The sequence below is a fragment of the Subtercola lobariae genome (assembly GCF_014640255.1).
Taxonomy (GTDB): domain Bacteria; phylum Actinomycetota; class Actinomycetes; order Actinomycetales; family Microbacteriaceae; genus Subtercola; species Subtercola lobariae.
The window spans coordinates 341,703-398,305 of record NZ_BMGP01000005.1 but is presented as its reverse complement, the minus strand read 5'-3'; the positions used below and the strand labels follow the sequence as shown (position 1 = coordinate 398,305).

The 56,603-nt window shown below is 65.3% G+C and carries 53 protein-coding genes, 1 tRNA gene and 1 pseudogene (1 of these 55 only partly in view); 36 read left to right on the top strand and 19 right to left on the bottom strand.

What is annotated here, in order from left to right; all coding sequences use genetic code 11:
- On the top strand, positions 1–420 hold the 3' portion of the coding sequence (der, locus tag IEX24_RS15050) for a ribosome biogenesis GTPase Der (RefSeq protein WP_188679586.1). Its footprint begins 1,119 nt before the window's first position; 420 of the gene's 1,539 nt are visible here — the last part of the coding sequence; its start codon lies off the left edge, out of view; it ends in the stop codon at positions 418–420.
- A gap of 77 nt (positions 421–497) precedes the next feature.
- Here the strand turns inward: der and IEX24_RS15045 are convergent, their stop codons facing one another.
- Positions 498–1,703 (bottom strand): LysR family transcriptional regulator ArgP, encoded by a 1,206-nt coding sequence (locus IEX24_RS15045; protein ID WP_188679583.1) that lies wholly within the window; start codon positions 1,701–1,703, stop codon positions 498–500.
- A gap of 68 nt (positions 1,704–1,771) precedes the next feature.
- Here IEX24_RS15045 and IEX24_RS15040 point away from each other — a divergent pair, with 68 nt between their 5' ends.
- From IEX24_RS15040 to IEX24_RS15020, 5 genes are all read left to right on the top strand, one after another.
- Positions 1,772–2,401, top strand: coding sequence for a LysE/ArgO family amino acid transporter (locus IEX24_RS15040; RefSeq protein WP_188679581.1), 630 nt, complete (start codon positions 1,772–1,774; stop codon positions 2,399–2,401).
- 182 nt (positions 2,402–2,583) lie between these two features.
- Positions 2,584–3,168: a hypothetical protein gene (locus tag IEX24_RS15035; RefSeq protein ID WP_188679579.1), complete on the top strand. Its 585-nt coding sequence runs from the start codon at positions 2,584–2,586 to the stop codon at positions 3,166–3,168.
- On the top strand, positions 3,153–6,125 hold the full coding sequence (locus IEX24_RS15030; RefSeq protein ID WP_188679577.1) for a hypothetical protein: 2,973 nt from the start codon (positions 3,153–3,155) through the stop codon (positions 6,123–6,125). Before IEX24_RS15035 ends, IEX24_RS15030 begins: the two co-directional genes overlap by 16 nt.
- A 3-nt stretch (positions 6,126–6,128) precedes the next feature.
- On the top strand, positions 6,129–9,542 hold the full coding sequence (locus tag IEX24_RS15025) for a tubulin-like doman-containing protein (RefSeq protein WP_188679575.1): 3,414 nt from the start codon (positions 6,129–6,131) through the stop codon (positions 9,540–9,542).
- 61 nt (positions 9,543–9,603) lie between these two features.
- Positions 9,604–12,954 (top strand): hypothetical protein, encoded by a 3,351-nt coding sequence (locus IEX24_RS15020; RefSeq protein WP_188679573.1) that lies wholly within the window; start codon positions 9,604–9,606, stop codon positions 12,952–12,954.
- Between the two features lie 143 nt (positions 12,955–13,097).
- On the opposite strand, the gene IEX24_RS20075 is transcribed toward IEX24_RS15020, so the two are convergent.
- Positions 13,098–13,277 (bottom strand): hypothetical protein, encoded by a 180-nt coding sequence (locus IEX24_RS20075; RefSeq protein WP_373283855.1) that lies wholly within the window; start codon positions 13,275–13,277, stop codon positions 13,098–13,100.
- Between IEX24_RS20075 and IEX24_RS15015 the strand changes: the two genes are divergently transcribed.
- A complete protein-coding gene (locus IEX24_RS15015; protein ID WP_372435739.1) occupies positions 13,227–13,670 on the top strand; it encodes an MOSC domain-containing protein in 444 nt (147 codons plus the stop codon). The two genes, IEX24_RS20075 and IEX24_RS15015, sit on opposite strands and share 51 nt — an antisense overlap.
- Before the next feature lie 252 nt (positions 13,671–13,922).
- On the opposite strand, the pseudogene IEX24_RS19650 reads toward IEX24_RS15015, so the two are convergent.
- Positions 13,923–14,651 (bottom strand): annotated as a pseudogene (locus tag IEX24_RS19650) (DUF2252 family protein); the annotation flags it as partial.
- Between the two features lie 299 nt (positions 14,652–14,950).
- Between IEX24_RS19650 and IEX24_RS15005 the strand changes: the two are divergent.
- The 5 genes from IEX24_RS15005 (at position 14,951) to IEX24_RS14985 (ending at position 17,002) form a co-directional block, all read left to right on the top strand.
- Positions 14,951–15,024: transfer RNA gene (locus tag IEX24_RS15005), tRNA-Pro, on the top strand.
- Positions 15,025–15,159: 135 nt separating this feature from the next.
- Positions 15,160–15,576: a hypothetical protein gene (locus tag IEX24_RS15000; protein ID WP_188679570.1), complete on the top strand. Its 417-nt coding sequence runs from the start codon at positions 15,160–15,162 to the stop codon at positions 15,574–15,576.
- Positions 15,576–15,782: a helix-turn-helix transcriptional regulator gene (locus IEX24_RS14995; RefSeq protein WP_188679568.1), complete on the top strand. Its 207-nt coding sequence runs from the start codon at positions 15,576–15,578 to the stop codon at positions 15,780–15,782. Before IEX24_RS15000 ends, IEX24_RS14995 begins: the two co-directional genes overlap by 1 nt.
- Positions 15,783–15,992: 210 nt before the next feature.
- Positions 15,993–16,520: a hypothetical protein gene (locus IEX24_RS14990; RefSeq protein ID WP_188679566.1), complete on the top strand. Its 528-nt coding sequence runs from the start codon at positions 15,993–15,995 to the stop codon at positions 16,518–16,520.
- A gap of 56 nt (positions 16,521–16,576) precedes the next feature.
- Positions 16,577–17,002: a hypothetical protein gene (locus IEX24_RS14985; RefSeq protein ID WP_188679564.1), complete on the top strand. Its 426-nt coding sequence runs from the start codon at positions 16,577–16,579 to the stop codon at positions 17,000–17,002.
- On the opposite strand, the gene IEX24_RS14980 is transcribed toward IEX24_RS14985, so the two are convergent.
- Positions 16,995–18,302: an MFS transporter gene (locus tag IEX24_RS14980; protein WP_188679562.1), complete on the bottom strand. Its 1,308-nt coding sequence runs from the start codon at positions 18,300–18,302 to the stop codon at positions 16,995–16,997. The two genes, IEX24_RS14985 and IEX24_RS14980, sit on opposite strands and share 8 nt — an antisense overlap.
- 164 nt (positions 18,303–18,466) lie before the next feature.
- Between IEX24_RS14980 and IEX24_RS14975 the strand changes: the two genes are divergently transcribed.
- The 3 genes from IEX24_RS14975 to IEX24_RS14965 all read left to right on the top strand — a co-directional run bounded on the left by IEX24_RS14975 (position 18,467) and on the right by IEX24_RS14965 (position 22,306).
- Positions 18,467–19,144, top strand: coding sequence for a FadR/GntR family transcriptional regulator (locus tag IEX24_RS14975; protein WP_188679560.1), 678 nt, complete (start codon positions 18,467–18,469; stop codon positions 19,142–19,144).
- A gap of 110 nt (positions 19,145–19,254) precedes the next feature.
- Complete coding sequence (locus tag IEX24_RS14970; RefSeq protein ID WP_188679558.1) at positions 19,255–20,199, top strand: amidohydrolase family protein; 945 nt, start codon at positions 19,255–19,257, stop codon at positions 20,197–20,199.
- A gap of 142 nt (positions 20,200–20,341) precedes the next feature.
- Positions 20,342–22,306, top strand: a complete 1,965-nt coding sequence (locus tag IEX24_RS14965) for a potassium transporter Kup (RefSeq protein ID WP_188679557.1) — start codon at positions 20,342–20,344, stop codon at positions 22,304–22,306.
- Here the strand turns inward: IEX24_RS14965 and IEX24_RS14960 are convergent.
- The 3 genes from IEX24_RS14960 to IEX24_RS14950 all read right to left on the bottom strand — a co-directional run bounded on the left by IEX24_RS14960 (position 22,303) and on the right by IEX24_RS14950 (position 23,907).
- Positions 22,303–22,743: a hypothetical protein gene (locus IEX24_RS14960; protein WP_188679555.1), complete on the bottom strand. Its 441-nt coding sequence runs from the start codon at positions 22,741–22,743 to the stop codon at positions 22,303–22,305. The two genes, IEX24_RS14965 and IEX24_RS14960, sit on opposite strands and share 4 nt — an antisense overlap.
- On the bottom strand, positions 22,743–23,315 hold the full coding sequence (locus IEX24_RS14955) for a helix-turn-helix domain-containing protein (RefSeq protein ID WP_188679552.1): 573 nt from the start codon (positions 23,313–23,315) through the stop codon (positions 22,743–22,745). Before IEX24_RS14955 ends, IEX24_RS14960 begins: the two co-directional genes overlap by 1 nt.
- A 139-nt stretch (positions 23,316–23,454) precedes the next feature.
- Entirely contained in the window at positions 23,455–23,907 is a 453-nt protein-coding gene (locus tag IEX24_RS14950; protein WP_188679550.1) for a group II truncated hemoglobin, read from the bottom strand.
- A gap of 175 nt (positions 23,908–24,082) precedes the next feature.
- On the opposite strand from IEX24_RS14950, the gene IEX24_RS14945 reads away from it, so the two are divergent.
- From IEX24_RS14945 to IEX24_RS14920, 6 genes are all read left to right on the top strand, one after another.
- Entirely contained in the window at positions 24,083–25,483 is a 1,401-nt protein-coding gene (locus tag IEX24_RS14945) for a magnesium chelatase ATPase subunit I (RefSeq protein ID WP_188679548.1), read from the top strand.
- Positions 25,484–25,497: 14 nt separating this feature from the next.
- Positions 25,498–27,573, top strand: coding sequence for a vWA domain-containing protein (locus IEX24_RS14940; protein WP_229715366.1), 2,076 nt, complete (start codon positions 25,498–25,500; stop codon positions 27,571–27,573).
- 104 nt (positions 27,574–27,677) lie between these two features.
- Positions 27,678–28,295 carry a histidine phosphatase family protein gene (locus IEX24_RS14935; RefSeq protein WP_188679546.1) on the top strand — a complete coding sequence of 206 codons (618 nt, stop codon included), beginning with the start codon at positions 27,678–27,680 and terminating at the stop codon, positions 28,293–28,295.
- 71 nt (positions 28,296–28,366) lie between these two features.
- A complete protein-coding gene (locus IEX24_RS14930) occupies positions 28,367–28,666 on the top strand; it encodes a helix-turn-helix domain-containing protein (RefSeq protein WP_188679544.1) in 300 nt (99 codons plus the stop codon).
- Positions 28,663–29,001, top strand: a complete 339-nt coding sequence (locus IEX24_RS14925) for a HipA N-terminal domain-containing protein (protein WP_188679543.1) — start codon at positions 28,663–28,665, stop codon at positions 28,999–29,001. The genes IEX24_RS14930 and IEX24_RS14925 overlap by 4 nt, the downstream gene beginning before the upstream one ends.
- A complete protein-coding gene (locus IEX24_RS14920) occupies positions 28,890–29,480 on the top strand; it encodes a HipA domain-containing protein (RefSeq protein ID WP_307821456.1) in 591 nt (196 codons plus the stop codon). Before IEX24_RS14925 ends, IEX24_RS14920 begins: the two co-directional genes overlap by 112 nt.
- A gap of 40 nt (positions 29,481–29,520) precedes the next feature.
- Here the strand turns inward: IEX24_RS14920 and IEX24_RS14915 are convergent, their stop codons facing one another.
- Positions 29,521–30,498, bottom strand: a complete 978-nt coding sequence (locus IEX24_RS14915) for an amidohydrolase family protein (protein WP_188679539.1) — start codon at positions 30,496–30,498, stop codon at positions 29,521–29,523.
- 126 nt (positions 30,499–30,624) lie between these two features.
- Here IEX24_RS14915 and IEX24_RS14910 point away from each other — a divergent pair, with 126 nt between their 5' ends.
- From IEX24_RS14910 to IEX24_RS14895, 4 genes are all read left to right on the top strand, one after another.
- Complete coding sequence (locus IEX24_RS14910; RefSeq protein WP_188679537.1) at positions 30,625–32,070, top strand: carboxylesterase/lipase family protein; 1,446 nt, start codon at positions 30,625–30,627, stop codon at positions 32,068–32,070.
- Positions 32,071–32,140: 70 nt separating this feature from the next.
- A complete protein-coding gene (locus IEX24_RS14905) occupies positions 32,141–33,532 on the top strand; it encodes an MFS transporter (protein WP_188679535.1) in 1,392 nt (463 codons plus the stop codon).
- Between the two features lie 105 nt (positions 33,533–33,637).
- A complete protein-coding gene (gene ligD / locus IEX24_RS14900) occupies positions 33,638–34,660 on the top strand; it encodes a non-homologous end-joining DNA ligase (RefSeq protein ID WP_188679533.1) in 1,023 nt (340 codons plus the stop codon).
- Positions 34,661–34,945: 285 nt separating this feature from the next.
- Entirely contained in the window at positions 34,946–35,818 is an 873-nt protein-coding gene (locus IEX24_RS14895; protein WP_188679531.1) for an aggregation-promoting factor C-terminal-like domain-containing protein, read from the top strand.
- Between the two features lie 9 nt (positions 35,819–35,827).
- Here IEX24_RS14895 and IEX24_RS14890 read toward each other — a convergent pair whose 3' ends face one another.
- A complete protein-coding gene (locus IEX24_RS14890; protein ID WP_188679529.1) occupies positions 35,828–36,892 on the bottom strand; it encodes an ATP-dependent DNA ligase in 1,065 nt (354 codons plus the stop codon).
- 267 nt (positions 36,893–37,159) lie between these two features.
- On the opposite strand from IEX24_RS14890, the gene IEX24_RS14885 reads away from it, so the two are divergent.
- From IEX24_RS14885 to IEX24_RS14855, 8 genes are all read left to right on the top strand, one after another.
- Positions 37,160–37,567 (top strand): hypothetical protein, encoded by a 408-nt coding sequence (locus IEX24_RS14885; protein WP_188679527.1) that lies wholly within the window; start codon positions 37,160–37,162, stop codon positions 37,565–37,567.
- A 4-nt stretch (positions 37,568–37,571) separates the two neighbouring features.
- Positions 37,572–38,441, top strand: coding sequence for an LLM class F420-dependent oxidoreductase (locus tag IEX24_RS14880; protein WP_188679525.1), 870 nt, complete (start codon positions 37,572–37,574; stop codon positions 38,439–38,441).
- A 112-nt stretch (positions 38,442–38,553) separates the two neighbouring features.
- Positions 38,554–38,715 carry a hypothetical protein gene (locus IEX24_RS14875; RefSeq protein ID WP_188679523.1) on the top strand — a complete coding sequence of 54 codons (162 nt, stop codon included), beginning with the start codon at positions 38,554–38,556 and terminating at the stop codon, positions 38,713–38,715.
- Between the two features lie 47 nt (positions 38,716–38,762).
- On the top strand, positions 38,763–41,933 hold the full coding sequence (locus IEX24_RS19950; RefSeq protein ID WP_188679521.1) for a helix-turn-helix transcriptional regulator: 3,171 nt from the start codon (positions 38,763–38,765) through the stop codon (positions 41,931–41,933).
- Positions 41,934–42,063: 130 nt separating this feature from the next.
- The gene (locus tag IEX24_RS19870) at positions 42,064–42,192 is read left to right on the top strand and encodes a hypothetical protein (protein WP_268236264.1); all 129 of its coding nucleotides are present in this window, start codon (positions 42,064–42,066) and stop codon (positions 42,190–42,192) included.
- Positions 42,193–42,350: 158 nt separating this feature from the next.
- Positions 42,351–42,827, top strand: coding sequence for a VOC family protein (locus IEX24_RS14865; RefSeq protein ID WP_188679519.1), 477 nt, complete (start codon positions 42,351–42,353; stop codon positions 42,825–42,827).
- A 9-nt stretch (positions 42,828–42,836) separates the two neighbouring features.
- Positions 42,837–43,358 (top strand): mycothiol transferase, encoded by a 522-nt coding sequence (locus IEX24_RS14860; RefSeq protein WP_188679517.1) that lies wholly within the window; start codon positions 42,837–42,839, stop codon positions 43,356–43,358.
- 67 nt (positions 43,359–43,425) lie between these two features.
- Entirely contained in the window at positions 43,426–44,244 is an 819-nt protein-coding gene (locus IEX24_RS14855) for an SDR family oxidoreductase (RefSeq protein WP_188679515.1), read from the top strand.
- Between the two features lie 89 nt (positions 44,245–44,333).
- On the opposite strand, the gene IEX24_RS14850 is transcribed toward IEX24_RS14855, so the two are convergent.
- Positions 44,334–45,140 (bottom strand): LysR family transcriptional regulator, encoded by an 807-nt coding sequence (locus IEX24_RS14850; RefSeq protein WP_188679513.1) that lies wholly within the window; start codon positions 45,138–45,140, stop codon positions 44,334–44,336.
- Between the two features lie 98 nt (positions 45,141–45,238).
- On the opposite strand from IEX24_RS14850, the gene IEX24_RS14845 reads away from it, so the two are divergent.
- Positions 45,239–45,580 (top strand): hypothetical protein, encoded by a 342-nt coding sequence (locus tag IEX24_RS14845; protein WP_188679511.1) that lies wholly within the window; start codon positions 45,239–45,241, stop codon positions 45,578–45,580.
- 44 nt (positions 45,581–45,624) lie between these two features.
- Here IEX24_RS14845 and IEX24_RS14840 read toward each other — a convergent pair whose 3' ends face one another.
- Positions 45,625–46,251 carry a TetR/AcrR family transcriptional regulator gene (locus tag IEX24_RS14840; RefSeq protein WP_188679509.1) on the bottom strand — a complete coding sequence of 209 codons (627 nt, stop codon included), beginning with the start codon at positions 46,249–46,251 and terminating at the stop codon, positions 45,625–45,627.
- A gap of 63 nt (positions 46,252–46,314) precedes the next feature.
- Here IEX24_RS14840 and IEX24_RS14835 point away from each other — a divergent pair, with 63 nt between their 5' ends.
- The gene (locus tag IEX24_RS14835; RefSeq protein ID WP_188679506.1) at positions 46,315–47,295 is read left to right on the top strand and encodes an SDR family NAD(P)-dependent oxidoreductase; all 981 of its coding nucleotides are present in this window, start codon (positions 46,315–46,317) and stop codon (positions 47,293–47,295) included.
- Positions 47,296–47,328: 33 nt separating this feature from the next.
- Here IEX24_RS14835 and IEX24_RS14830 read toward each other — a convergent pair whose 3' ends face one another.
- From IEX24_RS14830 to IEX24_RS14815, 4 genes are all read right to left on the bottom strand, one after another.
- Entirely contained in the window at positions 47,329–48,780 is a 1,452-nt protein-coding gene (locus IEX24_RS14830) for an MATE family efflux transporter (protein ID WP_188679505.1), read from the bottom strand.
- A 150-nt stretch (positions 48,781–48,930) separates the two neighbouring features.
- Entirely contained in the window at positions 48,931–49,374 is a 444-nt protein-coding gene (locus IEX24_RS14825; protein WP_188679503.1) for a MarR family winged helix-turn-helix transcriptional regulator, read from the bottom strand.
- A gap of 44 nt (positions 49,375–49,418) precedes the next feature.
- Positions 49,419–51,098, bottom strand: a complete 1,680-nt coding sequence (locus tag IEX24_RS14820; protein WP_188679501.1) for an FAD-dependent monooxygenase — start codon at positions 51,096–51,098, stop codon at positions 49,419–49,421.
- 126 nt (positions 51,099–51,224) lie between these two features.
- The gene (locus tag IEX24_RS14815) at positions 51,225–52,103 is read right to left on the bottom strand and encodes an NmrA family NAD(P)-binding protein (RefSeq protein WP_188679499.1); all 879 of its coding nucleotides are present in this window, start codon (positions 52,101–52,103) and stop codon (positions 51,225–51,227) included.
- An 86-nt stretch (positions 52,104–52,189) separates the two neighbouring features.
- Between IEX24_RS14815 and IEX24_RS14810 the strand changes: the two genes are divergently transcribed.
- Entirely contained in the window at positions 52,190–52,909 is a 720-nt protein-coding gene (locus IEX24_RS14810) for a TetR/AcrR family transcriptional regulator (RefSeq protein ID WP_188679497.1), read from the top strand.
- Positions 52,910–52,972: 63 nt separating this feature from the next.
- Here the strand turns inward: IEX24_RS14810 and IEX24_RS14805 are convergent, their stop codons facing one another.
- From IEX24_RS14805 to IEX24_RS14790, 4 genes are all read right to left on the bottom strand, one after another.
- On the bottom strand, positions 52,973–54,373 hold the full coding sequence (locus IEX24_RS14805; protein ID WP_188679495.1) for a hypothetical protein: 1,401 nt from the start codon (positions 54,371–54,373) through the stop codon (positions 52,973–52,975).
- Between the two features lie 99 nt (positions 54,374–54,472).
- The gene (locus tag IEX24_RS14800; protein WP_188679493.1) at positions 54,473–54,826 is read right to left on the bottom strand and encodes a VOC family protein; all 354 of its coding nucleotides are present in this window, start codon (positions 54,824–54,826) and stop codon (positions 54,473–54,475) included.
- 326 nt (positions 54,827–55,152) lie between these two features.
- The gene (locus IEX24_RS14795) at positions 55,153–56,112 is read right to left on the bottom strand and encodes an NAD-dependent epimerase/dehydratase family protein (protein WP_188679491.1); all 960 of its coding nucleotides are present in this window, start codon (positions 56,110–56,112) and stop codon (positions 55,153–55,155) included.
- Complete coding sequence (locus tag IEX24_RS14790) at positions 56,109–56,564, bottom strand: MerR family transcriptional regulator (protein WP_188679489.1); 456 nt, start codon at positions 56,562–56,564, stop codon at positions 56,109–56,111. The genes IEX24_RS14795 and IEX24_RS14790 overlap by 4 nt, the downstream gene beginning before the upstream one ends.
- Positions 56,565–56,603 lie beyond the last annotated feature (39 nt).

The window sequence follows — 56,603 nt, the reverse complement described above, 5'->3', positions numbered from 1 at the left end:
CTGCTCGACGACGAACGCCGTCGCTACCTCGAGCGGGAGATCGAGCAAGACCTCGCGCACGTGTCGTGGGCGCCGCGTGTGAACATCTCGGCGAAGACCGGGCGACACATGGAGAAGCTGGTTCCGGCGTTGGAGCTCGCACTCGAGTCGTGGGACACCCGTATTCCCACCGGAAAGTTCAACGCCTTCTTGGCCGAGCTGACTGCCGAGCATCCGCACCCCGTTCGCGGCGGCAAGCAGCCCCGCATCTTGTTCGGCACGCAGGCGTCTTCGCGCCCCCCGACATTCGTCTTGTTCACCACGGGCTTTCTCGACCCCGGTTACCGCCGCTACATCACGCGCCGCCTGCGCGAGATCTGGGGCTTCGAGGGCAGCCCCGTCAACGTGAACATGCGCGTGCGCGAGAAGCGCAAGCGCTAGCCCGCCCCCCTTCCGCCGCATGGATCACAAAGACCGCCCTCAGGCTCGCGTTTTGGGGCGGTTTTTGTGATCGATGTTCAAGTACGGAGGGCGTGCCGGGCGGCGGAGCGGACGGCCGCCGTGAGGGCTGTGAGGGTGGGGGAGTCGAGGTTCCAGCGCTGCCAGTAGAGGTGCACGTCGACCGGATGCTCGGGGTCGAGCTCGATCAGCGTGCCTTCTTCGAGCGCGGTGAGGCACTGCTGCTCGGGGAGTAATGACCAACCCAGCCCGAGCAGGGTGGCGCGCGCGAAGTCTGCGGTGGTGGGAATGTAGTGCGTGGGCGTTCGAGCTGCGGGATGCCCGGGCGCCGCCATCACGTCATGTCCAGCCTGCCGCGCACGCAGAAACCCCGTCTGTAACTCGTCTTTGCGGTCGAAGTTGAGCATCGGAGCTGCCGCGAGCCACGCGAGGCTCGCCCGCGCCTCCGCGCCGAAATCTCCTCGGTCGCCCCGTGGCGGTGCCTCGGCGTTGCGCAAAGGCACGTTCGCAGCGACGGCAAGGTGCTTTTGCGCAACCGCGGCTGCAACCGCGTCCGCGTCGCCAACCGCAACCACGTCCGGAACCGGGACCGGAACCGGGACCGGAACCGGGACCGGAACCGTGGGCGCCCAGCGCGCCGCGAAGGCGGGGGAGCAGACGGCGCGGTAGCGCATGATGCCGAGGGGTTCTGAGGTGCATCCCTGTACCGGATCGGCCGTCGAGGTGACCGCGGCCATGACGGTGCCTGAGCGGAGGAGCGAGGTGGTGTGTTCTTGATCGTCTCGGTAGAGGTCGAAGACCGCGTTCAGGGTTTCGGCGAGTGGTGCGAGCGCTTCGAGAAACCAGGTGCCGAGGCTGTCGGCGTTCACCGCGATGGCGATGGAAACCGCGGGTCTGGGGCGCGCGCGACGACGGGTGCCTGATGCGTCGCGGGCGCCGTCAACGGCGTCGTCGTCAGCGTCGTCGGCAGGGCCGTCAGCAGCGCTCCAGCCCAGGTCGTCGATGCCGCCGCCCAGCGCGACCCTCGTGTCGTAGTCGAGCAACTCGGCTAGCCTGGCGTACCGCAGCACGATGTCGCCGGCGGTGGTGGTTCGAACCGGATTCGTGCGCTCGACCAGAATCTGGCCGACCGACTGCTCCATGCCTTTGATTCGCTGAGACACGGCCGAGGCGGTGACGTGCAGGCGCACGGCCGCGCGCTCGAAGGTTCCCTCTTCGACGAGTGCGAGCAGGGTGGTGAGCTGGTCGAACTGAAAGCTTGCCATTAGCTCAGCTTAGGCAATGTAAGAAACATTAGCTGTACTGAATACGTGTCTGCTTCTAACGTGAAAAGGTGACCTTCGAGACCACCCTCCTGCCCGCCCTCCTCGGGCTGCTCACCGGGCTCTCTCTCATCATCGCGATCGGGGCGCAGAATGCGTACGTTCTGCGGCTCGGCATCGAGGGGCGCGCTCGGCTGATACTGCCGGTGGTGCTCGTCTGCGCGGTGTCTGACGCGGTGCTGATCACCGCCGGGGTGCTCGGCATCGGCGCGGTGATTCAGGCGGCGCCGGCTGCGCTCGTTGTCATTCGCGTGGTGGGCTCGGGGTTTCTGATCGTGTACGGGTTGATCGCAGCGTGGCGAGCCGTGCATCCGAAGGCCTTGAAGGCCGCCGACGTGAACTCGAACGTGACGCTCAAGGTCGCTCTGACCACGATGGTCGCGCTGACCTGGCTCAACCCGCACGTATACCTCGACACGGTGATCTTTTTGGGGTCGGTGGCCAATCAGCAGGGCGCCGACCAACGGTGGTGGTGGGCCGGCGGAGCCATCGCGGGCAGTTTCATCTGGTTCTTCGGGCTGGGCTTCGGGGCACGACTGCTGAGGCCGTTTTTCGCCCGACCGAGCTCGTGGCGTCTTCTCGATGGGTTCATCGCGGCGGTGATGTTGACCCTCGGAATGCGCATGGCCGTAGGGTTTTAGGCCGATTCGCGGGCGAGCGGATGCTCGGCACTCCCAGCGCTTTGAAAGCTGGTTGTCGAGCATCACACAACTGGCTGCCAGAGTGCCTCGGCTATCGTGGAGCAGCGCCGCTTCGTGTCTTCACACACTTCGCAAAGAAGCGGCGCCCGACCAACAGGCCATAAAGAGGGGTGAGTGTTCGCATGACAACTCCGCCTCCTCCCGTACCCCGATCTCGGGCCGAGCGCCCGGGTGGGTATTCGCCGCCTGCATCGGGTCAGGATGCCGGTGGGCGTTCGGGGCGTGGCTCGGGCGGCGGGGGCCGGTTCGGGTCAGGGTCTGGGTCGGGTTCAGGGTCTGGTTCGGGTTCGCGGCCGGGCGGTGGCGCGCGCGGTGCTGGTGGCCGCTCGAACGGCGGCGGGCGCGATGTGGCGAGCCCGATTCCGCTGCTCATCGGGGTGGTCGCGGTAGCGCTCAGCCTCGCGATTGCGGTTGTGACGGCGGTGAATGGTCGGGCATCCAGTGTCTGGTTTCTGACGCTGCCGATTATTGAGCCGGGGCAGTGGTGGTTGAGCCTCGTGGGGTACATTCTGACTCCGCTCGTGGTGATCTTCGCGTTCGGGCTGAATCGCATTTGGCAGCGCGACGGGCTGCGCGACCGCGCCTTCACGCCGAAGCCGGGGTACAGCCTCGCTCTGAAATGGATGGTCGGGGCCGGCTTTCTGCTCGCCCTCTGGCACATCGTGAACCTGGCGACAGTGGTTTCTGAGCAGTGGGTGAACTCGTGATGCGGCGGGTAGTGACCGTGCTGCTCGCGGCAGCGGTGGCCGTGGGTGCGAGCGTCGGACTCGGTGCCGCGGCGGCCGTGCCGGCCGCAACCGCGAGCGCGAGCGGCGCGACTGGGTCTGCGAATGCCGCGAGCGCGATCGGCGACACGGCGGCGACGAATGCAGCGGCGCTCGCCAGCGCCACCGGCAGCACCGTGCTCGCGGCGACCAGCGGCAGCGGCACGTCGTCGTTGTCGACGACCGGGAGTGCCGCCATCGACGATGTGCGGCGCTGCATCGCCACGAACAGCCAGCTCGACGTGTACTACCTCATCGATGCGTCGGGCAGTCTCTACTCCGACGTCTCGGGTAGCACGGCGACCGATCCCGACTTCGTGCGGGCCGACATTCTCGGCAACAGCCTCAAGCAGCTGGCGAACCTCGGCAACGGGGTGCAGGTCAACTACAGCGCCGGTTTCTTCGGCACTGAGTTCAAGCCTGCCGTCGACTGGACTCCGGTCACCGCAGACACGGCAGACGCGCAGGCGACCGCGCTCAACCAGGCGATTCGCAACCAGCCCTCACTCGGCTACACGAATTGGGGCGCGGGAATCGCAGGTGCCCAGGCCGCGCTCGCCGCCCAGCACGCCGCGAACGGCGGCTGCCAGATGCTCGTCTGGCTCACCGACGGCGCTCTCAACCTGCACGACGACGACGCGCAGAACGCGGCAGCGCTGAACACGCTCTGCGGCAACACCGTCGACGGCTCGAGCGAGCCGGCCGACGGCCTCGGTGCTTTCAACGACATGCGTGCCAGCGGAATCGTTGTGGTGGGAGTGCTGCTCTCGGTAAACCCCGACCCCGCCGACGCCACACAGACGCAGTACATGCGGCCATTGGTGGAGTCGTCGGGTGAGGTCAACGGCACCACTGTGACCTGCGGGCAGTCGCCGCCGCCCAGCACCTCGGTGAATGGCGCGCTCGTTCAGGCGACCGACCCGACGCAGCTCGCGACCGTGTTCGCGAACCTCGGGGTGCTGATCAACGGCGGGTATCCGCAGCCGTTCGACGCCGACGGCGGCTTTCAGGTCGACCCGGGGGTATCGACTTTCACGGTGCTGACGGTCGATCCGGCGTGGTCGCTCGCGGCACCGGCGGGCTCGGGCATCCCGAATCTGACGGCTTCGAGCACCGAGCCCGGCGTGAAGATCACCACGACCGGAGGCGTCACCGAGATCGACGTCGATGTTTCATCGGCCGCCTACCAGGGCCATTGGATGCTCACTACCCCGGCTGGAGGCGACCGAGAGCTGTATCTCTACAGCGGGCTGAAGATCGTTCCCGACACAAGCAACGCCCTGATCGCCGGGGTCGCCGGCACCCTGAAGGGCACGATTGCCACGACCACGGGTCGCGCGCTCGACCTCAGCAACTACACCTACTCACTCGTGGTGTCGAAGGTGCCGGCCGACGGATCATCGGCGCAGAAGATCGGCACGGCGACGGCTACGGCCGACGGATCGTTCTCGCTCGACTACACGCCCGGTGCCGACGACGGCGGCACGATGAACCTGGTCTACGAGCTGAACCCGCTCGCCACCGCGAAGAGCAACTCGACGCTCGCCTCGGTGAGTGCGTCGCAGCAGCTTCAGGTTGCGATTCCGGCGAACTTTCCCACGGTGACGCCGTCGAGTCTTGCGCTCAGCACGCTGATGGGCTCGAAGGGCAAGGCCTCCGGAACCCTGACGCTCACAGCACCCGCCGACGGTTCGGCCGGGTCGGTGTGCTTCCCGAACGGCGTGACGCCGCAGATCGTGAACGACCCGGCCGACCGTTCGAGCAGCTGGCAGTTCACCTCGAACGCGCAGCTCGCGAACGGCTGCGTCGCCGTGCCCGCCGGTCAGAGCGTGACGGTCGATCTGGCGGCCACCAACCCGGTCGCCGCCAACAGCTCGGTGACGGCGAAGCTTCCGGTGGTCTTGACCGCGGCCGACGGCTCGGGGTTGCCCGAAACGGTGCCGGTCACGTTCTCGACCACCAGGCCGGTGAACGCCGCCGCGTTCAACCTCACCGCGGTCATCCTGATCGTTCTCGGGCTGTTGATCGCGCTGTTCATGCTGTGGCTGATGAACTTCGTCACGGCCGGTATCGCGCATGGGCGACAGCTGCTGCGTGGGTCGTTCCCTGCCACGATCAGCCAGCAGGGCAACATCGAGGGCGCTCGCGGCACAGACCTCTCGGCAGCATCGCTTGACGACTTCGCCTATCAGCGGCAGCTTGATACCGTGAAGAGAATGACTGACGCCGATCTGGGTGCCCTGCGCTCGAAGCCGGGGCTGTTCAACACTCGGTATGAGATCGAGGCGCCTGCCGGCAGCCGAGTCTTCACACCGTTCGCGGCGACAGGTTCTGCCAGACGCCTCGGTCGCTCGCGCGGCGACATCGAGCGCGGGATGATCGCTCCCATGCCCGACCAGCTCAACAAGCTCTGGGCTCTCGTCATTCGCGACGCCGATCTGCTGCAGTCACCGGCCGCCGGCCCGATTCCGGCAACCCTGGTCGTCTATAAGCGCAACGACCCGCGCAACCACGACCAGTTCATGGAGCGCATGCTCGACGTCACCCGTGACACGAAGCTCTGGGCGAAGGTGTCGCGTGCCCGTGTCGTGGTGGGGGAGCAAGCGAGTGGTGGCGCCGGAGGCACCGGGAGCACCGGCAGCGGCATCAGTGGAGGAAATTCCTCCACCTCGACGCGCTCGCCAGCGATTCCTTCGCCGGCCGCGCCGACTGCCAGCACCTCAGCTACCGCACCGACCGCGGCCCGACCCCCTTCATCTTCCGAACCATCAGCTCCACCGGCGCCGAGTGCGCCGCGCGGCGGCGATCAGGCGGCTCCGGCCGTGCCCCGGGCATCCAGCCCCGACGGCGCCGGTGGAAACCAGCCGCCCCCACCACCGCCCAGACCCAGGAGGCAATAAGCCATGCTCAGACCTTTTCTCATCATCGGCGTCGGCGGCTCGGGCGGTAAGACGCTGCGCGGGCTCAGGCACGCACTCGAACTTCGGCTGCAGCAGGCCGATTGGCATGACGGACTGCCGGATGCCTGGCAGATGCTGCACTTCGACACCCCCATCACGCAAGACGGTGCCGACTACCCGCAGCCGTTCATGCCGCCCCAGAACTACAAGGGGCTCGTGGCTGGCGGTGGCGCCTACGAATCAGTGTTCGGCGGCATCGTGCACGGCAAGAAGATTCCGGCGCAGGTGATGGACGACGTGGTGCGTCAGCTGCCCGACCCCAAGCGGGTTCCGGTCGATGTGACTAAGGGCGCCGGGCAGTTTCGCGCCGTGGGCCGCGCGGTCGCCCTGAGCAAGCTCAGCGACATCGCGAAATCGGCGCAAGAAGCAATCAACAAGATGAGTGACGCCAAGGCGCTCGGCCAGCTGCGCACTCTCGGCGATGTGCTGAAGGCGAAGGCCGACGGCGGCATCACGCCGAACCCGACGGTGATCGTCGTGTCGTCGATCGCTGGAGGATCGGGAGCCGGCCAGTACCTCGACGTGATCGAGGCGATCAAGGCCACCGCGAAAACCCACCCGTGGGCCTATCAGTTCTTCAGCCTGCTCTATGCGCCCGATGTGTTCGATCAGATCAAGGGTTCGGGGGGCATCCCGAGCAATGCGCTTGCGACGGTGGCCGAGACGATGAACGGTTTCTGGACCAAGAACCCTTCGGAGTCGACCATCGAGCTGTTCAAGAGCAAAGGGCTGACTCCGAGCTATGGCGGTGCCCGCGACAAGGTCGGTGGTGCCTACCCGTTCATCATCGGCCGCCAGAACTCGAAGATCTCGTTCGACAACCAGGGCGAGGTCTACTCCGCGCTCGCGACCAGCATTTCTGCGTGGATGACCGATGACCGGGTGCAGGGCGACATCGACGAGTACGCCACCGGCAACTGGACGGCCAACGTGGGCGCCAACAAGCTGAGCGACGAGTCGCGGCTGATGCGCCCGATCGATCAGTCGCCCCCGTTCTCGAGCCTCGGTTTCGGTCGCGTGACGCTCGGGCGAGAGAAGTTTCTCGACTACGCGGCGGAGCGATTCGCCCGATCATCCATCGACCGCATGCTCTACTGGCACGCCGAGAGCGACCCGAGTTTCAAGGAGCGCACCCGCGAAGAGTGGATCGAGCTGAAGGCGTCGTGGGCGCTCGCGGGGTTCATCAGCGCTTCGCGGCTCGACGAAGAGACCGAAGAGCGCAACGACGTGATCAATGCGCTTCGGGATGCGACGGGACAGAAGGCGCTACAGCTCGACTTCGAGAAAGACGTGTTCGAATCGTCGAGCGCGCCCAGTTCGCTCGACAAGGCCGGCGGGCTCGACATCTCGGTCTGGTACGAGCGTCTCACGGCGGAGTACAACGACAAGGCCGAACGGTACCTGGCCAAAGACACCGCCAATCGGCAGGTGAAGCTCAACGAGTGGCTGGCGAATGAGCCGGCGCACATCATCCACACCGTCGAGCAGGCGGTCGGCGAGCACGGGTTGCCCGTCACCGTGGAGCTGCTCAACCGGGTCACTCGCGTGATCAAGAGCGCTGCCGAGACGCTGACCGCCGAGGCAGACACCCGCCGCGGCTGGATTCGCCAGCTGCCGAGCTACATTCACGAGGAACTGAGCCGGTCGTCGAATCAGAACTCGATTCGGCCCGAACAAGAGCCCGTCGACCTGGCCGTCGGGCGCATCGGTCAGGCGTTCGAGTGGGAGTCGGAGGCGCGCCTGCGCGAGTGCGCAAGCGCCCTGCTCGTGGAACTGCGCCGCGACTTCATCGAGCCTCTGAAGAACCACCTCGCCTCGAGCCTGGTGGCGCTGCAGTCGCGCGTCGCCGAGGCGAATCACTCCGACGGCCGCATTAACGAGTTCGAGTTCTGGCCGCGCCAAGACGACACCACGGTGCCGCGCAAGTACGAGCCCGCTCCGAACGAACGCTTGCTGGTCGAGCACGTCGACTACCCGCAGGAGTTCGAGCAGCTCGTCTCCTCGGCGGCCAGCGGTCTGAAGTTCGGCGATGCCATGCCGCGCATCATGAACACGATTCTCGTGGGCACCGTCGGCGATGAGGGTGTCGAGCCCGAGCAGCAGTGGACGCTCATCCGTAATTCGCGTTCGTGGAAGCCCGTGGTCACCGCCGAGGCGACCCACGTGGTGAACTCGCCGCAGCTGCCGCGCTTCGAGTTCGCCGATCAGCCCGAGGTCTACGTCGACCGTGCACGGGTGTGGATGCTGCGCCAAGGCACCGCGTTTCAGAGCTACATCACCGAAGACCTGCGCAACTACTTCGACCAGGTGCACGTCGACCCGGCCGAGTTCAAGAAGCGCAAAGACAAGTTCACGGAGCAGCTGCGTGCGGCGCTCGGATCGAGCGAGCCGCTGGTCAAGCTCAACCCGTCGTTGCTCAGCGAAGTGCATGGCAAGTCGATCGGCGAGGGAACGCGTCTCGTGTTCAGCTCGATTCCATTCGAAGAGGGCACCGAGATGTTCGAGGTGACGAAGCATGCGCTCGTCACGCAGGGTGTGTGGGACGATTCCGTTTCGAAGGGCTGGTTCGCCGACGCCAAGGTCGACGGCATCGAGATCTTCGCGATGTCGGGTTTCCCGTACCAGCCGTTCGTGATGGATTCGGTGATGGAACCCATCGCCCGTGGCTGGCTCGCCGAGTCGAACAACGTCAATTCACGCGCCGCGTTCTGGAAGTGGAAGCGCTCGCGCCTGCTGATGGAGTCGGTTCCGGCCGACCCCGAGGTGATCGAGTCTGTGTTGCGCGGCTGGTACGTGGCCAAGTCGCTCGGCCAGCTCGCCGTCGATGCCACCGACGACGCCCGCGGCCCCGCGCTCAGCGTCTGGGATCCGGAAGCCCTCGAGTACGCGCACTTCCCGCATCCGCTGCTCTACCCGGGTATCGCGCCGTCGAACGACTACCCGGGCATCGTGCTCGAGTCGCTCATCGTAGCGATGGCTCTGATCAGTTCCGAAGGTTCTCTGAAGCCGCTTCGTGCTTACCATGTGCTCATGGATCTCGGTGGCTCATCGGCAGGCCAGCTCTCGCGCACGCTCGAAGGCTGGATTCGTGACGGCCGGCTGAGCCCGCACGCTCCCGAACCCGATGCGACCCGTGCCGGCATGCCCGCTCAAACCCTGGCAGGCCGCCAAGAAGCGCTGCGCGTCTTCCTCGAAGACGAGCGCGAGGAGTTCGTGGCCGAGATCGCCACCCAAGACCTGAAGACCAGCGTCTACAACTACCCCGTGAGCTGGGAGATTCGCGACGACATCGTGCGTGTTCTGTCAGACCTTCGTGACGGCGTGGTCGAGACCAAGGCCGCGAAGTCGGGCATCTGATGACGCTCAGCAGAGCAACGGCCGGCTCGGCGGCCGGCCACGCGCCTGGGGCGAGACGCTAGTGGCCAGCAGGGGAGTGTGGGCTGAGGGTGCGGTGAGCATCATCCTGTTGCCGAGCGGTGAGCAGGGTGCGAGCCTTGCGGAGTTGGCGGCGAAGTGGGTGGAGCTTTCGCTGTTGGGCCCCGCGCTCTGGGTCGAGCCCGAGCGGGTGAGCATGCTGCCTGACAGCCCGCCGAGCATCCGGGCCTGGGCGCTGGGTGTCGACACGAATCACGACCTTCAGCGCATCGACGTCGACCTGTTCGAAGCCCTCGCTCGTGAGCCGCTGACCCTCGTTCGGCTCGTGAAGGTGCGCTCGGCGCTGCCCAGCAGGCAACAGGATGCTCTGCAAGACGCCATCGCTCAAACGGTTTCTGACTACATCACCCTCTCGCTGCCCTCGGTGAACCCCGACTACAGCCACCTGAAGGCGCACACCGAACTGCTGAAGGTGAACCTTATTTGCGCGCCCACCGAGTTTCAGCTGCGCCAGCGGGTGGAATGGGCTCAGAACGACCAGGGCATCACGCTCGTCGCATCGCCAGAAGACCGCTCGAGCCCCTGGGCCGGCGACGCTTTCGTGCGCGACAACGAGCGGTTCGTGGGCTTCGCGCTCATGCACATCGCCACCGTCAGCGGCATCTGGAACGGTGTGCCCACCGGCTCGCTCGACACCTTCGAACGCGAAGCTTCGGCAGCCAGCGGCATTTTCATGCCGCGCGTGTTCGTGAACGGCGTGGTCACCGATGGGCTTGCCCGCCGGGTGGCCGCTCAGGTGCTGACGCAGGCCGCCGACCCGAACTCAGCGCTCATCGACCCCTCGCGCGGGGTGCCGGCCGACGGTACGGCCGCGATTCCGGATGATCGAATCGACGACTACGTCACAGCCATGGTCGATGCGGCCTTCGCCCTCGACGACGCGAAGCTCAGCTACCGGCAACCCGCCATCGACCGAGTAGTGCCGCGGGAGCGCGTCGGAGCCTTCAGACAGCTCGGCATGTTCATTGCGTTCGGCTTCGAGAAACTGCGGTGGATGCCGCACTGGTTCTTCGCCTGGATTCGTGGCGGCTTCGCGGGCATGATGCACAACACCTTTCAGGGCGAGACTGGTCGGCTCGAGGTGGTATCGGGCTTCGAAGAGAAGGTCGACACGCGCGACCAGCTTCTGCTCGCCACCCGTTCGTCGGTGCTCGAGGCCGAACAGAAAGCGCACGAAGCCCTGCATTCGCCGGCGGCAGCGAGCGCACTGCGTTCGACGCCGCGACTGTGGACGGGCCTTCGCGAGCTCGTGTTCGGCGCGCTCGACGGCAGTTCAGACCTCGTGGGCCGCGGTTTCTCGCCCATCGAAGAGAAGATTCCCGTCTTCGGCCGGGTCAGCGACGTGCTGCCCGACGCAAACGACGAGTGGGTGTTTCCGGCCGACGCCGTGCCGCCGGGCTTTCCGGCGACGGTCAGCTCGAGCAATCTGCACGACGGCGCGACGCTGCGTGACGACCTCACCGAGGCGATTCGCGTGCATTCGGCCGAGGCCGACGGGCTCGCCACGCGCTACGCGCACGCCCAGGGCGAATACATCTCGGCGGCCAAGCGCTTCGAGACGCTCAAGCAATACCTCATCTCAAACGGTGCCATCAGCCTGAACGAAGCGGGCGAGATCGCGGCACTCATTCCAGCGCTCGCTGACGACGTGGTGGGTGGCTCTGACGACGATCCGTATGCGGCGCTTCGGCCCTACCTCGCCGAGTGCATCGCGCTGCCCACCAAACTCGAGTCGCTCGAACACACCGGCACCGACATCGGGGCCGAACAGGCTCGGGTCGCCATCGCCGTGGAGCAGTACCGGTCGGCGCTCTCGTCGTTCGAATTCTGGCTCGGCCAGCGCGAGCGGTCGTTCTTGTGGAAGACGCTGAACCGCATGAACGCCACCCGCGACCGGGTTCGCACCGACCTGGCGTACTTCGAGCACCGCCTCACGTCGGTGCTGTTGCCGGCGCCGGGTGCTCTCGTGCGGTTGCGCCAGAGCTTTCACGTGCGCACGGTCGTGTCGACCATCATCATCGTTGCGCTCGGGGCGCTGCTGTTTTTCCTTCCGCGACTGTTCGGTTTCGTTCGCGACTGGAGCCTGTATCCGGCCGATTGGATGATCGTGACGGGGGTGATTGTGGCGATCATCCTCTTCGTCACCGGCTTCTTGGCCTCGTATTACCGGGGCTGGTCGTCGTATGACCGAACGGTGAACACCACCCTCGAAGAGCTGCATCAGCTTGCCGACGCGAGTGCCGAGAGCCGCTCTGAACTGAACCGCCTCGGCAGCCTCTACTCGCAGGCGATGGACTGGCTCGAACTGCTCGCCGTGTCGCTCTACACGCCGTGGTCGGTCAACCCGGCGTGGCTGAACACCGGCCTCGACAACGTCGACGACCACACCATGCCGTTCGCGATGCAGATCGCCCAGGCCTACGAAGGCAACTCTGCCGAGTCGATCAGACTGCAGCACTCGGCGGCGCACAGCCTCGTTCGGGTCGGTTGGCGTGCCGAAGCGTTCGAAGAGATGCTCGCGCAGATCGGCTCGCGGCTCGGGCTCTCGGCCGATCAGCTCGGCCTCGACGCGCTCGATCACGATTTGCCGCACGCATCGAACAACTCCCGGCGCATCGTGCGGCAGAACATGACCGACGAGAACCTGCTCGAAGCGGTGGCTCGGGTGCGGCTACGCGAACTCATCGCGGCCGTGCAGGGCGGGGCGCTCTACGAGGCGCGGCCGCACGTCAGGCGACTCGTCTCCGACCCGCTTGCCGCGCTGCAGTCTGATGCGGCCGGAATCGACACCGGTTCGAGTGCGGGCTCGGGTTCTGGGTCTGGTTCTGGTTCTGGTTCGGAGTCGCTCGAGTGGGGAGCGTTTCTCACCGAAGCGCTCGGCGCTGAAGGCGACCCCATCACGCCCCTCAGCGCCCTCGGCATCGCGCCGTTCGAGCTGCAAGACGGGCACCACCACGCGCCGTCGACGTACCTGCTGCTGCCGCAACGACTTGCCCGCTCAGCGCGGCCGCAGCCGGGGCACGAGCTGCACATCACGACGTACAGCGACGCGGTGGCACGGCCGCTCGACATCGTGGTGCGGGTCGATCTGGCCGGCCCGTTGCCGGTGAGCGCCGTGCACCTGTGGGGTGACAGCACCCGCCGGCACCCCGAACTCGCCGAGGCGCTCGCCGCGGTACAGGCGGGCATGAACGGCGGGGTCGATGCGCCGGGGAGTGGCCGGGCATCCACTGGCGCCCCCGCACTCGCGCCGCGCTGCCCTCGCTGCGGCAAGACCACCTGCCCCGCGGCCGACCCGCGCTCGGGTGCCGCGTGCATCAACAGCGGTATCTGACGCGCACCCCCGCGCCCGCCCCCGCCCGCCACTTCGATATGGATCACGAAAATCGCCCTTCCGCGGCCCGGGAAGGGCGAAAATCGTGATCCATTTCGTCGGTCGGCGCGGGCGACGGGGCGTGAATAGAATTTGAGACAGAACTAGCCACGGTACGGAGGTCGTTTATGCCCGAACTGCTCGCCACTTGCGTTGTGCACGCGCTGCTGCCCGACGCGGGCTCGGTCGGAGTCACCGCCATCGACAAACGCCCGGTCGACGGGCCCGTTGCCGTGCGTAAGCTCGGGCTGCATGCCGATGTTCAGGCGAGTCGTAAACACCACGGCGGCCCCGAGCAGGCGCTGTACGTTTACTCGCAAGAAGACGCCGAGTACTGGCAGGGCGAACTCGGCCGGTCGCTTCCGGCCGGGTGGTTCGGCGAGAACCTGCGCGTCTCAGGGCTCGACCTGGGTGCCGCGCGCGTGGGGGAGCAGTGGCGCATCGGCCCGACCGTCGTGGTCGAGGTCACGTCGCCTCGAACTCCCTGCGCCACGTTCGCCCGCTGGGTGGGCGGTGCGGATGCCCGCGGCTGGGTCAAACGGTTCGCCGAAGCCCAGCGAACCGGCCTCTACCTTCGCGTGGTGAAGACCGGCGCCATCGAGGCCGGAGACACCATCGACGTGTTGCACGTGCCATCCACTGCCCCCACCATCACCCAAGTCTTCGCGGGCGTCTGACCCCGCGCCCCCCAGAACTTCGCGAGGGGCCACCCATGAGCGATCACAATGAGTCGCCCAAAACGGCGCGGGTGGGCGACTTTTTGTGATCTCAGCCTCTGTGGGCTGCCTCGAAGGCGTGAAAGTCTGAGAGGGATTGGGTAGCGTAGGCGAGCGCCCAGGCGGTGACCGCGTGGTCGAAGACCTCTGAGGTGCCGAGGTAGCCCGCGATGACCGCCGCCTGCTCGCGGGAACCTGAGCCTCTTTGATCTGCAGCACGAGCGACTCGCCCTGAGGGCCGGTGAGAATGAGAATGTAGCAGCGGGTGCCCACACTGCCGACACCAACCACACGCATCACCACGTCGGTCACCGTGAAGTGGCCGAGCAATAACGCAATGTCGGCGGGAACCGCGCGCTTGTACTGCTCGAACAACTCCAGCACGAGCTCTTCGGTGGCGTCGGGAATGTGCGTCAGCACTGGCGGATCTTCACGAATCAGCAGCCGCCCGTCGTCACCGCGTTCGGCGATCTTCTCGATGAACGCCTCAGACGTGCGCTTTCGGGCCTGCCCGGTCGCCTTGTCGAGCACCTTCTGCGCCGCCGAATCGAGGTACGGGTCGGGCGCCTCGGTGTCGATGCGAAAGTAATACCGCTCGAGAACCGTCAGCTGCATCATGTCGGCGAGCCCCTCACGGTAGGCCTTCGCCGCTGCACGGGCCGCTAGCCTGACGTTCGCTTCACTGAAGTTCGACTCGCGAGCACCTACCACTACGCTCGCGACGAGCCGTTTTACATCCCACTCCCACGGCGCCACTGCCGCCTCGTCGAAGTCGTTCAGGTCGAACACCATCGTGCGCTGCGGGCTCGCGAACAGCCCGAAGTTGCTCACGTGTGCGTCGCCACAGCTCACCACTCGCAGCCCGGTGTTCGGTTCGTCACGCAGGTCGGCGGCCATGATGCCCGCGGTGCCACGGTAGAACGCGAAAGGGCTGGTGAGCATCCGCTCGTTTCTCAGCGGAATCAACTCCTGCAGCCGGCTCTCGGCCTGCTGGTTCAGGATGCCCAGCGGGTCTCTGTGCGGGTCGGCGATGTACTCCGCGTGAAGCCGGCGGGGTACCTCTTTGCGCAGCGCCTTACCCCGCGCGAACGCTTCGGCCTGAGACACGCGGTCGTCAGGCTCCTCGAGGTTCCACTTCGAAATGGTCATGCCGGGCATCCTTCGGGCTCACATACCTGGATGCAACGGTATCGGTTTCGCGGCTGGCGCGATGTGGGGCTAATATAGACAAGTTGTCTCCACGGGCTGTGGCGCAGCTTGGTAGCGCACCTGACTGGGGGTCAGGGGGTCGCAGGTTCAAATCCTGTCAGCCCGACATAAGAAAACCTAGGTCAGAGGCCGGTCTCGGAGGCTATCCGCACCGGTCTCTTTTCTATTTCCGGGTACGGTCCACCCGCGATCGATGTCAAGTGTCCTTGACATGGTGCTTCGCTTTGCCTACGATCAAACCATGACAAGGCACCTTGACTCCGGTGGTGAGTCGTCAGTCGAACGACGACGGCGTCGAGTCTTTCGCGTGCGACTCTGGTCAGGAGTTGGCTGTTACCTTCTCGCGAGCGTTGCGCTTTTCCGGTGGGGTCAGGCAACCAATCCATGGCGGCTCATCTGGGCTGTGCTGCCGCTCCTCTTCATGGTGTGGGTAGTGATCGTCATCGTGCTGCGTATTCGCCAGATGGACGAATACCAAGTGAAGCTTCTCTTTCCGGGCCTCGCCGTGGGTTTTACGGTATCTATGTTCGCTGCGATCACTCTCGGTACTCTCAGCGCTGCCGGGTTCAGCGTGCCGAACGCCGGCTGGCCAGTAGCCCTTATCGGAATCCTCTCCTGGGAGTTTACGAACCTCATCACGGGTGCTCCGAAAGCCTGATGGAGAGCCTCATTCGTTCGGAGCGTGAAGTGCGGGGATGGACCCAAGCGATGCTCGCCGAACAGCTGAACGTCTCACGCCAAACCATCGTCGCAATTGAGACCGGAAAATACGATCCCTCGCTCCCGCTCGCTTTCCGCATCTCCAGCCTCTTCGGGAAGCCAATCGAAGGCTTGTTCTTCCCGGAAACCACTCCCTCAAGATGACTGTGCGAAAGATCCTTCGTAACGCGCTTCTCAACAGCTATCGGCACTGATACTGAGCAGATCGCGTCATTTCGACGCTAGGCTAATTTGTCGGGTCAAGGGTCGCACGTTCACAGCCCGTCAATCCGCCAGAGAAGTACGCTCGGCGCGCAAAGCCCCGGATCGCTGAGGGTCTCCAGGGCTTTTGTCGTCGAGAAAGGCAGGGGCGATATGGAAATCGTCATCATCACCCTCGGCTGCCTGGGCGCGTGGTTGCTGTTCGCCGGGCCTATCTATCAGGCCGCGATCGAGCTCAGCGAGCAGACGGATGTTCGCGAGCAGTTCGAGGTGGTGTCGAAAGCGATACCGCAGCCTGCCAGGGTCAGCCCGTGGTGGTGGTTGCTGCCACCCGCGGCCTATATCATCCATCAGCGCCGCGAGAAGGAGTACCAGAAGCGCGTCATGTCGAGCTTCACCGATCAGCAGCGGGCTGAGGTGCTGGGCTTCATGAGCAAGGCGACCGGCTGGATCATCGTGGCCGCCGGCGCGTTTCTCATCGCCCTCAAAGAGACCTGGGAGCTGACGCAGCTTCTCGACTGGAGTTTTGCAGTGTTCGCGGCCATCACCGTGGTCGCAGGGGTTCTCTCGGTGCTGCACACGGTGTTGCGGATGCGGCTGACCGGGCGGGTAGCGGCCTACACGACCGACGCACCACACGCCGATGCCGCGAGGCCCGACGCGGCGACGACCGACCAGTAGGCGCGCGAACCGGAGACCCCCTTGCCATTTCATGATCAATTCTCGACAATAGATGGATGCTCGCCGAAACCCCATCTGCCCTTCGCATCGTCGTGGCTGACGGCGGCTTCGCCGAGGTCACGGCCGACCTGATCACGTTCGATTCGGGTGCGGCGTGGTTCTGGGCCGAAGGCGCTGCGGTGGCGTGTCATCTGCTGCGCGACATCGAACGAGTGGAGCTCGTGCCACCGATGACTGCTGCCGAGAGGCATACGAGTGCGGTTTCGTCGCTGGCACTTGTGGTCGAAGAGGTGAGGCGCGAGCATCCACAGGCCTATCGGCGCTGGAGCGCACACGAAGACGCACTCTTGCTCGACGGCCGCCGCACCGGCGCCACTCTCACCGAGCTCGCCGAGCGCCACGGCCGCCAGCCGAGCGCCATACAGTCGCGGCTCGCCAAGCTGACGGCGCCGCGCCCGGAAGCACCCGCCGCCCCTACTTGACCCCGCGAATCGGAATGATGAAGAGGGCGCCCACGATCGCAGCGACGGCTCCGGAGAGAAAGAGCGCCGAGTAGTTGTGCGTGACCGTCGAGGTTGCGCCGATGGTCAAAATCGCGGGCGCGATAGCCGGCACCAGTGATGACGCCAGCGTGCTGGTCAGCGTGATGACGCCCATGTCTTTTGCCGGGTTCGTAGGGTCAGGCAGAATCTGACTGACCAGTGCGAGGTCGACCGCGAGGTAGATGCCTTGCCCGGCTCCGACGATGGCGATCGCAACGAGAAAACTCGGGTATGAGGTCGCATTCGCCGCCGTCACCAGCCCGATGGCAAACACCACGGCTGCGGCCATGACGAACGGCTTGCGACGCCCGATTTTGTCAGACACTTTGCCGGTGATGCCGCCGAAGATCAGTGCAGCCACCGTCAACGTCAGCGTCGAAATGAAGACGGCGCGGGCAACGGATACGGCGTCGAAGTGCAGCGCAAAGATCAAGTACAACGCTTGATAGCCCTGAACAGAACCGACGCCCAAGAACAGCAGCAGCCGGCTCCACCACGCCCAGGCGAACGACGGATGCTTGATGGGGTTGACCCAGAACGTGCTGAAGAAAGCGACCGCCGTGAACGGTGGGCGAAGCTCACGCGGAAACGGGCGGTCTTTCAGAACGATGGCGAACAACAGCACACCCACGATTCCGACCGCAGCCGGTACGAGAATCATGCCGGCGAGGTTCGGTGAGAACAGCTGGGCGATGAACAGCCCGACAACGGCACCGATCGGCAGCGCCAAGCCGACGATCGCAGAGGCCGGCCCGCGCTTCAGAGGTTCGAACTGGTCGGGAATGACCGAGGTCACTCCCACGATGGCTGCCGCGAACCCGACCTGAGTGAAGACGTTCGAGAGCACGAGCAGGCCCACCGAGTTCGCCGCGAAGGTGAGCAGAGCGCCGATGGCGATGAGCACGGCTCCCACGATCAGCAGCGGCCGACGCCGGCCCGTGCGCCACGTGATGCGGTCGCTCAGGCGGCCGAAGAGCGGAAACGTGATCAGCGCCACGACCGCTCCGAGGCCGATGGCGAGCGACAGAATGGTGACGGCGTTCGCCTTGTCGATGAGCGTTGCCTTGACCGACAGCGTCAGAACGACGGGCACGAGTTCGGCGATTCCGGCGCCGATGGCCGCCGCGCCGAGAAAGAACAGAAACCCGTTGCGCGGGTTGGGCCAGCCGCCTGGGGGAGCGGCGTGGGGAGAAATTGTCGCCCCGGCCGCGGCCAGGTCAGGAGTCACGGGATTCGTCATTGCGGGCACCTTTGCATCGCGATTCATCACGGTGATGAACTCTTCGACACAAGTAATAGCACAAATGGTTATAACTATTACAGCCTTTCTCAGAAATTGATGTGGGCCCCCCGCCACGACTCTCGAGAGTGCGTTTGGCGGCGTGCCTCCGGTAACGTCAGGGCATGGCCGCGCGAACAACCCTCACCCGAGCCGAAACTCTCGTTGCCCAGGTCGAGGCCGATATCAAGGCGCGCGGGCTGAAACCCGACGACTGGATCACCAACAAACAAGAGCTTCGCGAGACCTCGGGCATGGCGCGTGCGACGGTGAACGAGGCGGTGCGTTTGCTTCAAGACCGGGGCATGGTCGTGCCGCGACCCGGGCCCGGGGGAGGCCTCTTCGTGGCGGCGCAGCATCCCATCGTGAGGCTCGGGCGAACGTTGCTCGCGGTGGGCGATTCGTCGTCATCGATCGCCGACGCCATCGAGGTGCGTGAAGAACTCGAGGGCCTCATCATGGCGCAGGCGGCGGCGCACCGCACGGCTCGTGACGTTCGTGACCTGCGTCGCATCGCCGAGTCGATTTCGGCGGGAGACCCCGATCGCTACATTCGCGACGTGTGGGCCCTCCATCGCAGAATCGCTGCGATCGGCCGCAATGACGTACTTCGAACGACTTACCTCGGGCTGGTCGAATACGTCGAGTCGCGAGCGGTGGGGGCGACCCGCGAAGACACCCCCGATGATCCGGCGTACTTCGCCCATCGCATCGAATTGCACGTGGGCTTGGTTGACGCCATCGAGTCGGGCGATGAGAAGCTCGCCCGGGCGGCGGCCCAGCGGCACGCGCACAGTTCGTAGGCCACTCGGCCTGTGTGCCGTGCTGGTGGCCTTGGTGCATCCGTTTGACAGAGTCTGATGCTCGCGCCTATCGTAAATGGTTATAACTGTTATGACAGAGAGGTCATCGCATGTCACTCATCGCTCTCGAAGAGCACCTCTTCACCAACGACATCAATCAGCGACTCGGCGGCCGCCTGTTTCCGGGTTTCGCCGATCGGCTCGATGACGTGGGCGAGCAGCGTCTGGCCGCGATGGATGCCGCTGGCATCGACCTTCAAGTGCTGTCGTTTCCCTCGCACGAGATTCAAGAGGCCGAGACGAGGTTGTCGATCGAGCTCGCTCACGACGCCAACGACCAGCTCGCCGCGGTTGTCGCGCAGCGGCCTGATCGGTTTCAGGCCTTCGCCGCGCTGCCGCTCTCAGACGTCGACGCCAGCATCAGAGAACTGCGGCGAAGCATTCTCGACCTCGGCTTTGTGGGGCCCATGCTTTTCGGCCAGACGCACGGGCACTTTCTCGACGAGCCGCAGTTCGAGCCGCTCTGGGCCGAGATCGAAGCACTCGACGTTCCCGTCTATCTGCACCCCGCCGAACCGCCGACAGCCGTTCGCGACGCCTACTACAGCAACATCGACGCCAGTATTGCGCGGGCGCTCGAGCGGGGTGCCTGGGGCTGGCATGCAGAACTGGGGATGCACGTGTTGCGCCTCGCCGCGAGCGGAACCCTCGAACGCCACCGTAGCGTGCAGCTCATCGTGGGGCACATGGGCGAGAACCTGCCGTTTTCGCTGCAACGTGCGAGCGATCAGCTCGGAAACCCCGGCGGTCTGCCGCGGAACGTCATGCAGACCGTGCTCGACCAGGTGGCCATCACGATGGCGGGCTACCCGTACGAGCCCGCGCTGCTCTGCGCGCTGCTGGTGTTCGGCGCCGACAACATTCTCTTCTCCGTCGATTACCCCTTCGCGAGCAACGTGCGGGCCGCGGATGCGCTCGCCCAGGCCCCGCTCAGCCCGCTCGACCGCGAGAAAATCGCATCGGGCAATGCCCGTCGCATCCTGAACCTGCGCTGAGTGTCGTCGCCCGCGAGGGGGTCAGGGCGAGATGCTCTCTTTATCGGGGGTAACCTTGCAGGCGTGCGAAAATTTGGTAGTACCGAACGGGCTCTCATGACGAGCCTCGGTTCGGCCGAGCGCAGCCTGTAGACGGCGCGAAGTGACAGCTTCTGTCGAGTCTGAAGGCTCGGAGACCCTAGAAGCACGAGAGCCCGGCAAGCCCCCGAGTAGAGGGCGCGGATCGCGGGCCGTCGTGCTCGGTGCGATAGCCGCTCTCGGTGTTGTGTTCGGCGACATCGGAACCAGCCCGTTGTACGCGCTGAAGACCGTTTTCACGCTCGATGGCGGCGCGGTGCGCCCGAACGAGAGCGACGTATACGGCGTCATTTCGTTGATGTTCTGGAGCATCACGATCATCGTTTCGATCAAGTACCTCGCCATTTTGATGCGCGCCGATAATGACGGCGAGGGCGGCGTGATGGCGCTCGCCGCGCTGGCGCAGCGGCTTTACGCCAAGACTGCGGGCAAGGCCGGAATACTGCTCGTGATCGGCATTGTGGGTGTTTCGCTGTTCTACGGCGACTCCATCATTACCCCGGCGATCAGTGTGCTCTCGGCGGTCGAAGGTCTTGACGTGTCGCTGCCGGCTATCACGCACTTGGTGATTCCGATCGCCGTGGTCATCTTGGTGGGCTTGTTCGCGGTTCAGCGATTCGGAACGGGCAAGGTGGGCCGACTGTTCGGGCCGATCATGGTGCTGTGGTTCATTGTGCTCGGGCTCGCCGGGCTTTTGATGGTGATTCAGTACCCGGCCGTATTGCTCGGTTTGTCGCCGAGCTATGCCGTGGTTTTCATCGTGGCGCATCCGGCAATCTCGTTCATCGCCATGGGCGCGGTGGTGTTGGTCATCACGGGAGCTGAGGCGCTGTACGCCGACATGGGGCACTTCGGGCGCTCGCCGATTCGTCGTGCCTGGTTCGCGCTGGTGTTTCCGGCGCTCATTCTGAACTACCTGGGGCAGGCGGCGCTTGTGCTGCACAACCCGGCCGCTACGGCGAACCCGTTCTTTCTGCTGTTCCCTGATTGGGCGCGGCTGCCGATGGTGGTACTCGCTACCGCGGCAACGGTCATCGCGAGCCAGGCGGTGATTTCGGGCGCGTTCTCGCTGACACGGCAAGCCGTGCAGTTGGGGCTGCTTCCGCCGCTCACCATTCGGCAGACGTCTGAGCGCGAGGGCGGGCAGATCTATCTGCCGGCCGTGAATGCTCTGCTGTTCATCGGTGTCATTGTGGTGATGCTGGCTTTCCGGTCATCCGATCGCCTGGCTACGGCGTACGGCGTGTCGGTTACCGGGGCGCTGGTGGTCGATACGGTACTGCTGCTGCTGGTTGCGCGGCCGCTGTGGCACTGGCGGCCGTGGAAGCTCGTTGTTGCGGCCGTGGTGTTCGGTGGCCTGGAGCTCACGTTCTTGGCCGGCAACCTCTCGAAGGTGATCAACGGCGGGTGGGTTCCCCTGCTCATTGCGGCAGCGGTGATCGTGGTGATGACCACCTGGCGGCGAGGGCGACAGCTCGTGCTCGAAGATCGGTTGAAGAAGGAGGGCTCTCTTTCTCAATTCATCGACGATGTTCGATCGCAGAAACTGCCCCGGGTGAGCGGTATTGCCATTTTCCCTCACCCGAACAAAGAGAGCACACCGCTCGCTCTGCGGGCGAACGTCAAACACAATCACGTTCTGCACGAGCACGTCATCATCGTGTCGGTGACGATTGCGCGGGTGCCGCATGTGCCGCTGTCTGAGGCGTTCACCTACGACGATTTGGGCTACTTCGATGACGGCATCGAACATCTGAGCATCCGTTTCGGCTTCTCAGACCGGCCCGACCTGCCTCGCGCGCTTCGAGCCGCGTGCCATGCGCACGTGCTGCCGCTCGAAGCGGGGGCGTTCAAGCATGCGTCGTACTTCATCTCCCGCGGCACCATTCGTACCACCGGCGCCAAGAAGATGGCTCGGTGGCGCCGGTCGTTGTTCGTGGCGCTCGCGCACAACGCGGCCGACCCCGCCGCGCGTTTTGCGCTGCCGCCACTGCGCACCGTCACCATGGGCAGCGACGTAGAAATCTAGCCGATTCTGAATTCAGCCGGTTCGGGTGACCGCTCTGGCAATCCTTGCCGAAGAATTCCCGTCAGCATGCGCAAGCCGCGGTCACTAAGTGCGTCGCCTGGAAAGTACTCGTCAATGAGGGTGTCAGCATCATCAATGGTTGCGAGACCGCAGATCGTCATCAGCGCTGCGATGTCATCTTCGTCTCGGCCCGGGCGATTCGCCATCAGCTTCATGGCTAGCAGTGCCTCGGCAGAGAGAACCCACACAGAAACGTGGCTGTCGTCGTAGATGGGCTGCCACTCAGGCACCTTGCCCAGAGTCGGGATGAAGATCGTGGCATTGTCGTTCAGCCAATCGATGCGGATGCTCGCCGAGTCACCAGAGAGCTTGAGTCGTTCGACGAGCTCTCGCAAGCCCGCGATCAGGTCTTCGCGCTCGAGGCGCCGCGTGGGCATCAGACGCTACGCAACGTGTCAGCGTCGATGAGGATGCCCCGTTCGAGAAATTCAGCGGGCACTGCAGACCGATTTACCGGTGTTAGGTAGGTACCCGTGTTGAACGTCCAGGCCTTCTTGAGTTTGCGAGACGCGCGGGTCGTCCACGTTGGAGCCGGGAAACCCTCTTCGCCAAGGCGGTATGCGACCAGACCCGCGAGTGCGGCATCCCAATGCTTGATTCCGGTGGGTGCAGGTTCGGTAAGACCGAGCCCGTATCGGCCTTCGTTGTGTTCGGCGGCGAGGTTGTCGTTGAGCTGAATGAAGCTGCGAGCCGCTTCAGCGGGACGCTTGCTTTTGACGGCCGCGCGGATATGACCCGCAATTTCGGCCGCGCTCGCGCGGGTGGAGGGGATGGCGATGAGGCTGTGGTGGGAGCCGGCGAGAAGACGCTCGACGGTGCTCAACCGCGCGTCTCTGCCGTTTTCGATGGAGGAGACCGCAGTCTCGGCGACGCCAGTTCGCGCAGACAGTGCCTGTTGGGTGAGGCCGCTCGCTCGGCGTGCATTATTGATCAATACACTCTGGGCCATGGGCGCTGCTTCCTTAGATTGGCATAATATTACGAATAAGTAGTTTATAAGCAGTATAACTTACAAATTTCCGAACAAAATGAGCATACGTCAATGACAAATCGATGTGAATTCCGCATAAGAACCGCTCAGGCGCGGGCTACGCGGATGAGCCGGGCAGCGACCAGTGGGGGAGAGGGGGCGAGGCCGGCACGTCTGCTGCCGACGTGGGGTGGGCGGCTAGGGCCGTGGTCGACCAGACGAAATAGTTGGTCAGGGTGCGCCTGAGGGATGGGTCGCCGGGGAGGTGCGCGTCGTCGAGGGCGGCGATGAAGCAGGCGATGGCGCGCTGATCCATTTCTTCGTGCACTCCGTTTGCGGAATGCATGACGAGCACGTCGTGCTGTGAGCCCATCGAGCTGGTGTAGGTGGTGGGACCGCCCCACGCTTCGGCCCAATACGCGGCGAGGCGTTCGATGTGTTCGGGGTGCTGGCCGGGGTGACTGAAGGCGTGCGAGACCACGGGGTCTGCCAGGCAGCGTTCGTGCCAGGCCCGTGCCAGGGCTAGAACCGCTGGCGCGCCTCCAACCGCCTCGAAGAGTGAACCGACCATCGCTCAAGTTTCGGGCATCGCTGCCTGCCATGCAACAGTCGAGCCCCGGCCCCCGACCGCAGCGAAGAGCAGCAGGTTTCGGGTTCGTGACGGGGGGCTGGATGCTCTCCCAGAGTTTTTGCACAGATTTCGCCTCGCCCGCCGAGGTGGCCCCGAACGGGGTTAGCGTTATGAGGTGACCAGCGCGGCAACTGAGGTTCCCAACATCCATACCGTCGGAGAGCTGCGCGCCTCCGGCCATCAGCAGAAGCAGCTGCGCGAAGAGATTCGCGAGAATCTGCTGCTCAAATTGCGGTCGGGCGAAGACCCGTGGCCTGGGCTGCACGGGTTCGAGTCAACGGTCATCCCGCAGCTCGAACGCGCGCTGCTCGCAGGGCACGACATTGTGCTGCTCGGCGAACGCGGGCAGGGCAAGACGCGGTTGCTGCGCACCATCGGCGGGTTACTCGACGAATGGAGCCCGGTGATCGACGGCGCCGACCTCGGCGAGCATCCCTACGACCCCATCACGCACGAATCGCAGCGTCGGGCCGCGGCGCTCGGTGATGACCTGCCCGTGGCCTGGCGCCACCGCAGCGAGCGCTACGTCGAGAAGCTCGCGACCCCCGACACGAGCGTGGCCGACCTGATCGGTGATGTCGACCCGATGAAGGTGGCCGACGGCCGCTCGCTGGGCGACCCCGAGACCATTCATTTCGGGCTGATTCCCCGCAGCCACCGCGGCATTGTGGCCATCAACGAGCTGCCCGACCTCGCCGAGCGCATTCAAGTCTCGATGCTCAACGTCATGGAAGAGCGCGATATTCAGATTCGCGGCTACGTGCTGCGGCTGCCGCTCGACGTGCTGGTCGTCGCGAGCGCGAACCCCGAAGACTATACGAACCGCGGGCGCATCATCACTCCGCTGAAAGACCGGTTCGGGGCCGAGATTCGCACCCATTACCCCACCGAACTCGAGGCTGAGGTCGCGGTCATCCGTCAAGAAGCCGACCTGGTGGCCGAGGTGCCTGAGCATCTGATCGAGATTCTGGCCCGGTTCACACGCAACCTGCGGGCATCGTCGTCGGTCGACCAGCGTAGCGGGGTCAGCGCTCGGTTCGCCATCGCGGGCGCCGAGACCATAGCGGCGGCAGCGTTGCATCGTGCAGCTGTCACAGGCGAAGACCAAGCTGTCGCCCGTGTCGTCGACCTCGAAACCGCGGTCGATGTGCTCGGCGGCAAAATCGAATTCGAGAGCGGCGAAGAGGGGCGCGAAACCGACGTGCTCACCCATTTGTTGCGTGTCGCCACTGCAGATACGGTTCGCGAGCACTTTCGTGACATCGACTTCGCCCCGTTGGTCGACGCCATCGAAGACGGCGCCATGGTGACGACGGGTGAGCGGATGACCGCCCGAGACGTTCTCGCCGGCCTCCCTCCCATCGGCGAATCTGAACTGTACGACGACGTTTTCGCGCGGCTCGGCGCCACCAACGACGGCGAGCGCGCTGCGGCGATGGAATTGGCCCTCGAGGGCCTGTACCTGGCGCGAAAGGTCGGCAAAGACACCGACGGGTCTGAGACTGTTTATGGCTGAGAGGCGCACCGCTCGTGGATAAGCATCGCACTCGTTTTCGCCGCTACGAAGGCGGCGACCCGCTCGCGGCGCCCGTCGACATCGCCGAAGCGCTCGACGCCATCGGCGAGAGCGTCATGGGCGGATCATCGCCCGAGCGTGCCATGCAAGAGTTTCTGCGTCGCGGCGGCCAAAGCCAGACTGGCCTCGACGACCTCGCGCGGCGCGTTGCCGAGCGACGCCGCGACCTGCTGCAGAAGAACAACCTCGACGGCACCATGCAGCAAATCAAAGAACTGCTCGACAAAGCGGTGCTCGAAGAGCGCAAACAGCTCGCCCGCGACGTCGACATGGATGACGCCGACCGCGCATTCGCCGAACTGCGCCTAGAGACGCTGCCCCGTTCGCCCGCCGCGGCCGTCAGCGACCTCAACGGCTACGACTGGCAGTCGCGGCAGGCGCGCGAAGACTTCGAGAAGATCAAAGACCTGCTCGGCCGCGAGCTGCTCGATCAGCGCTTCGCGGGCATGAAACAGGCGCTCGAGAATGCGTCCGCCGCCGACAAGGCCGCCATCAACGAGATGCTCAGCGACCTCAACGAACTGCTCGAGAAACATCAGCGGGGCGAAGACACGCCAGAAGACTTCGACGAATTCATGAGCAAGCACGGTGAGCAGTTTCCCGAGCATCCTGCAAACATCGACGAACTTCTCGACTCGCTGGCCAAGCGCGCGGCCGCGGCCCAGCGCATGCTCAACTCGATGAGCCCCGCACAGCGCGACGAGCTGATGAAGCTCTCGGCAGAGGCCTTCGGCTCGCCCGAACTCATGCAGTCGCTTTCGCAACTCGACGCGAACCTGCAGGCGCTGCGCCCGGGCGAGAACTGGGGCGGCTCCGAGCAGTTCGACGGCGAGCAGGGCCTCGGCCTCGGCGACGGCACGGGCGCGCTGCAAGACCTCGCCGACCTCGACGAACTCGCCGAACAACTCGCTCAGTCGTACGGCGGCGCCCGCATGGACGACGTCGACCTCGACAAACTCGCCCGCCAGCTGGGCGATCAGGCGGCGGTGGATGCCCGAACCCTGCGTGAGCTCGAAAAGGCCCTGCGCAACAGCGGCACGCTGCGCAAAGACTCGTCTGGCCAGCTGAAACTCACCCCGAAGGCGATGCGGCAGCTCGGTAAGGCGCTGTTGCGTGACGTGGCGACTCGCATGTCGGGCCGGCAGGGTCAGCGCGAGACGCGCAAAGCAGGCTTGGCGGGCGAACAATCGGGCGCCACCCGCCCGTGGGAGTTCGGCGACACCGAGCCGTGGGATATTCCGCGCACTGTGCTCAACGGCGTGCAACGCCGACTCGGCGGGGGTGGCGGCAGGCTCATTACCATCGACGACGTCGAGGTGGGCGAGACCGAGGCGCGCACTCAGGCTGCCGTGGCGCTGCTCGTCGACACGTCGTTCTCGATGGCGATGGATGGTCGGTGGGTGCCCATGAAGCGTACCGCGCTCGCTCTGCACACCCTGATCACGTCGAGATTCCGTGGCGACCACCTGCAGCTCATCGGTTTCGGCCGGCACGCTGAGGTGATGGACATCGAGCAGCTCACCGCCCTCGATGCCATGTGGGATAAGGGTACGAATCTGCACCACGCGCTGCTGCTCGCGAACCGGCACTTTCGGAAGCACCCGAACGCGCAGCCGGTGCTGCTGATCGTGACCGACGGCGAGCCCACCTCGCACCTGGAGCCAGACGGGCAGGTTTTCTTCTCCTACCCGCCGCATCCGCAGACCGTGGCGCACAGCGTGCGTGAGCTCGACAACTCGGCGCGGCTCGGGGCGCAGATCACCATCTTCCGGCTGGGCGACGACGCCGGGCTCGCGCGCTTCATCGACTCGCTGGCGAAGCGCGTCGACGGCACGGTGATCGCGCCGGAGCTCGATGACCTCGGTGTTGCCGTTGTCGACTCGTACCTCGGGTCTCGTGACCCGAGTGCGCCCGGTGCGGGCAGTGCGGGAGGGGCGTATGGTGCTGCCTCAGACGGCACGCCGAGCGCGTGGCGAAGTGGCTACGGCGACTGGTTGGGCGGCGGTCGAGGGTTCTGGGTCGACCCCTGAACAGTGAAAGTCTGCGCGAGACGTGAGCGCTGCACACCTTCTCACGCGCGGCGTCACCAGCCGCTACCTGCGATAGCGTGAAGCAGACGAAAGGTGTGCCGCACGTGGTCACAGATTCACCCTCGAACAAGCCAGGCGAGATCATTCTGGTTCGCCACGGCGAGACTGCCTGGAGCCTGACCGGCCAGCACACCGGAACCACCGACCTTCCGCTCACCGAGCACGGCGAAGAGCAGGCGCGGGCCGTGGGCGTGGCGCTCGCGGGCCGCTCGTTCAGCCAGGTGCTCGTGAGCCCGCGCACCCGGGCCCAGCGAACGGCCGACCTGATCGGTTTCGGCCAGCAGGCCGTCATCGAGCCCGACCTCGCCGAGTGGGACTACGGCGCCTACGAGGGCCTGACGACGCCCGAAATCGTGGCCGAGCGCGGCCCCTGGAACCTCTGGACCGACGGCGTGCCACCCGGCGTCACCCCGGGCGAGACCAGCGAAGACGTACAACGCCGCGCCCTTGTAGTGCTAACGCGCGTGCGCGCCGACGTGCTCGTCGGCCACGACGTTCTGCTCGTGGCCCACGCCCACATCTTTCGAGCGCTCGCCGTTGCCTGGGTCGAGCTGCCCTCGACGGCCGGCCAAATCCTCACGCTCTCCACCTCGACCATCAGCGCCCTCGGCTACGAGCACGGCCAGCCCGTCATCGCCCAATGGAACGCGCCCGCTACCTGAAATCGTTAACGCTTCTGATCACACGCATTAAGCGGTATAGTGTCTGATATTGCGATCATTAGTGGAGTGACATGGTGAGGCCGATTTCGACGCGGGTGCAAAGCGCGGCTGCGACCCTAGGCCAGCAACTTTCGGTGTGGCGCAAACTTCAGGGTCTGACCGCACAGCAAGTCGCCGAGCGGGCCGGCATCTCGCGGGGAACACTGCAGAAAGTCGAATCGGGCGACACCGGTGTGAGTTTCGGTGCCGCGTTGAGCGTTGCGCGTGCTCTAGGGGTACTCGACGCGATGGTGAACGCAACCGACCCGTACGAAACCGATCTCGGTCGGGCCAGGGCAGACGAGGTGCTTCCAAAGCGGGTGCGCCGATGACGAGCATCCATGCGCACATCGAGATCGACGGAACGTCATCGCCCCTCGGTCAATTGTTCTCTTCAGTGCGAAGAGGGCGGCTGACCTCGATGTTCTCGTACGACGCCGACTATGTGAGCCAGTTTCGCGCGTATTCGATTGAGCCGGCGATGCCTCTTGTAGCGGGGCCGCAAGCGGTGGGCGGCGCTCTTCCCCGCGCCTTCGCAGATGCTGCGCCCGATAGATGGGGTCGCAACCTGATCGCGAGACGATTTCGCGCCGAGCGTCTCGCCGAGGGGCTGCCGTTGCGACAGCTGGCAACTCCGGGCGACGGGTGGGGTACGCGAGTGCGCTGACGATGCTCGAGGCCGCAGACGGAGAGAGGCGAGATTACTTCGAACTCGCTGAGGCGCTGACGGAATTCAGTTCTCAGACGACGTCTGATCTACGCCAACTCTGGCGCCGAATCGCGTTCTCGATTGCCGTGCACAACACCGACGATCATCTTCGGAATCACGGATTCTTGCGCGAACGATCGGGTTGGTCGCTCTCACCGGCGTTCGACATGAACCCCAACCCCGACCTAGCAGAGGGAAGAGTGACCTCGGTGGGAGGAGCAAGTTCGCCGATTGACGAGGTTGCTGCGCTGATTTCGAACGCTGCCGTTTTCGATCTAACGCACGATCATGCACGTCAGATTCTGTTCGACGTATTTACCGCGACTGCCGAATGGAAGGTCGTTGCGCGACGAAACGGCATTGCCGAGTCGGAAATCGCCGAGTTTTCTCCGGCGCTCGATGCTTCGATGAAGGCATTGCGCGACGCGGCGGAGTAGCGACTCGCTGAGCGAAGCGGCGGGGCGCCCGGGTCGAAGTTCAGCTGTGGCGGAGGAGGCGCACGGCGTTCGCCGTGGTCAGCTCGCGCCAGTCGCCGCCGATACGCTCGCGCCACTGTTCATCGAGCGACGCGATCTGCTCAGCGACGAGCGCCGGCGGCGCGAAGCAGTGGTCGCTGCCGAAGAGCACGTGCGAGTCGCCGACGAGGTTCACGAGCGCCGAGGCTTGGGTGGGCATGGGCGTGCCGGCCAGGTCGTACCACAGGTCACGCAGTGTCTCAGACGCCACGCGCTTCGAACCTGCCGGGTACGGAGCGGCCGGCAGCATCCGCTTCTGAAACAGATCGACCCGGTCGGCGACGAGCGGCAGCATCGCGCCACAGTGCGGAACGACGAGCTGCAGACCGGGGTAGGTCTCGAAGGTGCCGTCGAGTGCCAGGGCAATGACACTGCGCGTGGAGTCGAAGAGAAACTCGATCATCGAGCGCGGTAGATCGAGCGAGGTCAGCTCCCACCCGGCCGGAGACTGCGGATGCATGAACACCGTCGCCCCGCGCGAGTCGAGTTCGCGCCACAGCTCTGCGTTCTGCGCGTTGTTCAGGTAGGCGCCTTGTGCGTTCGAACCCACGGCAACACCGACAGCACCCAGCTCATCAAGTCCTCTGATGGCCTCGGCGAGCGAAGCATCTACGGCAGGCAGCGGCAGGGTCGCGAAGAAATCGAAGCGATCAGGATGCTCCGCACAGACCTCGGCGGCGAAGTCGTTCACCCGAATTGCGAGTGCCGCGGCGCGGGCATCATCGCCGAAGTGCACGCCGGGCGACGAGATCGAGAGTACTGACGTCGTTATACCGTTCGCGTCCATGAGGCGCAGGTGATCATCCACACTCCAGCTCGGCCAGCCGGGGGTGCCGTCGGGTACGACGAGGCCGGCACCTACGGCCTCTTCGACGTACCAGGGCGGTAAGAAGTGGGCGTGAATGTCGATCAGAGCGGGTGAGTTCGGTGCGTGCGTCATTGCGGGCGTCCTTCGTCGGCGGATGAACCGATTCGTGTTAAATCGTTGGATTATCGAAAGTCTATTGACTTAGTGGCAATCAATGCAGTCTCATTAGTTCAGTACTCAACGAAGAGGGGTTTGTCTGTGAAGGTGAAAGACGACATCGTCGCTGTCTCGTCTGGCGAGATTCAGGGCGTGAGCGAGAACGGAATCAGCCGTTATCTCGGTGTTCCGTATGCCGCCGCGCCGGTAGGCGACCTGCGCTTTGCGCTACCGCAACCGCACCCGGGATGGTCGGGAGTGCGCGATGCCACTTCTTTCGGTGCCACGGCGCCGCAGGCTCGGTGGGCAGACAACATTCTCGATGACGTGTTTCCGACGGTCGTCGTGCCTGGTGACGAGTACCTCAATGTCAACGTGTGGACGCCGGACGGGGCATCCGCACTGCCCGTCATGGTCTGGGTGCACGGCGGGGCTCTCTCGCACGGCTCGATTGTGCTCGACAGCTACGACGGAACGACTTTCGCTCGCGACGGCGTCGTGTACGTGTCGATCAGCTACCGATTGGGCACGGAAGGCTTTTCGGTTCTCGATGGCGCTTCGAACAACCTCGGTCTCGCCGACGTCATCGCCGCAGCGCGATGGGTGAAGGCAGAGATTGGGGCATTTGGCGGCGACCCCGACAACATCACTCTGTTCGGAGAGTCGGGCGGGTCGATTCTGATCGGAAACATTCTCGCGCTGCCCGACGTGGCCGAGATCTGCACGCGCATGATCTTGGAGAGCGGGCTACCGCGGGCCGAGACAGTCGAACAGGGACGACAGATCACCGTCGAGACGGCGGCGGTGCTGGGCGTAGAGCCGACGCGTGACGCGTTCGCCGCATTCAGCCAGGCAGAACTGGTGAAAGCCCAAGAGGAGGTGACTGCTCAGCAGTCTCCGCTCACGGGTGGAGCTCACTTCACGATTGTGAACGATGGTCAGATCGTGCCGGATGACCCGTCGGCGTTGGTCGCCACGGGGCCTGCCACGGCGATTCCGATTCTGCTCGGTACCACAACCGAAGAGGCGAATCTCTGGGTTCTGACGACGCCGACGAAAGACATGACCGCCGAGCAACTCGACGAGACGCTCGTCAGGTATCGCATCAGCCCGGAGACGGCGGCCGTCTATCGCGCCAACCGACCGGATGCCTCGCCAGCCGTTCTGCTGAGCGCCATTCTCTCTGACCTGCTGATGCGACTCGGCACGAATCGGCTCGCAGACGCGCGGCTCGCCAACGGGGCGACCACGCACGTGTTCGAGTTCGCTTGGCCGAGCCCGGTTCACAATCTCGGCGCTGCCCATGCCACCGAGCTGGGTTTCGTCTTCGACCGACTGCTCTCTGACGACTTCGTTCGACTCACTGGAGCCGACGCTCCCCAACAGGTCGCCGACGACATGCATGCCGCCTGGATCGCTTTCGCCAAGACTGGTGACCCCGGCTGGCAGCGCTGGAACGAAACCCGACCGGTTTACACCTTCGACGCCCCGCGTTCGGGCGTGACATACGCCCCGCGCGACGATGAACGCTCTGCCTGGAATCACTGAGCACTACTGCACAACACAGCACAGCACCTCCCTTCTGCACCTGCCCTGCACGCCTGAGATTGGAATAACAATGACGTTAGAAAATTCCGAAAGCCTCCGAACAGACCCTGTTGAAACGCAGACCGTCGAAGGGGCTATCGACCGGATGCCCCGACTCGGTCTGTCGAAACTGGCGGTCTTCGGGCTCGTTGCCGCCTTCTGCCTGGGGCTCTACGAAAGCGCGATCGTGCCGATTGCGCTGCCGAGCATGACAGCCGGCTTGAGCACCACGGCGACTGCGCTGGCCTGGGCTATCTCGCTCAACCTGGTCGGATTCGCCATCGGCGCCTACGTGATCGGCTACTTCGCCGACCGCTTCGGTCGCCAGGTGGGCCTTCGGCTCACGTTCACCGTCGTCGGTGTCGGCAGCCTGCTCTCTGCGGTGGCGTGGGATGCCCCGTCGCTGACGGTGTTTCGCTTCATCGCGGGGTGCGGCATGGGTGCGGTCTTGTCGCTCATCACGGGCTACATCGGCGAGATGACGCCCAGCGCTCGCCGCGGGGCGACGATTGCCAAGATCAGCTTGGTCTCGACCGTGGTCATTGTGATCATCTCGCTGGCCGCAGTGCCGGTGATCGCGGCAGCACCCCTGCTCTCGTGGCGCATCCTCATCGGTCTCGGTGCGCTCTCACTGCTCTTGCTGCCATTCATCAACAACCGCGACATCGTCGAGTCGCCGCGTTGGCTGGTCGAACACAGTGGGCTCGAGCGGGCGACCGCGATTGTGCGCAAAATGGAATCTCGTGCGCGCGGCGTACTCACCCCCGATACGACACCCTTCGTCGAACCGGAACGGCTGCTCAAAGCGGGAACACAGACTCCGTTCGCCGATCTCTTTTCTTCGCGCATCCTCGTCGGGCGCCTCATCATCATCACCCTCGTGCTGTTCTTGTTCTACGTGGGCTTCTTCGGCATCAGCACGTATCTCGTGTTGTTCTTGCAGGGCGCAGGAATCGCCCCCGCAGAGGCGTTGAGCATCACAGCGATCTCGCGGGTGGCCAGCCTGGCGGCCGCTGTGTTCATCATCTTCGTGATCGACCGCATCGAGCGAAAGCTGATCATCGCCATCGGAACCGTGATGATCATCGTCGGCGTGATTCTCGTCGTGGCCGGCATCGGCTCGGCCGCAGCCATGGTGGGCGCCTGCCTGCTCTCGTTCGGCACCGGTAGCATCGCCCCCGCCGCGTACACGTACGTTGCCGAGATCTTCCCAACCCGGGTTCGGGGCACGGGTGCGTCGCTCGCCGACGGCTTCGGTCACCTCGGGGGAGCAGCCGCTCCCTTCATCATCCTGCCGATCCTCGTAGCCTTCGGCCCCATCGTCGCGGGTATCGCGGTGATGATCGTGATGGCGCTGGCGACCATACTCATCTCCTTCGGGGTGAAGACGAACAAGCGCTCCCTCGAAGAGATCTCCCTCTAAGGGCCCCGTGCACGTTGCGCAAATGCACCTCGCGGAACCGGTAGAGGTGCATTTGCGCAACCTCATGCTTGCCGAAGATAGAGACGTGCGGGGTAGGGTCTAGGCATGGCAAGCGAAGCGGTTGTGCTGACGGTGGAGGGGCCGAACGGCCCGCGCGATGTGCGGCTTTCGAGCCCGAGCCGCGTGCTCTGGGCCGACTCCGGCATCACGAAGCTCGACCTCGCGAAGTACATTGTGGCCGTGGGGGAGGCGTTCGTCGCGGCGAACGGCGACCGGCCGCTGTCGCTGCAGCGCTTTCCTGAAGGCATCGACGGTGAGCAGTTCTTCTCGAAGAATCCGCCGCGCGGTGCACCCGAGTATGTGCGGGCGGTGCCGGTCATCTACCCGAGTGCCCGGTCGCATCCGCAACTCGTCATCGACGAACCGGCGGCGGCCGTATGGGCCGTGCAGATGAACACCGTGGTGTTTCACCCGTGGCCTTCGCGCGCCGAGAACTCAGACAACCCCGACCAACTGCGCATCGACCTCGACCCGCAGCCAGGCACCGACTTCGACGACGCCATTCCGGCGGCGCTCGAGCTACGAAAAGTGCTGGCCGAGGTCGGGTTGGATGCCTTCATCAAGACCTCAGGCAACCGCGGCTTGCACGTGTTCGCACCCATCGAACCCATCCGCGAGTTTCTCGACGTGCGGCACGCTGTCATCGCCGCTGCCCGCGAGCTCGAGCGACGGATGCCCGAGAAAGTGACAACGGCGTGGTGGAAGGAAGAGCGGGGCAGTCGCATCTTCGTCGACTTCAATCAGGCGAACCGCGATCGCACCATGGCGGGAGCCTACAGCCCTCGGGCGCTCGCCCATGCGCCCGTGTCGACTCCGCTCGAGTGGGCTGAGCTCGAGAATGCCGACCCGACGGTGTTCACCATTCATACGGTGCCTGGGCGGTTGTCGAAGGTCGGCGATCCGTGGGCGACGATGAACGAGCATCCGGGCACCATCGACGCATTGCTCGCGTGGTGGGAGCGAGACCTCGCGAACGGGCTCGGCGAGCTGCCTTTTCCGCCTGACTACCCCAAAATGCCGGGCGAACCGCCGCGCGTGCAGCCGAGCAGGGCGCGCAAAGAGGCCTGACCTGACTGTCAAATGGCAACGTGGATGACCTTGCCAGACTCATTTGAGGTTTCGTTCAGAATCACGGGTTAGGGTTGACGCTTCGCTCGCCGCGCCCTGAGAGGCCCCGGGCGTCACGCCGGCGCTGATTTCGCGCCGAGCTTTCGACACCGACTGTCGTCTCCCGCGCCTCGCGCTTTCGCCTCCCGGCGAACGAGTGCGCACTGCCGCTAACGAACGGCACCCGCGGGTGAATCGCACGTGCGCGTACCTAGCGCGCACAGGTCGGCCTAGCACGAGGATCCAATGCACCGCGAGTCACCCGCCCAACCCGAAACCCGAAGCACAACTCAACCCGAGCGCACGATTCACCCCCGCCGCACATCGCGCGACCGGATGCCCGCCCGCCACTTCTTCGGCCAGAAAACCCTCTTCGCGACCGCCGTGGTCGCCACGAGCCTTCTCGTCGGCACCGGCTTCGTGGTGCAGGGCAACGTCAGCTCAGCCCAGCGCGCTGCCGAGACCCAGCAGACGCAGCAGCAACTCTCTGACACCGTGACCACGTCAGCTGTTGTCGCCAATGCGCAGAACACCCTCTCCCGCGCCGAGCGCGTTGTTCAGTCTGCCGCGACAAAGGTCGACACCACCCAGCTCAGCACCTCGGTTGCGTCGCTCGATCAGTACACGCAGCTCGACCCGCAGACCGTGAAGACCCTCACCGTTCAGACCGAGTTCCAGTCGCAGAACGTTCAGGCTGCCGCCGCGCAGGCTGACCGCCTCGCCGCTGAAGCCGCCGCTGCCGCAGCCGCGAAAGCCGCCGCCGATGCGGCTGCTGCAGCGCAGGCCGCCGCTGAGGCGCTCGCCGCCGGCAACACCGTCGACGGGGCGAAAGCCACCGCCGAGAACCTCGCTTCGTCGAAGTACGGCTGGGGTTCAGACCAGTTCTCGTGCCTCGTTTCGCTGTGGCAGAAAGAGTCGGGCTGGTCATACCAGGCGTACAACGACAGTGGGGCAACGGGCATCCCGCAGGCCCTGCCGGGCAGCAAGATGGCGTCGGTCGGCTCGGACTGGGCAACGAACGCCACCACGCAGATCACCTGGGGGCTTTCATACATCGCGTCGTCGTACGGAACCCCGTGCTCGGCGTGGTCGCATTCGCAATCGGTGAACTGGTACTAACGGCGGGGCTCAGACGAGTACACGGCTGAGGTCGTAGGCCGTCGGCAGGTCGAGTTGCTCGAACGTGCACGAGCGCGCCTCGCGGTCGGGCCGCCACCGGTCGAACTGCACGGTGTGCCTGAACCGCGACCCCTCCATCTGGTCGTAGCGCACCTCGACAACCTTCTCGGGTCGCAGCCGCACGAACGACACGTCTTTGCTGCCGGAGAATCGGCTGCGCTCGCCTTCGCCCTTCACCGGGTCGCCGTTCTCGTCGCGCAACACGAAGGGGTCGAGCTCGTCGATCAGTTCGAGGCGTCGGGCATCGCTGAACGCCGATGCGCCCCCGACGCTCTGCAGCTCGCCGTCGGCGTCGTACAGCCCGAGTAACAGCGAGCCGACGCCGTTGCCGCTGGCGTGCATCCGGTAGCCCGTAACAACGGCGTCAGCCGTGCGGTGGTGCTTCGTCTTCAGCATGATGCGCTTGTTCGGGGCGTACGGCGCGGCGAGCGGCTTGGCGACGACGCCGTCGAGCCCGGCGCCTTCGAATTCGGTGAGCCACTGGCGAGCGAGCTCTACGTCGGTGGTTCGCTGGCTGAGGTGAAGTGGATGCCCGACCCCCGCCATCAGCGTCTCCAACCGCTCGCGGCGCTCGCCGAACGGCACCTCGAGCAGGCTCTCGTCACCCGCACCGAGCAGGTCGAAGGCGACGAACATCGCGGGGGTCTCTTCGGCGAGCTTCTTCACTCGGCTCGCGGCGGGGTGGATGCGCTGGGTCAGCGAATCCCAGTCGAGCTTGGCGTGCCCGGCGGCACCCTTTTGCACCACGATCTCGCCGTCGAGCACGCAGGGGCCGGGCAACAGCGTGCTGAATGCCTCGACCAATTCGGGAAAGTACCGAGTGAGCATTTTCGAGCCGCGGCTGCCGATCTCCACCGAGCCGGGCCCCGAGGTGCCGTCGAAGTAGACGATGGCGCGAAATCCATCCCACTTCGGTTCGTAGCTGAGGCCGCCGGCAACCTTATCGGGCAGCGGAACAGTGTCGACCGATTTGGCGAGCATGGGCGCGATGGGGTCTGAGGCGGCGGGGAGCATGACTCGATCATGCCGCAGCGAGCCGGTTTCGCACAGCCTCTGACGGGCGAACGTGGAGGCGCTGTCGACCTGTGCCTCGTACAATCGATGAGGCGACCCGAACACCCGAAGGGCTCGTCGACGTGCGTGCGAGAGGTTTGAGAACGAATGGCTAGTGGTTTGGCAACAAAATGCCCGGTTTGCGGGCTCTCCGTTGCCGTGGGGCTCGTCTCTCAGACGCTCATCCAGCATGAGAACAAACTTCACGAACGGTGTAGCGGCACGGGCATGGCTCCCGTGTACAAGGCGTCGGCCGGCGCTCCCCGAACGAGTGCGGCCCCGCGTTCAGCTGAGGGCGGGTCGCCGTCTCGCAGCACGTCGAGTGCGCGCAGCAGCTCTGCCGCCCGCCCGGCCGCTGCCACCAGCCCCGCGGTCAAGCGCGGCGTGATGGTGCGCCGCGTCGAGGTAGATCAAGACCGGCTGCGCGAACGCGAAGAGAAGCAAGAGCGCCTTCGGCTCGAGCGTGAGGCGCGTGCCCGTGCGCGCAACGAGTTCTATGAGGTCGAGGTGAGCGTCGCGATCGACGACGCCGTCGCCGCCGCCTCCGAGTCCGGCGAAGCCGATGAACCCGACGATCTCGACCCCGCCGCGATAGCTCGGCTCGAGCACGAACGCACTGACACAGACGTACAGTGAAGGCATGAGACTCGGCATCCACTTCTCGAACTTCACCCTTCCCGGCGGCGCGGAGGCTCTCGGCCCGACTCTTGCCGCGACAGCCGAGGCCGCTGAAGCGGGTGGATGCTCGCTCTTCACCCTGATGGACCATTGGTTTCAGATGGAGAGCCTCGCAACCTCGTACGACCCGATGCTCGAGGGGTACACCTCGCTCGGGTACCTCGCCGCAAAGACCTCCACCATGCGGCTCGGCTTGCTCGTCACCGGAGTCACCTACCGCCACCCCGGCCTGCTGGCGAAGATTGTCACCACGCTCGACGTGCTCTCTGAGGGTCGCGCGGTACTCGGGCTCGGTGCTGCCTGGTACGAACGGGAGCACCTGGGCCTCGGCGTGCCATACCCGCCCCTCGCCGAACGATTCGCACGGCTCGAAGAGACCATTCAGATCTGCCGGCAGATGTGGAGCACCGACGACGGTTCGTATGACGGTCAGTATTACCAGCTCGCCGAAACCATCTGTTCTCCGCAGCCGATTCAGAAGCCGGGGCCGCCTCTGCTCATCGGCGGTAGCGGGGAGAAGAAGACGCTGAAGCTGGTGGCGCAGTATGCAGACGCCTGCAACCTCTTCGATTTCGGCCTGGAGGGCGTCGCCGCCAAGCTCGACGTACTGAAGCGGCACTGCGACGACGTGGGGCGTGACTACTCGACCATCGAGAAGACTCTCATTGTGAACAATTCCCGATTCGACGACGTGGAGGCATTCTTGGCGTCGATGAAGGAGTACTCAGCGCTCGGTATCGACCTCGTTACGACGAGTCCGAGGGCACCCGACCCTGCTGGCTGGGTGACCGAGGTGACGGCAGCCGTCGTACCGCGGTTGACCGAGCTGTGACAGCACAAGGCCGCGGGCCAGCCGAAGAATAAGGCATCTTCCCCATGCCTCTCGGGTGCCTTAGAGCGAATCGTCATGGTTATCGAACAACCAGACGAAAAGAGCAGGCATCGTGCAATATTCGGCAGAGTCGTACCTTCAGCTTCACCACATGAGCGAGGCTGAGTTCACCCGTGAACTCGAGATTCGTCGCGTCGCTCGCGACCGCATCGACGAGAAACGTGGCACGCAGCACACTATCGGTGGGGGCCGTCACTTCTTTCGCCGCGGCTGAACCTCGCTCGGGTGACGAATGTCAGTGGCTGGTGGCAGCATGAGGGTATGCAATCAGTTTCGAGCGAGCTGCTCGTCGGTCGTGAAAGCGACCTCGAGCTGCTCGTGAGCGCGCTCGGCGAAGCTCTGGGCGGCCAGACGCGTACTGTGCTGCTCGGCGGCGAGGCCGGCATCGGCAAGACGCGACTGGTTGATGAGTTTCTGCGTCGGCCGCTTGCCCTCGAGAGTGGCGCGCTCGTTCTGCGCGGGCAGAGCATCGACCTCGATCGGGATGCTCCGCCGTACGCACCGGTCGTGTCGGTTCTTCGCGGTCTGGTGGCCGCCGTCGGCGCCGAAACGGCGCTCGAGGCCGCCGGCCCGGCTCGGGATGCACTCGCGGTACTGCTGCCCGAGCTGAGCGCTGAACAAGGCGCAGACGTCGATCGCTCACGCCGCGAGGGCGCCGAGCGGTTGTTCGATGCCGTGGCGGGGGTGTTCGAGGGCGTTGCGGGCGAGCATCCACTCGTCGTCATCATCGAAGACGTGCACTGGGCAGACCATGCCACGCTCGCCCTGCTGCGCTTTCTCGTGCGAATGCTCGACGGAGCGCGGGTGCTCTTCGTGTTCACCTTTCGAAGCGACGAGGTGGGGCGCGGCAGTGCGCTGCGGGCGTGGTTGCCCGAGCTCGACCGAAACCGCCGGGTCGAGCGCAGGGAGCTGCCGCGCCTGAGTCGGCGTGAAGTTCGGGCGCTGGCGACGTGCATCCACGGTTCGGCGCTCGATGTGCGAGATACCGACATCATCTTCGAGCGAACCGAGGGAGTGCCGTTCTTCGTCGAAGAGCTGGTCGGCTGCGAGACGTTCGTGGGGGCTGACAGCTTTCCTGAGACCTTACGCGGCATTCTGCTCGCCAGGTATGAGCTGCTGAGCGATCACGCGCAGGGGCTCGTGCGGCTCATTTCGGCCGGGGGAGTGCGGGTCGATCACGAGCTTCTGGCCGAGGTGTGCCCGCACACCGCCGACGAGATCGACCTCGCGGTACGTGAAGCTATGGCAGCCGGGGTGCTGGTGGTCGACGATACGGCGTACGCGTTTCGGCACGCGCTCGTGCGCGAGGCCGTGCACGACCAACTACTGCCCGGCGAGCGGGTACGTTTTCACACCACGTACGCCGAGGCGCTCGAGTCGGGTCAGACGGCGTCGTCGAGTGATGCCACGGCCATTTCGTACCACTGGATGATCGCGCACAACTCAGCTCGGGCGTTCGCCTCGTCGATCGCCGCCATGGGGCAGGCGCGCAATTCATACGCGTTTCTGACGGCGGCTCGCATGGGCGAACGCGCGCTCGAACTCTGGAACGAGGTCGCCGACCCCGAACGTGTCGCCGGCCAGACGCGGGTGCAGTTGCTCGCCGAGACGTCGTACATTCTGCGCAACGCCGGTGAGAGCGAGCGGGCGATCGCGCTCATCGACGAGGCACTGAACGAGGTGCAGGCGAGCGAGAGCGGCCCGAGCGGTCATGCCGAGCAGTACGCGCGCATGCTGCGCGACAAAGCGTCATACCTGGCAAATGTCGGTCACGTGGGGTCGATCGCTTTGTTGCGCCAGGCGCTCGACGTGATTCACCTCAGGCCGCGAAGCGTGCTGCGGGCTAACATTCTGGGCGAGCTGGCTGCACGACTCATGCTCGATGCCCGGTTCGCCGAAGCCATCGAGACGGCTGACCGCGCTTTCGCCGAAGCGTCAGCGGTCGATTCTAAGCCGCGCATGTCGGTTGCCGCGAACATTCGGGGCATCTCGAAGTTCGGGTTCGGCGACATCGACGACGGTCTGGCCGACCTTGCGCTGGCCGGTCGGCTGGCCGAGGGCAACGACTCCGCCAGGCTGCGGTACTGGGTTAATCAGTCTGACGCACTGAACCTGCTCGGGCGATTCGGCGACGCGGTCGCGACGGCCGAAGAGGGGGCCGAGCGGGCACGCCAGCGCGGAGTGGAACGCACCTCGGGAATCATGCTGCTCTCGAACGTCATCAGCCCGTTGTTCTCGCTGGGTGAGACGGCCCGGGCGAACGAAATGCTCGAACGAGCGCTCGACCTCGACCCGCCCATCGGCTTCAGCGCGCACCTTCAGCGTTTGAAGCTGCAGTCGGTGCTGGCCGGCGGAGACGTGGCCGAGGCCGAACGCTTGCTGCGCGGCTGGCGCTCAGGCCTGCGGTTGCAGTTGCGCATCGACGTGCAATCGCGGCTCGGGTTCGCCCTTGTCGCGGGAGAGATCGCGTTGGCGCGCGGCGACGTGCGGCAGGCCTGGGCCGAGGTCTCTGCCCTGCTCGCGGCCGAGCATCGAAGTTACCCCGCCTACGATCTTCCGCTGCTTCAGGCCGCGGCACGCACGCTCGCCGCGGCGCGCGTCACCGGGTTGCAGTTGCCGTCGCTCGAAGAGTCGACGCGGGGTCCCGGCGGCGCGGGTGCCCCGACGGGGCACCCCGGCGCAGCTGATCCGTCGGGGCCCGGCTTCGCGGCCGACCCCACGGGGCCCGGTTTAGTCGCCGACCCCACGGCACCCGGCGGTGAACTCGAGACCGCACTTCGGGCTGTGCTGGCCGACTCGGCCGCGTGGCCGACGGCCGCCCCGTTTGCGGCCGTTTTCGAGGCCGAACTCGGTGGGCCTCGCGGCACGGGCACCGACGCCGAGCTGTGGATGCTCGCGGTGACCGCCTGCGAAACACCCACGACCGGCGCACGACTGGCGCAGTGGGCGATGGTTCGTGCGGCCGAGGCGTTCGCGAACGGAGGAGACCGGGCATCCGCCCGGCTGTGGGCTCAGAAGGCCCGAGTGGCGGCGAGCTCGATCGGTTTCGTGTGGGTGGTCGACCGTGTGGTCGAGCTCGAACGGCGGGTCGGTGCCATTGCGGCTTCCGCCGCTTCGGCGACCTCGGCGGCGGCTGGCGGCAGCGGCAGTCTAGGCCGGACTGGCAGCGGTAGCAACGGCACCGGCAGCGGCGCCGCCGCGCCCGCGCCGGCCGACGGCGGTTCTGCAGCAGCCCTGCTCACCGACCGCGAACGCCAGGTGCTCGACCTGCTCGAGCGCGGGTTGACCAACAAGCAGATCGCCGAGCAGCTGTTCATCAGCGTGAAGACCGCAAGCGTGCATGTGTCGAACATCCTGCGAAAAACGGGCGCGACATCACGAACAGAAGCCGCCTATCTAGCGCGGAGTTTCGCTGCGAGTTCGTCGCCTTAGCACCGCGGCGAGGGCAGCGTTCGCCGGGTGCTGAAGATAGGGCATCCACCTCATTCGGCCCCCCGGCTTAGAGACGAGAGTCGTGTTCACCGACGCAGTTCGGGTCACGATCTCACTCAGGAGGCTCCGGATGTTCTTTCTCATCATTCTCGCCGTGCTCGCTCTCGTTGCCATCGGCGCGACCATTCTCCAGGTGCGCTCGGGCGGGTATAGCTCGGTTGCTACGCGACCCGGCACGCTGCCCGACGACCGTCGCTGAGCCCCGTCAGTCGCTGCCGTGCCGGGTCGCCGCGGAGCCGCCGTCGGGCCTCACCCCGCGGTGGCGGCGCGCCCCGGCACAGCATCACCAGCACCCCTGGCGTCGCTGACCAACGCTCATTACGCTTGAGCGCAGGCACGCACACGAAGGAGTCGTCGATGCAAGCGATCAGCCCATTTCTCTGGTTCGACACACAAGCTGAAGAGGCCGCTGAGTTCTACGTGTCGATCTTCGACAACTCGCGCATCCAGTCGGTCTCCCGCTACCCCGAAGGCTCGCCGTACCCGGCCGGCACAGCCATGGTGGCGAGCTTCGTGCTCGACGGAGTCGAATTTCAGGCCATCAACGCCGGCCCCCAGTTCACGTTCAGCGAGGCGATTTCGTTCTATGTGCACGCCGAGACGCAGGAGAAGATCGACTACCTGTGGAACTCGCTCATCTCAGGCGGCGGCGCGCCGAGTCAGTGCGGCTGGCTGAAAGACAAGTTCGGGCTGTCGTGGCAGATCGTTCCGCCGGTTCTGACCGAGATGCTCACCGACCTAGACCCCGAGAAGGCGGGCCGCACGATGCAGGCCATGATGACCATGTCGAAGCTCGACATCGCCACGCTCAAGGCAGCGCACGACGGAGCTTAGGCTGGAGGCATGACCTCAGCAGTAGACGTACTCACCGACACCTTCGACCGCGTGAACGGCATGGTTCACCGCGTGCTCGATGGCCTCGAACCCGAGCAGCTCTCGGCCCGGCTCGACCCCGAAGCGAACTCGATCGCCTGGTTGATCTGGCACTTGTCGCGGGGTCAGGATGCTCAGGTCGCCGCCGCGCTGAACACCGAGCAACTCTGGCAGAGCGCAGGGTGGGCCGAGCGGTTCGCTCTGCCGTTCGACACCTCTGAGACCGGTCACGGCCAGGCGGCCGACCAGGTGGGCCACGTCGGCGAGGCGCCCGCGGTGACGACGCAATTACTCGGCGACTACTTCGATGCGGTCAACGAAAGCACCCTGGCCGGTATCGCCACCCTGAGCGAAAGCGACCTCGACCGAATCGTCGACACGCGCTGGAACCCGCCCGTCACCCTCGCCGCACGCTTGATCAGCATTGTCAACGACGACATTCAGCATGCGGGGCAGGCTGCCTTCGTCAAGGGCGTTCTCAGCCGCCGGTAGGCAAGCGTAGCCTGGAAGAACGGCGCCAAACGTGGCGCCGTATTCTTCGCTTTCGAAAGGCACGTTCATGAAGGTGTGGTTCATCACAGGTACGTCACGCGGGTTCGGCAGGGAATGGGCTGAGGCTGCGCTCGAGCGCGGCGACAAGGTTGCGGCGACGGCGCGGAACGTCGACTCGCTGTCTGACCTCGTCGAGAAGTACGGCGACGCCATTCTGCCGATCGAGCTTGACGTCACCGATCACGATGCTGCCTTCGCCGCGGTCGCGACCGCGCACGAGAAGTTCGGCCGTCTCGACATTGTCATCAACAACGCGGGTTACGGCCACTTCGGTTTCATCGAAGAGATCAGTGAAGAAGATGCGCGCGCGCAGATCGAAACGAACCTGTTCGGTGCTCTGTGGGTGACGCAGGCTGCTCTGCCGTTTTTGCGCGAGCAGGGCGGCGGGCACATCCTTCAGGTCTCGTCGATCGGCGGCATCTCAGCGTTTCCGCTCGTCGGCATCTATCACGCGTCGAAGTGGGCGCTCGAAGGGTTCTCGCAAGCACTCGCTCAAGAGGTCGCGAGCTTCGGCATCCATGTCACCCTCATCGAGCCCGGCGGGTTCGACACCGACTGGAGCGGCTCGTCATCGAAGCACTCTGACGAGCTGCCGGCCTACGCCGAGATTCACAAGGGTGTGGCCGAAGCCCGCAAGAGCCGCGTCGGCACACCAGGCGACCCCGCCGCAACTGCGGCAGTGGTGCTGAAACTCGTCGACCTCGACGAACCGCCGCTGCGCATCTTCTTCGGCACCGCCCCCATCAACATCGCCAAGGCCGACTACGCCGGGCGCATCGAGACGTGGGAGAAGTACAGCGACTGGTCAGCCGAGGCCCAAGGCTGACCCCTGGTCGCGTATCGATTTGACGCAAAGGCCCTCTCTGGAGATTTTTGAGGTGCCTTTGCGTCAAATCGGCACCATTCTGCTGGGCGTCAGGTGGCGAGGAGCTCGGCAGCGGTATGGAGAAACGCACGCAGGTGCGGTTGACGGCGGCTGCTGAGCACCGCGAGGCAGAGCTCGTGAGGGGGAGCGTCGGCGAGCGGAACACGGGCGAGCGCGTCTGAATGGTAGTACGCGCCCACGCTCTCGGGCAGCACGGCGAGGCCGTGGCCGGCCGCAACGAGCTCGAGTTTCTCTTCGATGGAGCTGGTGTGGCGGCGCTCGCCGTCGAGAATCTTCTCGCCGTCGAGTTCAGCCTGCAGTACTGTCTTCTGGCTCGCCAATCGGTGGGTAGCGGGCAGAAAGACGACCGAGGTCTCGGCTCCCACGGCTATGGTGCGCAGGCCGCGATCTTCGAACGGACGTCGCAGAAATCCCACGTCGACCGTGCCGTCGAGCAACGCTTCGCCTTGCTCGAACCAGTTCAGTCGAACCAATTCGATGGCGCAGTCGGGATGCTCGGATTCGAATGCGTGCACAACGGGCGCCACGCTCAGCCCCGGCGCAAAGCCCACCGCAAGGTGTTTCGCGCCGCGGGCGGCTTCGTGCACCCCGCGAACCGTCGAATTCGAGGCGGCCAACAGCGAAGGTGCCGTTCGCTGCAGGTGCAGGCCAGACGGCGTGAGGCTCACCGAACGAGTGGTGCGTTCGAAGAGGTCGCAGCCGAGCTCGACCTCGAGTGCGCGAATCTGGCGACTGAGCACGGGCTGGGCGATGTGCAGGCGCTCGGCGGCGCGGCCGAAGTGGCCCTCTTCGGCCACGCGCACGAAGTAGCGCAGCTTACGCAGATCAAGATCCATACCTCGAGGGTATCACTCGTAATCCTCATTGATGTCTGATGGGCATCAATTCTCAGCAAAGGGTATTGGACGCGCGGGTAGCAGTGGACGCAGGCTTGATGCTGTTCCCAACGAAAGGCACCACCATGATTCAGCACACCATTGTGTTCTCGTTCACCGATCGCCAGGCCGAAGAGCAAGACGCATTCATCGCCGAGATTCGCAGCATCTGCCTCGACTCCGGACTCGCAACCGACTTCGTCTCCACCCGCCACATCGCCGCCCCCACCGATGAATATGCTCGCGTATTCGTATCGTCGGCGATGGTGCGGATGACCTGCGAAAGCCTTAAAACCCTCGAGCAGCTCGCCGTCTCAGCGCCGTTGCTCGGTTTTCAGCACCGTGAACAAGACCGCAAGCCGTACGGAGTTGTGTGGATCAACCACGCGCCCCTTGCCTGAGAGCGCGCCGTCGTCGTGGGCGGCTCGCTCGTCGTCGTGCGGCTTCAGCCGAGAAGTAAGCCGATGGCGGTGGCCATGCGTTCGCGGTAGTGCTCACGTAGGGTGACTTGGTGTTTGATGCCGATTGAGGCGCTGATCAGGGTTTGCGCGATGTGGGTGACGCGAGTCGAGTGCTCGCCGTCGAGATGCGCCGCAAGTTCCGCCGTGATGAGTGCTTCGAAACGCCGCGGGGTAGTTTCGACGATCTCGCCCAGCAGGGCGGGGTTCTCGTCGATGACCACCGTGATGTCGCCGGTCAGAGGCCCGATGTAGCGGCCTGCCCAGAGGTCGAAGGCCTCGAGCATCCGCTCTCGAAGAGGCCTTTCGCGTTCGGCGAGTGTGTGCTCGACGGCCTCGAGGTCGCGTTCGAGGGTTTGGGTCACCGCGGCGCGGAAGAGGGCTTCTTTCGAGTCGAAGAGAAAGTACAGGCCCGGGCGCGAGATGTGCGCCGAGCGGGCGACCTCCTCCATGGCGGTCTTGCGGTAGCCGAACCGGGCGAAGGTGACGATGGCAGACTCGAGCACGGCCGCGCGACGGCCGGTGTCGGCGGCCGCGTCTGCCGCCGCGCCGACGGCCGACTCTACGGCCGAGCCGGCGGCATGCACCGCCGCGCTCGGATCAGAAACACTCATGCCGCCAGCATAAAGCCTAGAGTATCTACTATACAAATCTTGTCTAATGTGTATAGTGACGTTATGACCCAAACGCACCCCATTACGACCCGATTCACCGCCTCGAGTACAACCGACGAGGTGCTCGACGGCGTCGATCTCACCGGGCTTCGCGCTATCGTGACCGGCGCCACCTCGGGGCTCGGAGTCGAAACCGCCAGAGCCCTGGCCTCCGCCGGCGCCGAGGTCACGCTCGCCGTTCGCAACAAGGCGGCGGGCGATGAGGTGGCGCGGCGCATCGCCGATTCAACACACGGTGCGCAGCTTCACGTCTCGCCGCTCGACCTCGCCGACCTGGCCAGCGTGAGTCGTTTCGTGGAGAACTGGCAGGGCGCACTGCACCTTCTCGTCAACAACGCGGGTCTCGTCACCGGCGGTTTCGAGCGCACGCCAGAGGGGTGGGAGCTGCAGTTCGCCACCAACCACCTCGGCCATTTCGCCCTCGCACGCGGCTTGCATGACGCGCTTTCTCGGGCAGCGGATGACCGTGGCGAGGCTCGTATCGTGTCGCTCAGCTCGACGGCGCATATGCGCTCCCGCGTCGATTTCGATGACCTGCACTTCGAGCGGCGGGGCTACGATCCTCAGATCGCGTATGCGCAATCGAAGACGGCCAATTCGCTGTTCGCGGTTGAGGCGACCAGGCGTTGGGCTTCGGATGGCATTTTCGCGAACGCGGTGAATCCTGGAGGCGTGGCAACGGGGCTGCAGAGAAACTTCACCGCGAAGCAGAAGGAATCGCTCGATGCCGCAGAGGCGGCGGGGGTTTTCACGTACAAGTCGGTCGAGCAGGGGGCGGCCACCACCGTCGTGGCGGCAGTCGCTGCTGAGTTCGCACAGACCGGCGGCCACTACCTCGACGACGGCCGCGAGGCGTACACCGTGCCCAATGACGCGTCGCTTGCCGAGCATCCGCACGGCGTCAAAGAGTGGGCACTCGACCCGGCCGACGCCGAGCGCCTCTGGGAAGTTTCGCGCGAGCACGTCGAAAACGCCGCCCGGTAACTGAACCTGGCGGCGCTTCGGGGGAGGGCTCGATCAGGCTGCGGCCTGCTCCAGCACCGCCTCGGCACGATCCGCGTTCCCTTCGGCGAGGCCGCGATCGATGGCCTTGCGCGAAGCGAGCCACATGGTCACGCCGACGACGAACACGATGCCTTCGGAGACGGTCAGCGACCAGATGATGCCGGGCAGCCCGAACCACAGGTTGCCCAGAATCACGATCGGAATGAACACCACACCTTGAGCCATCGACATCACGATGGCGGCTGTCGCTCGCCCGGTGGCTTGGAAAAGCGAAGTGATGAGGCCTGTGAATCCGTTCACGATCATGGCGACGAGTTGCGCCGTCAGAATAGTGACGCCGATGGTGAGCACTGACGGGTCGGAGACGAAGGTCGAGAACACCTGGTCGCGAAAGGCGAACACGACGCCGGCCGAGATCAGCACGATGCCGCCGACCGTGAGCGCAGAAACCCGCACAGCCGAGTTGAGCCGTGCTTTGTCGCCCTTGCCGAACGAGTACGCGAGCAGCGGCAGCACACCGAGGGTGACGCCCATGACCAAGAACTCGGGCACCTGTGCGATTCGAACCGCAACACCCATGGCTGCCAGCGCACTGTCGCCATAGGCGGCAGCGAGGTTGTTCAGCACGAGCGACGTCACGATCAGAAACGACGCCTGCAACAGTTCGCCGACGCCAACCCCGAAGACAGGCTTCAGTACGGCGGGAGAGAGCGTGAACCAGCGCGGGGAGAGGCTCACGTTCGCGCTGTTGCGCTGTAACCAGATGATGAAATAGGCCGCGACTCCGAGGTTCGAGAGTCCCATGGCGAGCGCGGCGCCAGCCACGCCCCAGTGCAGAACGAGAATGAACAGCACGTCGAAGACGACATTGGCCACGGTCGAAGCGATGAGGCCGATCATCACCTGGCGGGCGGCGCCCTCGGCACGCACGATCTGCTCGAGGCAGAATGCAGCGGCCAACACCGGCACGAAGGCGAGCATGACGCCCACATACGAGCTCGTGGCCGCCACGGCAGACGAGTCTGCCCCCAGCAATGACACGAGCGGGTTCAGCAGCAGCAGGCCTGCGATGCCGAACACGGCGCCGGAGATCACCGCGCCCCAGAGGGCGAACGACGAAACGTGCTTGATCTCGCCGGCCTTCTCGGGTTCATGCTCGGCAGCTCCGAGTAGACGCGAGATAAGGGCGCCACCACCCACGCCGAACACCCCGCCGATGGCCATGACCAGGCCGAGCAGCGGTGTGCCGAACGTGATGGCGGCGAGAAGCGTGGGGTCGTTCTGCGAGCCGATGAAGCCCGCGTTGATGACGTTGTAAACGGCGCCGACGATCATGGCGGCGGCCATCGGCACACACAGGTGCACGAGCGCGCGCACAATCGGTGCGGCAGAGAGGTACCAGCGGTTGGTGCCAACAGCGTCGGCAGCCCCCGCTTTCTGAAGTTCAGGGTTCGAGGTGCTCATGATTGCTCCTTTACGGGCAGGTTCGAGCGCGCGCCAGCGAACGCCGGCGCGGCGAGAGAATGTGGGAAGAACTGGATGCACGGCCCCCGCCGCGCCGAAACAGGCGCGAAGGGTGGTGCTGCTGCCCGCCGCTTTACCGGGCGGGTTGTATTACCGGGTGGGTTGCGGCAGGTGAGCCGTGATCTTCGTCAGTAATTCGTGCAGGGTGGCCCGCTCGGTTTCATCGAGCGGGGCGAGAATGGTGTCATCGGCAGCGGCTATCGCATCACCGAAGCCGGCGATCAGTTCGGCGCCTTCGGGTGTTGCGTAAACGCGTTTGCTGCGTTCGTTGCCGCCCTCGGTGCGGCGCTCAATGAGGCCGCGGCGTTCGAGCCCGTGGAGCAGGCTCGACACGCTCGCCGCACTCGTGCGGGTCAGTTGGGCAATATCGCGCTGAATAGAACCAGGGTTCTGCACCAGAAAGCCCAACGCGAACGCTTGCTCGTGGCTGAGTTCGCGCGTCTTGATCCAGTCTTCGCCCACCTTTCGCTGGGCCCAGCCGATCCAGCGCACCAGCTCGAGGCTGCTGCTGAATCTCATCTCCGGTTCGTCCATAGTTAGAACTCTAAAGGTTAGAGATCTAACTGTCAAGTCTCAAACTAAAACTTGTGCGTCTCTTTTTCGTCAGTGCCGAACCACGTCGTCAGCGCCTCTACCAGCCCGGCCTCCGTGCCGTCACCCACCCAGGCCACGTAGCCATCCGGGCGCACGAGCACGGCGGCCGGCGCCGCGACTTCGCCCAGTTCGGGCAGCTCCCACGCGCCGTCGTACGTCGCGACAACGGCACGAATGTACTGCCTCCACGGGCGCAGCAGTTCGCCTGAGAGCGGCTGCCCGAAGGTGATCAGCAGGGGCTGTGCCGCGTGCAAGAGCGTGTACATCTGCAGAGGGCGTTCGTCGACGAGTAGCGGCAGGTCGGGCATCCGTCGCCCGAGAAGTGGATGCCCGGCTGCACCGTTCGCGACGTCATACCGCACCCCGAGGCCCGAGAGCCTGGCACCCCACCGTTTGCGTGCCGCATCGAGCGACAGCAGCTCGACGACGGCCTCGGCCACGGCGACCGATCGCTCGTCTGACCGGCGCAACCCCACTTGCGCCAGCGTGTCGCGCAGCACCCGTGCTGCGACAGGGTGCCGCTCGCTCTCGTAGGTGTCGAGCAGCGATTCGGGCGAGCGGCCTGTCACCACGCGCGCGAGCTTCCAGCCGAGGTTTACGGCGTCTTGCACGCCGATGTTGAGCCCCTGGCCGCCAGCCGGATAATGCACGTGCGCGGCATCGCCGGCGATCAGCAACCGCCCCGACCGGTACGAGGTGGCCTGGCGGGCGGCGTCGGTGAACCGCGAGATCCAGGTGGGGGAGTGCACCCCGAAATCGGTGCCCCACACCGCGCGCATGGCGGCTCTGAGGTCGTCGAGGGTGGGCTCGGCGGCGCCCTGCCGTAGCTCGCTCTCGGTGACGACCACCCGAACCGTCTCGGAGCCCGGGGAGATGGGCCCGATGCCGTGACTGCCGAGGGCATCGTGTTTCATGCCGAACTCGGGCGGCGCGCCGTATTCGACCTCGGCGACCAGGTTGCTGACGGTGGCATCCCAGCCGGCGAAATCGATGCCCGCTGCCTTGCGCACCAGGCTGCGGCCGCCGTCGCACCCCACGACGTACTGCGCGCGCAGAGCGTGTGCGCCGCCAAGGTGGCCGTCGCCTGCGGTCGACTCTATGGCACCGTTGGTTGCGGTCGAGCCTGCGCCTTCGAGCACCGGATGCCCGTCGCCTGCGGTCGACTCTATGGCACCGTCGGTTGCGGTCGAGCCTGCGCCTTCGAGCACCGGATGCCCGTCGCCGAGCCGCACGGTCACCCCCGCTTCGTCGGGCTCGACTCCAGTCACCTCGCAGCCGTAGTGAATCGTCACGCCCAGTTCGCTCAGCCACTCGGCGAGGATCGCCTCGATGCGGTTCTGCCACAGCCCGAGCCCGTAGGGGTGCCGCGTGGGAAAGTCGCTGATGTCGAGCGTCACTTCGCCGAACCGCTGCACCTGTGCAGTCGTGCCCGCTTCGAGAAATCGCTCGGCGATGCCGCGCTGGTCGAACACCTCGATGGTTCGCGACTGCAAACCTCCAGCACGCGACCCGGCGAGTTCTTGGCTCGGCCGGCGCTCGAGCAGCGCCACCTCCACCCCGGCGAGAGTCAGCTCGGCGGCGAGCATCATGCCCACCGAACCGGCCCCGACAATAACGACCCCATACTGCTGCACAACGACCCCACTTCTCTCGGGCGTGAACAAGCCCGAACAGACAGTCTGCGGCAGAGGGGGGTTCTTGCGGCAAGCCCCGGGGTGAGAGATAATCTGATTACGGCAGGGATGTTCTTCCTGCCTTTTTTGTGCCCTCTCTCAGTGTGCGACGCTTTCTCAGTGTGCGATCGGCGGCGCGCTCAGCTCAGCTCGCACTGTCAGCGGCTCGCGACCGAGCAATGTGGCGAGCAGCGGGTCGGTTCCCTCGAAATAGCCCTGATCAGCAGCTTGGTACATGCCGAGCGAAAATCTCGCTACGAACTCAGGCCGGCCAGCGGCGATCTGGGCCGCGACCCACTCGTCAGGCTCCATGACCACGCGGGTCACCGTTCGCCCGGTCGCTTCCGATGCGATTTCGGCGACCTCCGCGAAGGTCGGGGCCGCGCTCGCCGTGAGGGTCACGGGCCCGTCGTAGCTGCTGAGCGCGGGGTCGGCGTTGATCGCTGCGATGATGATCGCCGCCGCCTCGGCCTCGTCGGCACGAGATGTCCACGACACGGGCCCATCGGCCGGAATCGCGAAGGTGCCCGTCTCGCGCCACGGGCCGATCATCCAGCCGAGGCTGTGGGAGTAGAACCCGTTGCGCAGCGACGTCCACGAGATACCCGAGTCGGCGAGCATCCGCTCTGTTGCAGCATGGTCGCGCCCCGGGCCGAAGGGTGTGTCGGGCGAGGTGCCTTGATGACTGGTGTACAGGATGCGCCCGACCCCCGCAGAGATCGCCGCGTCGACAGCGGCCCGGTGAAGGCTCGTCGCATCGCCGGCGGGATCGCTCGACGAAACGAGCAGCAGCTGATCTGCGCCGTCGAAGGCTGCTGGGAGCGTGCTCGGGTCGGCGAAGTCGCCGTGCCGCACGGCTACGCCGAGGTCGGCGAAGCGCTGTGCTGTGCTGACGTCGCGCGCGACCACGACCAGCTCGCTCGCGGGGAGGCGATCGAGTAGATGATCGACCGTGGCTCCGTTGAGGGCTCCGGTTGCTCCGGTGATGACGATCATGCTGACGACCTTTCGTTATCTCTGAAATCATCATCAGCGTAACAGCGATAACACAGTGATAGCAACAATGCGTTATCGTTGATCACATGGCTGAAACCACCGCTTCTCATCGTGCCGATACCCGATCGCGCATCGTGGAGGCCGCCGCACAACTTCTTCGCGACGAAGGGCCCGCCGCCGTCACGACGCGCGGGGTCGCCGAGGCTGCCACTGTTCAGGCGCCGACCATCTACCGCCTTTTCGGCGACAAAGACGGGCTGCTTGAAGCCGTGGCTGAACACGTGATGGCGACCTACGTGTCGGCCAAGTCGGCGGTCGTCGAAGCTGCCACGGCCGATGACGTCGACCCGCTCGACGACCTGCGCGAGGGCTGGCATGCGCAAATCAGGTTCGGCGTCGAAAACCCGTCGATCTTCCGTCTGCTCAGTGAACCCGACCGGGTGCGAAACTCTCCGGCGGCCGAGTCGGGTCGGCGCGTTCTCGAGGCACGCGTGCACCGAATCGCGCTCATCGGTCGCCTTCGCGTGAGCGAGCCGCGCGCGGTGGGCATGATTCAGTCAGCCGGAGTCGGCACCATTTCGACGCTGCTCTCGACGCCCACCGATCGCCGAGACCCGGCGCTCGCCGAGTCGATGTACCAAGCGGTGCTCGACCAGATTCTCACCGACTCACCGACGCGCGCTGACGAAGGTGTACTCGCGGCGTCGATCACCGTGCGCGCCCGAGTCGCCGAGCTTCCGGCACTGACCGACGCCGAGCGTCAGCTGCTCACGCAGTGGCTCGACCGTGCGATAGCGGCTCAGTAACGCGCATCCCTCCGCACGGAACGCGACATTTGCGGGCGGGAGGCGGCTGGGCGGGAGGCGGCGCTACTTCGTGTTCGAGGTGCGTCGGCGAAGGGTGAAGGCGCCCACACCGAGCAACAGCAGAACGGCAGCGCCGAGCGCGATGCCCGAGGCGTCGAGGCCGGTAGCCGCAAGGCCGGAGGTCGAGCTATCTGCCGCCGGCACCGGCGTCGACGTGCTGGCACTTGCCGACGGAGTCGGCGTAGCCGTCGGTGCGCTCGCAACATCGAGCGACACGGTGCAGGCCACGAGGTCACCTGCGGCCGGCGAGACACTGAGCTGCGTGACGCCGGTTGCGGCCAGCGACGGGTCGACCGTTCCGTTCACCGAACAACTCCACACCGGAGTGTAGGCGGCGAGATTGTTGCCCGTGAGGCTGAGCGTGTAGTCGTCGGCGCTCCGCTCACGCGGCAGCACGATCAACTGGCCAGTGGATGCACTGCTCCCGCCCGCGGTCGAAGCCGTTCCGACGACCGACGACTCCGCCGAGGTAACGCTCACCGTGAAGTCATCTCCCGCAGCAGCCCGGTTGACCACGTTCGCATCGAGCTGCACTTGTGCGCTCTGGAACGCAAACGCGACGCCTTCGAGCGCAGCCGCCAATTGCCCGGTTGTCATGGTCTGCGTGAACGTCGTGGGTTGCGTCGAACTGACGAGCGCTGTTCCGTATGGGCCCTGTGCGGTCGCGCTTCCGGTGCAGGTGATGGTGTTCGGGTCGACCTGCACGATGTCGGCCGGGCAGCCGTTTCCGTCTGGGCCGGGAGAGTAGGTCGCGATCTCTTTCACCCCGCTGTCAGACGTGAACGTAATGGTCTCGCCCGGTGCGGTAGCTTCGGCGTCGACTCCCACGAATTGCCAGCCCTGCACGGCGTTTCCGTCGGAATCCTTCACCGAGATATTGGTGAGCGAGATCGTCGAGACGCCGTCGAGACCGGATTCGTTGTAGCCCTGATAAAGCGCGGGCATACCGGGGGTACCCAAATAGATCTCGTTGCCGACGATCGCGCCCTGGTGGTCGCCGTAGGTCCACGTCGGAAAACCTGACGCGTGAACCTGCTGAGTACCCGAAGTGTGAGCAGTGAACGTCGTCGTGTATCCGCCAGGCAGCGTGATGCTGAACGGCTGCCCGGCGTCGCTACGGGCGATCGTGTCGTTGTACGAGCTCATGTCGATCCAGCACAGCGTGTTCGCGAACGGTCCGCCTGTTCCGTATCCGCAACCAACCGGCCCGCTGGCGTCAGCCTGCACGTGTGCCGTGGCAGTCGAGGTTGCAGCTGGCTGCACGGCCGGCGCCGCAGAGGCCGCAGCGGGCAGCGCGAGCGCAGCGACGGCGAGAGCCGCGGCGGCGAGCACCGCCCCGATGCGCGTGCGCGCAGAAGCGCGGTGTGACGGAGCCGATTCCTGTGCCGACGCGGTCTTCTTCACTGATCCCCCAACTCGAAGCTGGGGCCACTGTAACGTGGCTGGCGCGATTTCTCCACCCCCGCTGACGACGAACCGCTTTCGACGCCTCGCCGCACGAGCTCAGGCGGGTGCCTCCCACAGCTCGATCGGCAGGCCTTCGGGGTCGTAGATGCGCGCGAATCGCCCATACTCCGACCCTTCCCACTCGGGCCGCTGCTCGACTTCGATGCCGGCCGCCTTCAGTTCAGCCACGAGTTCGGTCAGGTCAGACACCCGCAGGTTCAGCATGAACGGCTGATCGGCTGCGAAGTAGTCGCTGTCTGATGCGAAGGGCGCGAAAACGGTTGCTCCCGCCTCCTGGTTCCAGGCGCGATCGTCGCCAGCGTCGATACCGAGGTGATCGCGGTACCACTGGGCCCGTGCATCCGGTTGCCTACTCCGAAAGAACAGCCCGCCCATGCCTGTCACGCCCATGTTCTGCTCCCGTCGTCGACCCGAAGTGGGTCTGCAGACATCATGCCAGGGTGGATGCCCGCGGCCCAGCCCGAACCCTGCCAAACCCAGCCCGAGCCTGGCCAAGCCCAGCCCGAGCCTGGCCAAGCCCAGCCCGAGCCTGGCCAAGCTAAGCCAAGCCAAGCCAAGCCCAGCCCGAGCCTGGCCAAGCCCAGCCCGAGCCTGGCCAAGCCAAGCCCAGCCCGAGCCTGGCCAAGCCCAGCCCGAGCCTGGCCAAGCCAAGCCAAGCCAAGCCAGCCCGAGCCTGGCCAAACCGGCCCGAGCAGCGACAGCCGACGCAGGCTGTGTCAGACCAGCCCGAGGTCGCGCAGGCTCTCGGCGGTGTCGACGATGGTCTGCTCGGGAGGGCGCGGGCGAAACCCGAGTTCGCGCTTCGCTTTCTCGTTGTGAATGACGAGCAGAGACGGCTCATCGCCGGGCGCCTCCTCGGTAGGAACGTTCTCGGCGAACGCTCCGAGCCGCGAACGCAACACCTGTGCCACGTCGAGGAAGGTGAGCGTGGGCCCGTCTGCGAGGGCCAGGTAGCGCTTGCCGGCGGCATCCGGAGTCGTCATCGCCGCGACGTGCAGCGAGGCCACGTCGCGCACGTCGGCGATGCCGAAGCGCTGGCGCGGCGCGTGAGTCATGGCGCCACTGATCATCGCGGTGAAGACCTGCAGCGACGAGCGGGCGTCGACCGTCAGGGTCGGCCCGGCGATCCAGGTGGGATTGATGACCGCGAGTTGGGTGTCGCCGCCCTCGTTCTCGATGAACTGCCACGCCGCCTGCTCGGCCACGGCCTTCGACAGCGGATACGCGGGCAGGCCCGGAGTCTCAGGGTCGGTGAAGTCGTCTTCGGTGTAGTCACGCACGGGTTTGGGGGAGTAACCGACCGCGGCGAACGACGAGGTCAGAACGACGCGCGGCACGCCGGCATCTCGTGCCGCGCGAAGCACACGAAGTGCGCCATCGCGCGCGGGCACGACCACGTCGTCGGGGTTCGCCGACTGAATCATCGGCGACGCGAGGTGGTAGACCCCGTCGACGTCACGGGTAGCGGATGCCCAGCCCTCGTCTTCGGTGAGGCTCGCGTAAACCACTTCGAGCCCCGCGACGTCAGCGCCCGCTCGCCCGAGCGCCGCGTGCAGGGCGGGTTCACTCGCGGGCGAACGCAGCGTAGTGCGCACCTCGGTTCCGCTCAGCAGCAGGTCGGCGACGAGTCGTGTTGCGAGGTATCCGTTGCCGCCGGTGACCAGCACGGGGCTCATGCGAGCACCGCCTCGAGCTCACCGAGCATGGCGTTCACTCGAGCGGATGCCTCGGCCTCGGCTTCGGCATCACCGCGGTCTCGGGCATCCCACAGCCCGGCTTTCGCCTCGAGGTAGTTCAGGTGCACGTGCAGGGTCGCGATCTCGCGCTCGATGCGTTGGGCGTGGCGGGCGAGCAGGTCACGTTGTTCACCGGCGGCGCTGCGGCCGAGCATCCGGTTCGCCTGGTAGGTGCGCATGTCTTCGATGCCCACGCCCATAGCGCGCAGGCAGGCGAGGGCCTGCAGGTTGTCGAGGTCGGAGTCTCGGTAGCGACGGTGTCCGCTGCTCTCATCGCGGGCGATGGGGCCGATGAGCCCCACCTCTTCGTAGTACCGCAGGGTCGGCTCGCTGAGTCGGCTGCGCTGCGACACCTCGTGAATGGTCATGAGGGTGCTTGTGCTTGTGGTCATAGTGCTATCTCAACAGACTTCAAGCGCTTGAAGTCAAGC

What these genes read in the sequence shown, in the direction of transcription:
- IEX24_RS15045 (WP_188679583.1), bottom strand. Translation starts at nt 1,703, where the DNA reads ATGGCAAGCTTTCAGTTCGACCAGCTCACCACCCTGCTCGCACTCGTC.
- IEX24_RS15035 (WP_188679579.1), top strand. Translation starts at nt 2,584, where the DNA reads ATGACAACTCCGCCTCCTCCCGTACCCCGATCTCGGGCCGAGCGCCCG.
- IEX24_RS15025 (WP_188679575.1), top strand. Translation starts at nt 6,129, where the DNA reads ATGCTCAGACCTTTTCTCATCATCGGCGTCGGCGGCTCGGGCGGTAAG.
- IEX24_RS15000 (WP_188679570.1), top strand. Translation starts at nt 15,160, where the DNA reads ATGACAAGGCACCTTGACTCCGGTGGTGAGTCGTCAGTCGAACGACGA.
- IEX24_RS14995 (WP_188679568.1), top strand. Translation starts at nt 15,576, where the DNA reads ATGGAGAGCCTCATTCGTTCGGAGCGTGAAGTGCGGGGATGGACCCAA.
- IEX24_RS14990 (WP_188679566.1), top strand. Translation starts at nt 15,993, where the DNA reads ATGGAAATCGTCATCATCACCCTCGGCTGCCTGGGCGCGTGGTTGCTG.
- IEX24_RS14985 (WP_188679564.1), top strand. Translation starts at nt 16,577, where the DNA reads ATGCTCGCCGAAACCCCATCTGCCCTTCGCATCGTCGTGGCTGACGGC.
- IEX24_RS14980 (WP_188679562.1), bottom strand. Translation starts at nt 18,302, where the DNA reads ATGACGAATCCCGTGACTCCTGACCTGGCCGCGGCCGGGGCGACAATT.
- IEX24_RS14975 (WP_188679560.1), top strand. Translation starts at nt 18,467, where the DNA reads ATGGCCGCGCGAACAACCCTCACCCGAGCCGAAACTCTCGTTGCCCAG.
- IEX24_RS14970 (WP_188679558.1), top strand. Translation starts at nt 19,255, where the DNA reads ATGTCACTCATCGCTCTCGAAGAGCACCTCTTCACCAACGACATCAAT.
- IEX24_RS14960 (WP_188679555.1), bottom strand. Translation starts at nt 22,743, where the DNA reads ATGCCCACGCGGCGCCTCGAGCGCGAAGACCTGATCGCGGGCTTGCGA.
- IEX24_RS14955 (WP_188679552.1), bottom strand. Translation starts at nt 23,315, where the DNA reads ATGGCCCAGAGTGTATTGATCAATAATGCACGCCGAGCGAGCGGCCTC.
- IEX24_RS14950 (WP_188679550.1), bottom strand. Translation starts at nt 23,907, where the DNA reads ATGGTCGGTTCACTCTTCGAGGCGGTTGGAGGCGCGCCAGCGGTTCTA.
- IEX24_RS14930 (WP_188679544.1), top strand. Translation starts at nt 28,367, where the DNA reads ATGGTGAGGCCGATTTCGACGCGGGTGCAAAGCGCGGCTGCGACCCTA.
- IEX24_RS14925 (WP_188679543.1), top strand. Translation starts at nt 28,663, where the DNA reads ATGACGAGCATCCATGCGCACATCGAGATCGACGGAACGTCATCGCCC.
- IEX24_RS14920 (WP_307821456.1), top strand. Translation starts at nt 28,890, where the DNA reads ATGGGGTCGCAACCTGATCGCGAGACGATTTCGCGCCGAGCGTCTCGC.
- IEX24_RS14915 (WP_188679539.1), bottom strand. Translation starts at nt 30,498, where the DNA reads ATGACGCACGCACCGAACTCACCCGCTCTGATCGACATTCACGCCCAC.
- IEX24_RS14905 (WP_188679535.1), top strand. Translation starts at nt 32,141, where the DNA reads ATGACGTTAGAAAATTCCGAAAGCCTCCGAACAGACCCTGTTGAAACG.
- ligD (WP_188679533.1), top strand. Translation starts at nt 33,638, where the DNA reads ATGGCAAGCGAAGCGGTTGTGCTGACGGTGGAGGGGCCGAACGGCCCG.
- IEX24_RS14895 (WP_188679531.1), top strand. Translation starts at nt 34,946, where the DNA reads ATGCACCGCGAGTCACCCGCCCAACCCGAAACCCGAAGCACAACTCAA.
- IEX24_RS14890 (WP_188679529.1), bottom strand. Translation starts at nt 36,892, where the DNA reads ATGCTCCCCGCCGCCTCAGACCCCATCGCGCCCATGCTCGCCAAATCG.
- IEX24_RS14885 (WP_188679527.1), top strand. Translation starts at nt 37,160, where the DNA reads ATGGCTCCCGTGTACAAGGCGTCGGCCGGCGCTCCCCGAACGAGTGCG.
- IEX24_RS14880 (WP_188679525.1), top strand. Translation starts at nt 37,572, where the DNA reads ATGAGACTCGGCATCCACTTCTCGAACTTCACCCTTCCCGGCGGCGCG.
- IEX24_RS19950 (WP_188679521.1), top strand. Translation starts at nt 38,763, where the DNA reads ATGCAATCAGTTTCGAGCGAGCTGCTCGTCGGTCGTGAAAGCGACCTC.
- IEX24_RS19870 (WP_268236264.1), top strand. Translation starts at nt 42,064, where the DNA reads ATGTTCTTTCTCATCATTCTCGCCGTGCTCGCTCTCGTTGCCATCGGC.
- IEX24_RS14865 (WP_188679519.1), top strand. Translation starts at nt 42,351, where the DNA reads ATGCAAGCGATCAGCCCATTTCTCTGGTTCGACACACAAGCTGAAGAG.
- IEX24_RS14860 (WP_188679517.1), top strand. Translation starts at nt 42,837, where the DNA reads ATGACCTCAGCAGTAGACGTACTCACCGACACCTTCGACCGCGTGAAC.
- IEX24_RS14855 (WP_188679515.1), top strand. Translation starts at nt 43,426, where the DNA reads ATGAAGGTGTGGTTCATCACAGGTACGTCACGCGGGTTCGGCAGGGAA.
- IEX24_RS14850 (WP_188679513.1), bottom strand. Translation starts at nt 45,140, where the DNA reads ATGGATCTTGATCTGCGTAAGCTGCGCTACTTCGTGCGCGTGGCCGAA.
- IEX24_RS14845 (WP_188679511.1), top strand. Translation starts at nt 45,239, where the DNA reads ATGCTGTTCCCAACGAAAGGCACCACCATGATTCAGCACACCATTGTG.
- IEX24_RS14840 (WP_188679509.1), bottom strand. Translation starts at nt 46,251, where the DNA reads ATGAGTGTTTCTGATCCGAGCGCGGCGGTGCATGCCGCCGGCTCGGCC.
- IEX24_RS14835 (WP_188679506.1), top strand. Translation starts at nt 46,315, where the DNA reads ATGACCCAAACGCACCCCATTACGACCCGATTCACCGCCTCGAGTACA.
- IEX24_RS14830 (WP_188679505.1), bottom strand. Translation starts at nt 48,780, where the DNA reads ATGAGCACCTCGAACCCTGAACTTCAGAAAGCGGGGGCTGCCGACGCT.
- IEX24_RS14825 (WP_188679503.1), bottom strand. Translation starts at nt 49,374, where the DNA reads ATGGACGAACCGGAGATGAGATTCAGCAGCAGCCTCGAGCTGGTGCGC.
- IEX24_RS14815 (WP_188679499.1), bottom strand. Translation starts at nt 52,103, where the DNA reads ATGATCGTCATCACCGGAGCAACCGGAGCCCTCAACGGAGCCACGGTC.
- IEX24_RS14810 (WP_188679497.1), top strand. Translation starts at nt 52,190, where the DNA reads ATGGCTGAAACCACCGCTTCTCATCGTGCCGATACCCGATCGCGCATC.
- IEX24_RS14800 (WP_188679493.1), bottom strand. Translation starts at nt 54,826, where the DNA reads ATGGGCGTGACAGGCATGGGCGGGCTGTTCTTTCGGAGTAGGCAACCG.
- IEX24_RS14795 (WP_188679491.1), bottom strand. Translation starts at nt 56,112, where the DNA reads ATGAGCCCCGTGCTGGTCACCGGCGGCAACGGATACCTCGCAACACGA.
- IEX24_RS14790 (WP_188679489.1), bottom strand. Translation starts at nt 56,564, where the DNA reads ATGACCACAAGCACAAGCACCCTCATGACCATTCACGAGGTGTCGCAG.